This window comes from Stenomitos rutilans (assembly GCF_059505485.1).
The window spans coordinates 1-57671 of record NZ_JCACKR010000065.1; the positions used below are offsets into that span (position 1 = coordinate 1).

At 47.9% G+C, this 57671-nt stretch carries 43 protein-coding genes, 1 tRNA gene and 1 pseudogene (1 of these 45 running past the window's edge); 20 read left to right on the forward strand and 25 right to left on the reverse strand.

Translation table 11 applies throughout. The features are described 5' to 3' along the window. Positions 1-71 precede the first annotated feature (71 nt). The 3 genes and pseudogenes from AC5JLP_RS12195 to AC5JLP_RS12205 all read left to right on the forward strand — a co-directional run bounded on the left by AC5JLP_RS12195 (position 72) and on the right by AC5JLP_RS12205 (position 9857). On the forward strand, positions 72-5558 hold the full coding sequence (locus tag AC5JLP_RS12195; RefSeq protein WP_496068182.1) for a YwqJ-related putative deaminase: 5487 nt from the start codon (positions 72-74) through the stop codon (positions 5556-5558). A 287-nt stretch (positions 5559-5845) separates the two neighbouring features. Next, positions 5846-6247, forward strand: a pseudogene (locus AC5JLP_RS12200) (IS1 family transposase); the annotation flags it as partial. A 217-nt stretch (positions 6248-6464) separates the two neighbouring features. Next, the gene (locus AC5JLP_RS12205) at positions 6465-9857 is read left to right on the forward strand and encodes an RNA dependent RNA polymerase (protein ID WP_496068183.1); all 3393 of its coding nucleotides are present in this window, start codon (positions 6465-6467) and stop codon (positions 9855-9857) included. Positions 9858-10061: 204 nt separating this feature from the next. Here AC5JLP_RS12205 and AC5JLP_RS12210 read toward each other — a convergent pair whose 3' ends face one another. After that, complete coding sequence (locus tag AC5JLP_RS12210; protein ID WP_496068184.1) at positions 10062-10613, reverse strand: hypothetical protein; 552 nt, start codon at positions 10611-10613, stop codon at positions 10062-10064. Positions 10614-10758: 145 nt separating this feature from the next. Here AC5JLP_RS12210 and AC5JLP_RS12215 point away from each other — a divergent pair, with 145 nt between their 5' ends. Further along, positions 10759-13740, forward strand: coding sequence for a phosphorylase family protein (locus tag AC5JLP_RS12215; RefSeq protein WP_496068185.1), 2982 nt, complete (start codon positions 10759-10761; stop codon positions 13738-13740). Positions 13741-13817: 77 nt separating this feature from the next. Beyond that, entirely contained in the window at positions 13818-15557 is a 1740-nt protein-coding gene (locus AC5JLP_RS12220) for a phosphorylase family protein (protein ID WP_496068186.1), read from the forward strand. A 390-nt stretch (positions 15558-15947) separates the two neighbouring features. On the opposite strand, the gene AC5JLP_RS12225 is transcribed toward AC5JLP_RS12220, so the two are convergent. The 8 genes from AC5JLP_RS12225 to AC5JLP_RS12260 form a co-directional block, all read right to left on the reverse strand. After that, positions 15948-17216: an AAA family ATPase gene (locus tag AC5JLP_RS12225; protein WP_496068187.1), complete on the reverse strand. Its 1269-nt coding sequence runs from the start codon at positions 17214-17216 to the stop codon at positions 15948-15950. Then, positions 17213-17731, reverse strand: a complete 519-nt coding sequence (locus AC5JLP_RS12230) for an HORMA-1 domain-containing protein (RefSeq protein WP_496068188.1) — start codon at positions 17729-17731, stop codon at positions 17213-17215. Before AC5JLP_RS12230 ends, AC5JLP_RS12225 begins: the two co-directional genes overlap by 4 nt. Positions 17732-17734: 3 nt before the next feature. Beyond that, a complete protein-coding gene (locus tag AC5JLP_RS12235) occupies positions 17735-18733 on the reverse strand; it encodes a CBASS oligonucleotide cyclase (RefSeq protein WP_496068189.1) in 999 nt (332 codons plus the stop codon). 106 nt (positions 18734-18839) lie between these two features. Next, positions 18840-20477 (reverse strand): SAVED domain-containing protein, encoded by a 1638-nt coding sequence (locus AC5JLP_RS12240; protein ID WP_496068190.1) that lies wholly within the window; start codon positions 20475-20477, stop codon positions 18840-18842. A gap of 408 nt (positions 20478-20885) precedes the next feature. Then, positions 20886-21200 (reverse strand): hypothetical protein, encoded by a 315-nt coding sequence (locus AC5JLP_RS12245; protein WP_496068191.1) that lies wholly within the window; start codon positions 21198-21200, stop codon positions 20886-20888. After that, positions 21193-21378: a hypothetical protein gene (locus AC5JLP_RS12250; RefSeq protein ID WP_496068192.1), complete on the reverse strand. Its 186-nt coding sequence runs from the start codon at positions 21376-21378 to the stop codon at positions 21193-21195. The genes AC5JLP_RS12245 and AC5JLP_RS12250 overlap by 8 nt, the downstream gene beginning before the upstream one ends. Then, positions 21368-22219 (reverse strand): DUF7226 domain-containing protein, encoded by an 852-nt coding sequence (locus AC5JLP_RS12255; RefSeq protein WP_496068193.1) that lies wholly within the window; start codon positions 22217-22219, stop codon positions 21368-21370. Before AC5JLP_RS12255 ends, AC5JLP_RS12250 begins: the two co-directional genes overlap by 11 nt. Before the next feature lie 13 nt (positions 22220-22232). Beyond that, positions 22233-22637, reverse strand: a complete 405-nt coding sequence (locus tag AC5JLP_RS12260; protein WP_496068194.1) for a hypothetical protein — start codon at positions 22635-22637, stop codon at positions 22233-22235. Positions 22638-22886: 249 nt separating this feature from the next. Here AC5JLP_RS12260 and AC5JLP_RS12265 point away from each other — a divergent pair, with 249 nt between their 5' ends. Together AC5JLP_RS12265 and AC5JLP_RS12270 are read left to right on the forward strand one after the other, a co-directional pair. After that, entirely contained in the window at positions 22887-23015 is a 129-nt protein-coding gene (locus tag AC5JLP_RS12265) for a hypothetical protein (RefSeq protein WP_496068195.1), read from the forward strand. Then, the gene (locus AC5JLP_RS12270) at positions 22999-24033 is read left to right on the forward strand and encodes a DNA phosphorothioation-associated putative methyltransferase (RefSeq protein WP_496068196.1); all 1035 of its coding nucleotides are present in this window, start codon (positions 22999-23001) and stop codon (positions 24031-24033) included. Before AC5JLP_RS12265 ends, AC5JLP_RS12270 begins: the two co-directional genes overlap by 17 nt. Positions 24034-24087: 54 nt before the next feature. On the opposite strand, the gene AC5JLP_RS12275 is transcribed toward AC5JLP_RS12270, so the two are convergent. Further along, a complete protein-coding gene (locus tag AC5JLP_RS12275) occupies positions 24088-26220 on the reverse strand; it encodes a hypothetical protein (RefSeq protein WP_496068197.1) in 2133 nt (710 codons plus the stop codon). A gap of 4 nt (positions 26221-26224) precedes the next feature. After that, on the reverse strand, positions 26225-26785 hold the full coding sequence (locus AC5JLP_RS12280) for a hypothetical protein (protein WP_496068198.1): 561 nt from the start codon (positions 26783-26785) through the stop codon (positions 26225-26227). A 298-nt stretch (positions 26786-27083) separates the two neighbouring features. Between AC5JLP_RS12280 and AC5JLP_RS12285 the strand changes: the two genes are divergently transcribed. Together AC5JLP_RS12285 and AC5JLP_RS12290 are read left to right on the forward strand one after the other, a co-directional pair. Continuing rightward, a complete protein-coding gene (locus tag AC5JLP_RS12285) occupies positions 27084-27320 on the forward strand; it encodes a DUF433 domain-containing protein (RefSeq protein ID WP_496068199.1) in 237 nt (78 codons plus the stop codon). Further along, a complete protein-coding gene (locus AC5JLP_RS12290; protein WP_496068200.1) occupies positions 27317-27670 on the forward strand; it encodes a DUF5615 family PIN-like protein in 354 nt (117 codons plus the stop codon). Before AC5JLP_RS12285 ends, AC5JLP_RS12290 begins: the two co-directional genes overlap by 4 nt. On the opposite strand, the gene AC5JLP_RS12295 is transcribed toward AC5JLP_RS12290, so the two are convergent. Both AC5JLP_RS12295 and AC5JLP_RS12300 read right to left on the reverse strand, forming a co-directional pair. Beyond that, positions 27605-27895: a ribbon-helix-helix domain-containing protein gene (locus AC5JLP_RS12295; RefSeq protein ID WP_496068201.1), complete on the reverse strand. Its 291-nt coding sequence runs from the start codon at positions 27893-27895 to the stop codon at positions 27605-27607. The genes AC5JLP_RS12290 and AC5JLP_RS12295 overlap by 66 nt on opposite strands. Before the next feature lie 43 nt (positions 27896-27938). Further along, positions 27939-28514 carry a hypothetical protein gene (locus AC5JLP_RS12300; protein WP_496068202.1) on the reverse strand — a complete coding sequence of 192 codons (576 nt, stop codon included), beginning with the start codon at positions 28512-28514 and terminating at the stop codon, positions 27939-27941. 68 nt (positions 28515-28582) lie between these two features. Between AC5JLP_RS12300 and AC5JLP_RS12305 the strand changes: the two genes are divergently transcribed. The 4 genes from AC5JLP_RS12305 to AC5JLP_RS12320 all read left to right on the forward strand — a co-directional run bounded on the left by AC5JLP_RS12305 (position 28583) and on the right by AC5JLP_RS12320 (position 31527). Beyond that, complete coding sequence (locus tag AC5JLP_RS12305) at positions 28583-29428, forward strand: hypothetical protein (protein ID WP_496068203.1); 846 nt, start codon at positions 28583-28585, stop codon at positions 29426-29428. Then, complete coding sequence (locus AC5JLP_RS12310; RefSeq protein ID WP_496068204.1) at positions 29370-30077, forward strand: DUF2779 domain-containing protein; 708 nt, start codon at positions 29370-29372, stop codon at positions 30075-30077. Before AC5JLP_RS12305 ends, AC5JLP_RS12310 begins: the two co-directional genes overlap by 59 nt. A 450-nt stretch (positions 30078-30527) precedes the next feature. After that, positions 30528-30609: transfer RNA gene (locus AC5JLP_RS12315), tRNA-OTHER, on the forward strand. A 486-nt stretch (positions 30610-31095) separates the two neighbouring features. After that, on the forward strand, positions 31096-31527 hold the full coding sequence (locus AC5JLP_RS12320) for a septal ring lytic transglycosylase RlpA family protein (RefSeq protein WP_496068205.1): 432 nt from the start codon (positions 31096-31098) through the stop codon (positions 31525-31527). Positions 31528-31739: 212 nt separating this feature from the next. Here the strand turns inward: AC5JLP_RS12320 and AC5JLP_RS12325 are convergent, their stop codons facing one another. From AC5JLP_RS12325 to xseA, 5 genes are all read right to left on the reverse strand, one after another. Next, on the reverse strand, positions 31740-32849 hold the full coding sequence (locus tag AC5JLP_RS12325; protein ID WP_496068206.1) for an SGNH/GDSL hydrolase family protein: 1110 nt from the start codon (positions 32847-32849) through the stop codon (positions 31740-31742). A 44-nt stretch (positions 32850-32893) separates the two neighbouring features. After that, on the reverse strand, positions 32894-36469 hold the full coding sequence (locus AC5JLP_RS12330) for a GAF domain-containing protein (RefSeq protein WP_496068207.1): 3576 nt from the start codon (positions 36467-36469) through the stop codon (positions 32894-32896). A gap of 723 nt (positions 36470-37192) precedes the next feature. Further along, positions 37193-37588 carry an STAS domain-containing protein gene (locus AC5JLP_RS12335; protein WP_496068208.1) on the reverse strand — a complete coding sequence of 132 codons (396 nt, stop codon included), beginning with the start codon at positions 37586-37588 and terminating at the stop codon, positions 37193-37195. A gap of 509 nt (positions 37589-38097) precedes the next feature. After that, positions 38098-38385, reverse strand: a complete 288-nt coding sequence (xseB, locus tag AC5JLP_RS12340) for an exodeoxyribonuclease VII small subunit (protein WP_496068209.1) — start codon at positions 38383-38385, stop codon at positions 38098-38100. A gap of 61 nt (positions 38386-38446) precedes the next feature. Then, positions 38447-39703 (reverse strand): exodeoxyribonuclease VII large subunit, encoded by a 1257-nt coding sequence (xseA, locus tag AC5JLP_RS12345; RefSeq protein WP_496068210.1) that lies wholly within the window; start codon positions 39701-39703, stop codon positions 38447-38449. Between the two features lie 489 nt (positions 39704-40192). Here xseA and recA point away from each other — a divergent pair, with 489 nt between their 5' ends. After that, positions 40193-41269 (forward strand): recombinase RecA, encoded by a 1077-nt coding sequence (recA, locus tag AC5JLP_RS12350; protein WP_496068211.1) that lies wholly within the window; start codon positions 40193-40195, stop codon positions 41267-41269. A 219-nt stretch (positions 41270-41488) separates the two neighbouring features. Here the strand turns inward: recA and AC5JLP_RS12355 are convergent, their stop codons facing one another. Next, positions 41489-42298 carry an FHA domain-containing protein gene (locus AC5JLP_RS12355; protein ID WP_496068212.1) on the reverse strand — a complete coding sequence of 270 codons (810 nt, stop codon included), beginning with the start codon at positions 42296-42298 and terminating at the stop codon, positions 41489-41491. Between the two features lie 1177 nt (positions 42299-43475). On the opposite strand from AC5JLP_RS12355, the gene AC5JLP_RS12360 reads away from it, so the two are divergent. Next, the gene (locus AC5JLP_RS12360) at positions 43476-44090 is read left to right on the forward strand and encodes a hypothetical protein (RefSeq protein ID WP_496068213.1); all 615 of its coding nucleotides are present in this window, start codon (positions 43476-43478) and stop codon (positions 44088-44090) included. 81 nt (positions 44091-44171) lie between these two features. Here AC5JLP_RS12360 and AC5JLP_RS12365 read toward each other — a convergent pair whose 3' ends face one another. Both AC5JLP_RS12365 and AC5JLP_RS12370 read right to left on the reverse strand, forming a co-directional pair. Continuing rightward, the gene (locus AC5JLP_RS12365; protein ID WP_496068214.1) at positions 44172-44663 is read right to left on the reverse strand and encodes a single-stranded DNA-binding protein; all 492 of its coding nucleotides are present in this window, start codon (positions 44661-44663) and stop codon (positions 44172-44174) included. Positions 44664-44848: 185 nt separating this feature from the next. Next, positions 44849-47389: a sugar phosphate nucleotidyltransferase gene (locus tag AC5JLP_RS12370; RefSeq protein ID WP_496068215.1), complete on the reverse strand. Its 2541-nt coding sequence runs from the start codon at positions 47387-47389 to the stop codon at positions 44849-44851. 665 nt (positions 47390-48054) lie between these two features. On the opposite strand from AC5JLP_RS12370, the gene AC5JLP_RS12375 reads away from it, so the two are divergent. Together AC5JLP_RS12375 and AC5JLP_RS12380 are read left to right on the forward strand one after the other, a co-directional pair. Continuing rightward, the gene (locus AC5JLP_RS12375) at positions 48055-48237 is read left to right on the forward strand and encodes a hypothetical protein (RefSeq protein WP_496068216.1); all 183 of its coding nucleotides are present in this window, start codon (positions 48055-48057) and stop codon (positions 48235-48237) included. A gap of 176 nt (positions 48238-48413) precedes the next feature. After that, positions 48414-49157, forward strand: coding sequence for a class I SAM-dependent methyltransferase (locus tag AC5JLP_RS12380; protein WP_496068217.1), 744 nt, complete (start codon positions 48414-48416; stop codon positions 49155-49157). A 592-nt stretch (positions 49158-49749) separates the two neighbouring features. Here AC5JLP_RS12380 and AC5JLP_RS12385 read toward each other — a convergent pair. The 3 genes from AC5JLP_RS12385 to AC5JLP_RS12395 form a co-directional block, all read right to left on the reverse strand. Then, positions 49750-50775 (reverse strand): S-layer homology domain-containing protein, encoded by a 1026-nt coding sequence (locus tag AC5JLP_RS12385; protein WP_496068218.1) that lies wholly within the window; start codon positions 50773-50775, stop codon positions 49750-49752. Positions 50776-51155: 380 nt separating this feature from the next. Further along, positions 51156-51953, reverse strand: coding sequence for an RDD family protein (locus AC5JLP_RS12390; protein WP_496068219.1), 798 nt, complete (start codon positions 51951-51953; stop codon positions 51156-51158). Between the two features lie 7 nt (positions 51954-51960). After that, positions 51961-52947, reverse strand: coding sequence for a hypothetical protein (locus AC5JLP_RS12395; RefSeq protein ID WP_496068220.1), 987 nt, complete (start codon positions 52945-52947; stop codon positions 51961-51963). Between the two features lie 84 nt (positions 52948-53031). Here AC5JLP_RS12395 and AC5JLP_RS12400 point away from each other — a divergent pair, with 84 nt between their 5' ends. After that, positions 53032-54027 carry a stage II sporulation protein M gene (locus AC5JLP_RS12400; RefSeq protein WP_496068221.1) on the forward strand — a complete coding sequence of 332 codons (996 nt, stop codon included), beginning with the start codon at positions 53032-53034 and terminating at the stop codon, positions 54025-54027. A gap of 193 nt (positions 54028-54220) precedes the next feature. On the opposite strand, the gene phoU is transcribed toward AC5JLP_RS12400, so the two are convergent. Beyond that, positions 54221-54874 carry a phosphate signaling complex protein PhoU gene (phoU, locus tag AC5JLP_RS12405; protein WP_496068222.1) on the reverse strand — a complete coding sequence of 218 codons (654 nt, stop codon included), beginning with the start codon at positions 54872-54874 and terminating at the stop codon, positions 54221-54223. A gap of 337 nt (positions 54875-55211) precedes the next feature. On the opposite strand from phoU, the gene AC5JLP_RS12410 reads away from it, so the two are divergent. Together AC5JLP_RS12410 and AC5JLP_RS12415 are read left to right on the forward strand one after the other, a co-directional pair. Continuing rightward, on the forward strand, positions 55212-56198 hold the full coding sequence (locus AC5JLP_RS12410; protein WP_496068223.1) for a slr1353 family protein: 987 nt from the start codon (positions 55212-55214) through the stop codon (positions 56196-56198). A 320-nt stretch (positions 56199-56518) separates the two neighbouring features. After that, positions 56519-57671, forward strand: partial view of an alkaline phosphatase D family protein gene (locus AC5JLP_RS12415; RefSeq protein WP_496068224.1) — the 5' portion only. It continues 545 nt past the right edge of the window; only the first 1153 of its 1698 coding nucleotides appear in the window; its start codon is at positions 56519-56521; the stop codon falls past the right edge of the window.

Below are 57671 nucleotides of genomic sequence, written 5' to 3' on the forward strand. Positions count from 1 at the left end.
CATCTGTGTTATCCCATTTCTGTTTCCTATTCTCGCTTATTCCCCGACAAGTCTAGTATTTAGGTCAATTATTGCAAGATTCTGCTAGTAGCTTGAAGGATGGACATGGCTTTGGGGAAGAACTACTGAGGTCGCGCGAAAGCCAAGCTAACCATTTTGAGCAATCATCAAGCCTGATTCGGAATGAGTTGCTGGGTGTGTATGGCGATCGAGAGTTGACACAGGCTAATTTGAGAGATTCCATTACAACTGTAGGAACACTTAAGGAGGTTTACTTTGGATTAGCTCAAGCAGTCAATAAATTTAAGGACGAAATGGAAGCCTTGCAGTTGGATGTTAAACAGGGCAAGGAGCTTCAGCAACAGTTTGCAGATCTTCAAAAGCGCTACGTTGGCTCTGCACAGACTTTGGGAGACGAAATTGACAACCTATTCTCAAGCATTGAGACAGGGGCAAATCAGGCTAACTCAAAAGTTAATGAAATAACGCAACAAATTAGAGGCTTAAATGCGTCAGCTGATACTGCAGATAAAGATGCTACAGCAGCATTGGGAGCTTCAGCAGAGTTTGCAGCGAACAGTCTAGAGGAACGTAGACGTATCGCCATGAACGAGTTCGGCAATAAATATCAAATCTTAGGAGGTGAAAAATCTAATGAAGATTTCGTTGATGCAAGTGACGTAAAAACATCACATCCTTACGTCGAAGATCCAAATTTTCTTTTGGGGGATAGTGGACCTGAATGGACACCGGTACTACGGTATTACCACCCCACTAGGATCGGAGGTTTTGATAAGGTTAAAGGCGAAAAACACTTTGATGGCTATTGGGTAAACTGGAATTCAAATCTTCAAGAATCGCAAAGGCTTTTTGCTCAAGCTAAGACGTATCGGGAGCAAGCAGCCCAACTTGAGCAAAGTGAAGAATTGAAACACTGGCGAGGTCTGAAGACTCAATGGGAAGTAGTAACCCGAGTTGGTAACGACAGCAAAAATTCTATTAAGGAAATTCAGCGGTTGTTAACTGTAGATGCTCCAGGCGCACAAGAGGAAGCAGCCAAAGCCAGCAAGAGATTGCAGAAAATCCAGGGCTTGCTTCCAACACTCAACCAACGACTTGAGTTGGCTAAAGGGGAGCTTCAATCTTCTCAGGCAAAATTAGATGCAAATTGGAGTGCTTATAGCACCAGCGCGAATCTTCATCTACAGACAGTGTTCAAAGCACTAGACTCATACAGCCAATGGGATTCTGGTAACTTGCAGTACGAAGCAAGACTTGATGAAATTGAAACCTGGACGGAACGACAAGAAAGTACTTTAGCTCAGAAAGCTGCCCTTGTGCAAACTCTGAAAACATCTCTACAGGAGCGGTTAGCAGCGGCTGAATCGCAGCTTCCTCAGGGGGATGGCGATGACCGAGATGCTCCAGAGCATCAAAAAGCTCTACTTCAACAATCGCTCAAACTTGTTGATAACGTTTCTAGTGTGTTCGAGTTACAGAAAGGCAGCCTGAAAAACTTGCAGCAATTAGAAGAGTCGCACGAGTCTATTAGTTTCACTGAACAGAGCTTGATGCGGGATTATGTGAGTCACCCTGACACGGATGGAATAGTTCTGGAGAAGAAACTGCAGGCTGCCCAGCAAACTCTGGCTGAAACAGATCGCTTAGCGAAGCAGGCAGAGGTGGGTAGCAAAGCGCTCGATTCTTTTACTCTGAACTTTAAAGACCTATCTCTCGAAGGTCAGAATGAGTACATACAAATCACGCAGCAATTACAACCTGTTCTTAGTGATTTAGAGCATGCGATTGCGGTATCGACTCAGACTGCTCAAAATCTCAGAGATGCGCAAAAGAAGTTGAACGGGTCAGCCTCTGACATTAAGCAGGCGTTAGATGAAGCGATCGCAGATGGTGATCAAGAAGCTGTTGCCCTTCGTGACGTTGCTAACTACCAGGGAATGAAAACGGCAGCACAACTTTACGCTCGTGATTTTAAAGACTTAACCGATGGAACGAAAAATAAGGGAATGAAGAGAAGCTATGGTTTTCTTCTAGAGAAGTATGCCCAAGATGCTCAGAATTATGAGAGTCTCAAAACACTGGCAGATGCTAATGCAAAGGCAGCCCGTTTAGCTCGTACCGCTGCTGAAGATAAGCTTGAGCCGTTAAAGCAGCAGCAGCAGAATCAGGCTGAAATTAATGATTTGCGAACGGCGTTGAACCATAACTTGGATAATCAAGCCCAAATTCAACAAAGACTGGATGCTGCCTTGCTAAAGCAGCAGATTGTCGGTGCAGTGATCCAGCAGACCGAAGCAACATTAGAGGATCTGTTAAACATCAATGGTCTTTACCTCGCTCAAGCAAGGTTAGAGCAAAAAGTTGCGGCTGATCGGGCTTCTGATTTACAACAAGATATTACAAGTTACTCTGAGCAGAACTTGCAGGAGAATCAGTATGAACAGCTTGAAAAGGTCATTGGCATCTTTCAAATTGGGCAGCAGCAGACTGAAGTTCAGCTTCAAGAAGCCTTAAACGAAATTCGTTCTGATTTGGGTATGGAGCCTTTGAATTTAGTTCCATCTCAAGTTAATCAACAAAAGCAGATGCAGACTTTGCTGCAAGACCTCCAGACCCTTCAAACCGAACAACCAGAAATGCCAGCACGCTTAAAAACCTTGCTGGGTGAAGTTGAGAAAGATCTTAATTCAGCTCTACAAGGAGAAGAAGCTGTAGCTATCCAAGGTCGATTAAATAACTTAGTTACTGAGCTAACCACCCAGAACAAGAATTTTATGGATCAAGTTAATCGGCTTGGTGCAGAGAATGAGAAAGACATGAAGCTGTTGGGTTTGCTTCACGATGGGAATTCGTCAACAGGAAAGTTACAAGACCTCGATTCAATTCTCAGCGATATCAGAGAGGGTGATGATGAATTTCAAACACTCATGCAAGGAATTGGTGACTTACATCTCCAACTGGGAATCAATTCACAGCGTATAGCCTATGCAGAAAAGCTTGTTGAATTTTCAGGCATAATGGATACTAAGTTACACGAAGCTATGACTGACCTCATTAACAGACGTATTGAGGCACGTCGAGCAGAAGGAGGAGGTCTTTGGAGCAAAATTAGGCTGGGAATAACCATTATAGGGGGTGCCGTAGCAACGGGGCTAACCTTTGGAGGTGCTGCCCCTCTAGCAGCACTTGCAGTGGGTCTGGCTGTTGGGGTGATGAATTCCATTGATGGTGCGGTTCGAGGAGATTGGATGGACTTTGCTGGAGGACTGCTCTCAATAGGAGGCGCAGTCACGGGGTATTTGGGTCAAGTTAACACTCTTACGAAAACGGCTACAGTAGCAATTCAGCAGTCTACAAGTTCAGCATATCGCTCAACCCGCGCATTTATAAAAGGTGAAGATTTTATTGGGGCGTTAGAAGCTGCTGGAGGTTTGATAGCCGTTACGAATTACGGTCTTTCATCTAGTCTTAACGGATTAAGTGAAATGGATCGTAACGTCACGCAGGAAGTCTTAGATACACTCCAATATGTTCCGCAAAATCTATCTACTGTTATTGCTGCGGTTAAAAATGATGATTTTCTAGGAGCTTTGGATGGAGGGTTTAACATTGCGGTTAATTTGGGTCAGGGCTTTACTCCTCTACTGGGAAGCTCGATCGGTGAAGTTGTGGATCAAGCTAATAAGTTTGGCAATACAGCTCTGATACTTGCACAAGGAGCTAAAAATGATGGCTTCATTGACCTTCAGGGACTAGTCTTCCTTTACAGAAATGATATTTTCGGAAACGCAGAAGATCAAAAACGTAAAGCAGCTATTCAAACTCAAGGTGAAGACCCTCAAGTTGGATTAGTTGCCCAGGCTCAAGGACAAGAACCGCAGGGACCCCGGGATTCTACTAATAATACCAACGAGGAAAATGGGTACCAAGAAGCTATGAAGGAAACCTCATCTTCTGCTGAGGGGGTGGAGAAAGAGCCAAGTCATAGCAATCACCGACAGAAATCACATTCTGTTGTACCTCAAAAGGATCAGCATAGTAAGCCTCTCGGTGTTAATTCGACTAACCCTTCAACCCCACCTAATCCTGATACTAATGGTTCTAATTCAGATACATTTGCCGCATCCGACAACTTAGCGCCCAGTGGAACTGCTCAAGCACCTGATATCTCTGCCACTCCTACAGCAGCAGAAGTACGTTCAGGAGCATCCCTTACTGACCGAGGGCTTAACGGAGAAGTGTCTACACCAGCAAGTGACGCTATCACTCCTACGGCAGACGAAGAACGACTAAAAATGTCCTTTCAACATAGACAAGACGGAGGTCAACTGCAATCCACTCAGCCATCCAGCAATTCCGCCCTTTCTCCATCTGGGAGCGATGAAATTTCTGGTTCTGGAATACTTCCACCTTCTGACCAAACTGATACTGGTGCCGGAGGCGCATCTGGTAGTACAGTTCGACAGTCTCGTGGGGAAGAGGATACTAACTTCACAGACGCTTCACAAGGTGCTGGAGGCGCATCGCAAGGAAATGACAATATTGGATTTGGAGGTGGACCGCAAGGACAAGGGCAGCCAGAGCCTCAAGAGCCTCAACTTCCTTTACCTTCTGACCAAACTGATACTGGTGCTGGAGGTGCGTCTGGCGGTGCAGATCAACAGGTTCGTGAGAAAGAGGGTTCTGGCTCCACGGACGCTTCACAAGGTGCTGGAGGCGCATCGCAAGGAAATGACAATATTGGATTTGGAGGTGGACCTCAAGGATCGGAGCCATCTACTCCTCAATCTTCTGACCGAAATAGTAATGGTGCTGGTTCGGCTAGCGTAGTATATGATGCGCTAAAAAGATTTCGCAACGCCTTGACACGGTTTGTATGGACAGATGCAGCGGAAGATACATATCAAAGGAGCAAAGATCCTGCTCTGGAGAAAGTTCAATCCAATCCACATCTTGAAGTACTTGATCAGATTGTTAAGGAAACACCATCGGTATCAGGTGATCTTCTGATAGAAGGAGCTGGGATCGTAGGGAGTAGAAAACAAGGGGTAGATCTCGTTTCCCAAACACTTGAGCAAGCCGATTATTTAATTCAGCTAAACAAAACAGGAGGCGTTCCAGAAGCAGCGAAAATCGGAAAAGGTAACCAGGTTTTGGGAGCTGCTGAAAATGTTTTAACAGGAGAGCGCTTTTTTGGACGGAGCTCAAAAGCTATTTCTACAAAAGATTTGCATCCTGCCCTAGCAGAAGAGCTAGAACCATATGCACAGATTGCTAAAGGGTGGGAAAAGGATAAGGATTTGAAGCATTACGGTCCTCCAGGTGCTCATGCAGAAATTAATGCGTTGAATAAAGCCCTTTGGGCAACAGACCCAACCGGAGAAATGCTTACAGCTGCAGATTTCAGCAACTTCAATAGTGTCGCAGTATGGTTGGGTAAGGGTGGACCTTATGCTATGCCAAGGTGTCCGAATTGTTGGTTTCTTACACCTAATGTTAACTATCTTGGACCACAACCGCTAGAAAATAGGTTCTAGCATGAAAACCACTCTGAAGGTACGCTCAAGCCTGAATTGCTAACTAATTATGCTGCCGAAAACTCAACGTCGAGATCGCCTGTGCCTAGAGATCGATTGAATATGCTTGATGAGTGCCCGTTCATTGTGCATCCAGGTAATGACTGTTCGCCAGAAACTGTGTGTACTGGCTCCCTCACTTCCTAGCCACTAATCCTTGCTAATCACCCTATTTTATGTGCCCAGTCACACCAGAACTACTCGTACAGGCATCCCAAGCTGAATCTGTTGATGTCCTTGTTCAGCGGGTGGATGAAGCAGAGATGGATGAAATGTGCGGTTTTGTGAGCAATAAACGACAGCAACGTTGGTTATGGCATGCGATTGATCATGCGACCGGAAGCGTTGTGGCTTATGTTTTATTACTTCATACCGATGCTGCACTTGAGTCATTGATGCAGTGGTTGACTCCCTTTGGCATTAAACGGTTTTACATCAATGGGTAGGGTGGTTATACGCGACTCCTGAACGACGACCAGCATAAAGTGGGTAAGCAGTGCACCCAGAAGATTGAGCGCAAACACTTAACGTTACGCACTCGGCTTAAACGGTTAGCACGCAGAACCATTTGTTTCTCCAAGTCCGAGTGGATGCATGACATCGTCATCGGGCTATTCATAAACCGTTATGAATTTGGTCTTGCCGTGTAGTACCTTCCACAGGCCTAGAACACCACCCCTCTTTTCGTTGGAGTTACCCGTTCTCTCTGAAACCTCTCACAAACCCTGCAAAACCAAATAGCTTAGGCGATCGGACAATACCAGCCTGATCTAAATTCCCAGCCCACCCACCCAACTGCTACCGCAGACAGAGGATTCGCGCTTTGTTCGAGTCCTACACAACGTTGGTGTTATTAGGAACAGGGTCATGGCTGAAACTCAACTGAATCCGCACAATGAACTGAAAATTCCGGTCTACGATGCGATCGCCCAACGCATCCTTGATACGCCGCTAATCATCCGCAATGCCATACTGGCTCATCTGTTTGCACCCGAAGACTTGCACTCTTTATTGGTGGTCAAACTGAGTGAGCCAGACCCTAACCCACGAGATTTACGCAACCGAGCGTTTGAAGATGGCATCAAACGCTATCTGGCATTCAGTTCCGGCAAGAACTATTACTTTGGCGATGCCAGTCTTACCCGCCAGATCCGTGACCTGTTTACCACAGAACCGGATGCTGCCTGTCGCTACGGTTCCCTGTTGGCAAGTGATTGTTTGAAGGGGTCAGGTAGCTTTCAAAAGCTACGAGTCAGAATTGTCGATTACCAGAATTCAGAAGATGTCGCCTATCGCACGGGAGACTGTCATGGTAAGGTTTCACCCTGGTTGGCAAAACAATTGGGTGCCAAAATGGATACACCGTTTCAGTTTCGGTTGGCATGGCGCAGTGCCTGGGCAGGGGAAGAAACAAGGGCTCCAGACACCAGCTTTTTGGCAAAAGGCACGCTGTTGGTGGACAAGCACCTGACCAAGGATCAGGGTTACGACCTGATTCTGGATCGCTCTTCCATCAAAGGTCTACACAAAGCCGCACTCAACGAACGGGTGCCTTGTGGAGACTACGCATTGCCACAGGTCGTGATGGGTAATCGCTCCAACGCCAGAGCCAATGCATACAACAATAGCTGGCAGTTCACTATCTGGTGCTCAGAAGCCGCCATTCTGAAGGACTTTGGACCTGCCACGCAAACCAAAGCCGAAAAGTTGGCGGCTTTGCAAGGGAATCCGATCGCTCTCGTCAAGCATCTCATCACCGCCTACGACCAAGAGCAAAAGCGTCTCAGTCCAGGTGCTGAACGTGCCTCTTTTGACCCCGATCATGCCGACGAAGACTCATCTGACGACTCACCTCAGGAAGCTCGCCTGCTTTCCCTCCTGAAAGCAGACCGCCGCTATCACCTCTTAGAAGCACCGAAAGTGGTAGACTACCTGACCAACACCCTGGCACAGAAATGGCAGGCACTCGCGGTGAATGGGGGTTTCAAGCATGGTTCTGGGATGGCATTGCCGGCACCAGAGCTGAAGCGTGGCAATGTTTGCGCCCCTTACCTACCTGAAGGCGAAGTCATCGTAACCCGCTATCCCATCGTCAGTCGCGACAACATCCGCCGCTATCAGAATGTGCATCGTCCTGAGTTGATGCGAACTCGCAATGTGGTCTGGATTCATCCCCACGATGCCGAAGCTTATCACCAAGCCGACTTCGATGGCGACCAGTTGCTGATTACGCCTGCCCGCAAACTTCCTCACATCGCTCAGGAAGTGAAACAAGCTGGTGAGAAGGGTGAATTCAAGCCAGTGCAGCAGCGTCCCAAACGCGCCTACCGGGACGTCTTAGATGCAAAAGGCAAGCCCAAATATACGTCGCTAGCTCAAGTGGCAGTCGCCAGCAGCCAGAACAAAGTGGGACTGGTGGCAACCTACATTGGGCGGGTACAGTCGTCGCTGCCAGCAGACCAGGAAGCACCCGCGTTGTTCGATCGCCATCAGAAACAACTACTCAACCGCTTGTTTCAAGCACTCCAGATCGAAGTCGATTATCAAAAGAGTGCTGAACGCCTGGAAGATGTGAAAGAAATTGGCGGCGATCGCCTGCTCCAAGAGGCAGGCAAATGGTGTGCGGCTCATCCCTGCCCTTTCTTTGATGCCTACAAGCAGCCACAACTCTACAAAGCCTACAGTTTGCCTGCCGCTAGTCCCGGTGCGGTGAATGCGCTGGCACGAGAAATCATCAATCCACTTTGGCAAGCCACCAAACTGCATCGGCGGGATCGCAATGAATATCAACACCTGCTTCCCAATCCTAAATCCCAGTTGCCTGCTCATCCGACCTTCAAACAAGTTGCGGCAATGGAACGATGGGAAACCAACTATCTCAGTTGGGCAAAAGACCTCAAACTCCGGTTCGAGGAAGACCGGGAAGTGATCCGGGCGCGGACTCAGGGGAACGATGCAACGTTTACAGCCGAGTTGGGTCGGCTCTACGATAGCTACCGGGCTGAGATCAATGAGTTGTTTCCCGATCCGCGATCACGGCTGCAAGCAGCCAGTGCCCTCTGGTATAGCCAGCATACGAACAGCGAACCGAATCGTGAGAAACAACTGCAATGCCTCAAGTTCGCCCAAACCCTCGACCCTGGGTTTAGCCTGCACACAGACTACCAACTGCCTGACGAAGCGTTACCCCGTGAAGCGTATGTGCTGAGTGTACCGTTTGGTAAGCAGGTCAATCGCTGGAAAGCCTCTCTAGACGATCGCCACCTTCCCTACAAAGCGGTGCTGCGATCAGATCTACCCTATGTTGATTTCGTCTTCGATGAACGGTTGCCTGAAACCACGATCGATCGACTCATTGAAAAATATGGCGACTGGAGCGAAGCGCGATCGCCCCATCACCTAAGTGTCATTCCACCGAAAGAGTATGCAGATTGGGCGATGAGCCAATACCGACCAGGAGTGGGCGCACTTGCCTACAGCCTACTGACTGAAGAAAGCTGCCAACACCTGCAAGCACTTCAGGTAGAGCAAATCAAGGTTGTGGGCACTCAATATAACGCCTTTGCCGAGGAATCGTTCACAAGCAAGCGCTGGTGGCAAGCCGTACCAATCGCTGTTGGCAAACTGACCCGTGAACCGGACGACCCGGACTATCACCGTTACCACAACCTACCTGCAATCGAAATCAATGGTCAAATCTTGGGCACCTTTGCCACAGAAAGCCCTAAGCTCCCGGTTGGCACAACATTCCAAGCAACCATCGAACGGGATGGACCCAAGCGAGTGCTTTTGCATATTGATGACTCCTCTATTCAAGTTCCTGAACCGGAAGTACCGACGGGCGATCGCATCGTTTCCCCATTTGCCATAGATATTCCAACATCAGACCATCCCGTTGCACCGCCACCAGCGCCGCTAATCGACAAACTGGTTCAAGGGGTTCATGCTGCCTATGAAGCGGACAAAATCAGTTTCCCCAATGAGTTGAACTCTGGAAAACCCTGGAAAATTAGTGTTGGTGAATGGGATGCTTTTGTGCGTGACAACGGCGACTGCTTGCTGCGGGCACGAGTGGGAGAGAGCAAGCAAACGGTCTGCCGCTTCAACTTGCAAACGGGAGAAATTGCCATGCCATTGAAAGAAGAACGGGCAAAGGAGTTGGAACGGATGATGGAGCGATTGCAAAAGCAACCTGCACCAGATAGGCAGGAAACCTTGAATCAAAAGGCATCAGCCATATCATCAATTCAGTTATTTTGAACGCAAGTTTAAAGTTAAGTCACAGAGCTAGATGGGAAAATAGAAATGCTCTACAAGTAGTAGCAGAAGCTAATTGCCTGCTCTTCTGGTGCAAGGGCATCTTCGTAATCTCCATTTTGATGCACTCTCCAGGCTCTGAATCTCATTCTATCTCTGCCATTAGAGAGCTTCCATACGTTGCTAAATAGTACACTCGATTAAACGTCAGCGTCCTTTTCCCAGGTCAGCATAAATAAACGTCTCAACTCCCAGTGCAATTAGAAGCAGAAGCTCCACCCAGGACAAAATAGTTACGCCTACAGGCGGTTTGGGAACTAGGAACCAAAATGCCCCCAGAGCAATCAACCCCGAAACAACAAACGTGATTTCATCCACAATCAACTGCTGAATCTTACGGCGCTTGCGGTGCCTGTCGTCCCGATGAGCAATCTCCCAACCAAACAGGGTTTCCAGATCCTCGTAGCCCGTGTGTTCCTTCACCTTGTCAACCAGCTTGTAACGAATGTACCTGCCGATCGCCGAAATCTTCTCATCGTTGACTACGTAGGTCCAGCCCAGAATCAGGCAAACCCAGGGAACCACCAGCAAGGCATAGTAATTGGATGCATTGGAAACCGCAAACGAGATGATCGTGGCAAACAAGCCCAGCGTCACATAGAGCAGGTTGTCGCGGAAGCCAATCCGTTGAGCCTGCTCAGACTTGAGCTTGTCATATTCCTTAGAGAAAATCTCAAGAATCTGGTCTTTGTCGCTCATAGCTGGCTCCCTCTCAAACCCTGCCTTTATTGTGGCTGATGAGAAGCCATTCTCAGCAAACCAAAGAAAATTCTCTAATCTGTGGTCAAATTGAGAGCGAAACGACAAAATAGAGGTTATTCCGGTTACTTGAAGGGCTCAGCCTATGTCTCGCGCAGTAATACTGACTGCTCTACCTGTGGAATACCTGGCTGTCCGTGCTCACCTGACGGATCTTCAGGAGGAAATGCACCTGCAAGGAACAATTTATGAGCGGGGAAAATTCGTTGCGAACGATCAGGTTTGGGAAGTTGGGATTGCCGAAGTGGGAGCGGGTAATGCCGGAACCGCCGTCGAAGCAGAACGGGCAATCGCCTACTTCAGTCCTGATATTCTTTTCTTTGTGGGCATTGCCGGAGGGATCAAAGACGTTGCCATCGGCGATGTGGTGGCAGCGACTAAGGTTTATGGTTATGAGTCAGGTAAGGCAGAAAATCAGTTCTTTACTCGACCTGCATTAGGGCAGTCTGCTTATGCACTGGTGCAACGAGCCAGATCAGAGGCAAGAAAAGGAGAGTGGTTGCAACGGCTAATGGGTGATTTCGTTTCACCACCTCGTGTGTTTATAGGTCCCATTGCTGCTGGGGAGAAGGTTATTGTTTCTAAAGAATCGGATGTTTTCAACTTCATTAGAGCGAGTTATAACGATGCAATCGCTGTCGAGATGGAAGGATTCGGATTCTTACGCGTAGCTTTCGCCTACCCCAACATCAATATGATCGTAATTCGCGGCGTTTCTGATTTAGTTGAAGGCAAGAATGATGATTCGATAGAACCAGAACGAATTCGTCAGGAAAAAGCTTCCCATCATGCTAGTGCGTTTGCATTTGAGATGTTGTCGAAATTGAAGATCTCAGGTGAATCAGTGCCTCTACCTGCTCAACAGGTTACAGATACTATACAGAATAACAACGAGCTTCAGAAATATCCTGTACTTGTCGAAGATGGAACCATTTACATCAAATCTCAACCTGACAATCACCAAGAAAATGAAGTTGTTACTCCTTCTTTTGACATTCAATATACGATTGAAGAATTGAGCAAAGAGAACTACCATAATCTTCCTATCCCATCATATAAACAACTAGTTGGAAGGGAAGAAGATTTAAAGGAATTACTCTATAGAATATCTCCTGATTTTTATGAAAGAACAGTTACCGTTGCTGGAATTGGTGGTGTGGGTAAAACATCTTTAGCGTTAGAGGCAGCATACGCCTGTCTTGCAGCTAAGAAAGAATTTAACAGTACTTCCATTCCAACCTTCGATATGATTGTTTTTTCATCTGCCCAGTTAAGCACTTTATCACCTCAAGGAATTATTGGACTTAATGACTCTCCGAGACCGATGAGAACACTTCAAGATTTATGTATTGATATCGCCAACACATTAAAACGGAGTGACTTGAAATTAATTGATCCGAATCATCAGATTTCAGCTCTTAAAGATTTTTTGAGCAGTAGAAATTACAAAATCTTAGTCATCTTAGATAATTTTGAAGCGCTTAAAAATGAAGATATTCACGAAATATATGAGTTTCTGAAAAAAATTAAGGGGAATCATGTAAAGACTATTGTTACAACTCGAAACTCTGAAAGGTATGACTTAAATCTAAAAGAACTATCCAATTCTGCAAGTTTACAGATGATTGATAACTTGTTGACTGAGAAAGGTCTTATTGCAGACGATAATTTTCGCCATAAATTAAGTCAAATGTGTGGAGGAATTCCTTTAGCAATTCACTATTCCATTGGAATTCTAGGACTTGAGAAGAATCCTCAAAAAGTATTGGAAAAATTAGATGATTCAAAGAGTAATTTATCTCAATATTGCTTTGACAAATTAGTATCAGAAATTGAGAAGCAGAATCCTATTGCGTATAAGTTGCTTGTGGTGCTTTCTGTTTCTCCTTATGGGCTAACACGCGAAAATTTATTTTGCATTACTAATGTTAGTGATGCACAGCAGTATGAAGCCAATGAAGCTCTGAATATGCTAAGCAGATGCTCATTGGTATTTTGCGATGGTGGTTATCATAAAATGCTACAACTCACCCGAAAATATTCTCTTTATCGACTGGAGAGTGATTCTAATCTTGAATTAGAAGTTCGAGAATCTTGGGTGAATTGTTATCTCGAAATTGCTCGAACTAATGGTGGAGAGGACCAAGGAGAATGGCACGTAAAGTATGATGTCATTAATAACGAGTGGAAAAACTTCAAAGAAGTTTTTTGCTGGTGTGAAAATCACCAAAGATATGAGGCGGCTCGTAGTTTATGGAGGTTCCTAAGCCGTTTTGCCTATCTTTACGGTTACTGGTCTGACCGATTACAGTGGTCAAATTGGTTAATGAATGTTGCATTTCTTAGAGGAGATCATGGATTTCTAGCTGAGGTCAAATCAGCATGTGCTTGGCTCACTTTACTAAGGGAAGGTAGTGAAAATTTACGGAGAGCAGAGGATCTGCTCAAAGGTGCTTGGAGTTTAAAGCAGCATTGCGAGCCTTATATCTCTAGTGTTATTGCAATCAATTTGGCTGTTCTTTACACCAGAAAAAGAGAATTTGAAGAAGCAGATGCCTGGTTCAAACAATATATGGAACTCCGTAAACAAACTAGAGGACAAGTAGCTGAACTAAATGAAAGGAGACTAGAAATAAGATACCTTTTATATTGGGGAGAAAGATATTATCGAGAAGAAGACTATTTCAAGGCTAGGCATCTCTATCAACAGGTTACTAAGAAATCGGAAGGTATACAGTGGTTGCGCTTCAAGGTGAAAGCTTATGAACGGTTAGCCTTTATTAATATTAAAGAACATAAGCTTGAAGATGCAGAGGGATTATTAGATGCTTGGTATCCTGTAACACAACGCAATCGAGACTATCGTCGCATGGCTTTCTTTGAAAGAGATTATGCAATGTTAGAATTTGAAAAAGAAAATTATGGGAAAGCAAAAGAATGGGCTAAAAAGGCGTTAGAAAGATTTCAAGATTTAGGTATGAATATTAGAGTTGGGATTGCCAATAGGTTCGTTGAAGAGTGTGATTTCTATCTTAGTAGGCTTATTAATAATGCAGAAAATTCTTAATATGTTAGTAATAACAGTAGAAGCCTTCTGTTTGAGGAAGAGCGATGGCAGAATAACTAACTTAAAGTCACAAAAGCATGGATTCTCCCACTAGTTATTCAGGTGAGAAAGTATTTGCAATGTCTGACATAGACCGCTTAGTTAGATTAGGCGACAAAAGTCAATATGAAGGGAACTATCAAGAGGCCACAAAAAATTATCTGCAAGCCTTGGAAGCCTTATATCAAGTTTTGGATAACGATAAACAAGTCCTACGAGATAGAAATGGACTAACTTGCCTCAAGGCAGTAATTATATCAAAATTAGGAGATAATCTAGTTTATGTAGGACAGTACAAAATTGCGATAGAATTTTATACCCAACAGTTGCAAATAGTTACTGGTACTGAAAGCAAATTGGACATAGCTTTTGCTCACCACAAGGTTGGTTTTTGTAACTATTTTATGGGGCTTTATCACTCCTCTATCGAATTTCAACAAAAAAGCTTGGATATTCTCATAAATGAGGAAGAAGGACTTGAACCCGATCAGCTGAGATGTAAAATTCACCTATGCCTAGGGTTGAATCAGCTTGCATTGAAAAGCTACGAGATAGCTGCAAGTAGCTATGAAATAGCTTTAGATATTGCACGGAAACATAGGTTGCAAAACGAAGAAGTAGAGATCATTGCTAGTCTAAGTTCATCAGTCAGAAAAAAGCATGAACTAGAATATCAAAAGAGGAATATGAATTCGCTTGAAAATTTAATGGGCGACCTATACTATGCAAGACGAATCGCCAACAACAATCCTTACATAAAGGCTTTGACACTAAGAGAGCTTGCTAAGGTTCATGAAACTATTGATATTGATATTGCCGAGAAGTATTTTGAGGAAGCTTTGAATGTTTCAAAGTCATACAGTCTTCCTTTTCTAAAGAAATTCCAAGATGATTTGGATGGCATCCTTCAAAAGAAGCAAGAACTACTTCAGCAAGATTATATTCTTGAAGATCAATCTTGGTACAGTCCGGTTTTTCCAAAGGTACAAGAGGTTGAAAGGGAGAGGATAGAATCTTCAGAATTTAAAGCTGATTTTGTCATCGTTACAGCTACACCTGTTGAACTTAAAGCCGTAGTTCGTTTATTAGAGCCAGATGCATCTGAGGATTTGCTTCCTTGTCGAGTGCATACCTCGTCTGGACAATATTATTTAGGTAAATTTGGCTATTACAAAACTGTTGTTACTCAGTGCCGTATGGGTACGCGTGATGAGCGCGGAGCAGGATCTGTTACACAGAAGGCTTTAGAGAACTGGAACCCAAAGGCTGTAATTATGGTTGGTCTTGCTTTTGGTAAAAGCTCAGTAGAACAGAAAATAGGTTGTGTACTAGTCGCGACGGAAATTATTGATTACGATCTAAACCGCGTTGGGTCAGATGGAATTGTGGATCGTGGCAGCCGTCCACCAAGCAACAGAAATTTATTGAGCCTGTTTGAGCAGTCCTACGACTGGGAATTTAGCCGCCCTGATGGCTCTTCTTGCAAACTTATTCCTGGTCCCGTTCTATCTGGAGATAAACTTGTAGATAGTCTAGAATTCAAGGCTGATCTATTCAGGCGATTTCCACATGCTAAAGGTGGAGAAATGGAAGGAATAGGCTTTTGCAATGCAGCTAATTCACTTCAAAAGCCTTGGATATTAATAAAGGCAATATGTGATTGGGCTGATGGAAATAAGAACGATAAATATCAACCACTTGCTGCTGCTGCTGCTGTAAGTCTTGTACATCACGTATTGTCTCAAAGAACTATTTTGAATTGCTTTGAGTCACACTGAAAAGTCCTCTGAAAACGGACAAACCTGGGAAGTAGTGCTTGTCGAAATTTGTTCAGGGAATTCTGATACAGCAGTGGAAACGGAGCAGGCGATCACCGGAAAGAAGGCAACGTTTTGTGTAATTTAGGAGCAGTGCTGATCTGGTCAGAACATTGTTCGGAGGCAGTTTCCTCGTTGCTATCGACCTCGAAATCGCCAGTAGTCTGAAAACTCGTTATATCGAAGCGGTGACACTCCAGAGTTTAGCAGCGGTCTATCGCAAGTTATCCAGAAGTGAGGAGGCTTTGGATTATTGCGATCGCGCCCTAAACATCGCTACAGAGTCAGATATTCCTTTTATGCATGAGTGCCAAGAACTGAAACAGATGCTTCTGCTGAGATTGATCAGGCTTAAATGGTACCCATTTTTGGAGTAGGTATGAGATGATCCGCCTGTTCTAAAAGATCGTCTACTTTGAGTTCTCGTTGTTGGCTGAAGGCTTCCCGAAGTGCTCCCATAAATAGTCGATTGGTTAGATCCGAAGCTGTAAATGAAATACCTTCGTTTTTTGGTTCTTGTGAACCGGTCAGATGCACGAGTTTAGCAATCTGCTCCTCTGTCCATTTCAATTCTGGTAAATATCTCCGAATAATATCTGCTCGTACTTCATCGGCAGGACGCTCAAAAAAGAGATCGAGGGCAGCACGTCGGCGAATGGCAGGATCAAGCGCATCTGGGCGATTGGTAATGAAGATGACTGCGATCGCTAAACCTGTTAAACGCAAATTATCAAGCCGTTGCAGCAGAGTGTTCAACCCAGCCTTATCCTCATGATGCATCTGCTGGGTATCCCGTCTGGCAGCAAGGGCATCTGCTTCGTCTAACAAAAGTAACATTGGTTCTTTTAGCGAGGCAGCCCGTGCTTCCGCCTGAGCAAAAGCCTGTACAATTAAGTCGCCCATCTCGCCGACCAAACCTGTCCCACGCACTTGTGAGTTGATTTTCAGAAGATGTACTTTTGCTTTGCTTCCAATTTGCCGTGCTAGGGCATCTCCGATCGTTTCCGCCAGTGCTGTTTTCCCTGTTCCAACATCGCCTTCCAACAGAATCAAGGGTGTGCGATTATGCAACTGCTCACAGAGATGTAGTACACGTCCCTGATGATGTTTACGGCTCCATGCTGCTAACCGTTGCGGATAGAGTAGCATTTCCAGTTCAACCAATAATCGTTTCTTGTGTTCGTCAAGTCCTATCAAGTTCTCGTAAAGAGTTCTGGCTGTTTCATCGGGATATACCCGTTCTACTTCAAAAAACTGCTGAACTTGAGGTCTAGTTTGATTTGCTCTCATACTGATAGGTTGTTTGAGAAGTTGTTCCTGAAAGTTGTTTGCAGAGGATGCTGACTGTTCGGACGTACAGACTATCTGAATTGCGGAAAGAGCTTCTCCTCGACAAACTTGATAGAAGTCTGCGATCACTCTCTTTAGTTCATCTGGGTTAATTCGATAACCTTCTCTCTCCAGGTACTCACCAAGAAAAGCTGGTAAGGCGGCTCGTTTAGCCAAATTCTTGGAGCGTGCCACTTGTTCTGCTTCTGCAACAAGTTCTAAGACACTGGCGCGTAACTTGCCCAACGGTGCTCCATCCGAGCTAACTAAATAAATAGGAGTGTCTGTCATAATCTGGTGAAGCGACTGCGGCTCAAACCTAAACCATCCTTTGAATAACTCCGTTCAGATGACCATTGACCATCGCTGTAATCCAGTTGATTTGCAGGTCCCCATTGCAACTTCAGATCTTCTCGAATTAACGCCTTCTGGTCTTCAGGCATTTTTTGCCAGCGATCGCTGTAAGTAATGCGTACTTGAAAATTAGCCGTTGTTAAATCAAATCGATAACTGATGCCACCAGAGCGGTCGTCAGCCAGGCCCATATTGCCCCAAACCACCTCGTAATCAAGTTCCTCTATAACAACATTGCTTCCTGAGCGTGTCCAGGTGAACTTAACATGTTCAATTGCCTCCTCATCAATGAACATCCTGATGTCGTTAATTAGCTTCTGGGCATAGTCTTCTGAGAAGTAGCCATAATGATCCAAAATTGCCAGTAGGTCTGCCCGCACTTTACGAGTGACATGAATGACCTTACTCTGAGTACTGGTTTGGGTCGTAGAACGTGTGTAACTGGATGACATTAATCAGTCTTCTCCTTCAGACAGAGACCGAAATTCAGCCCCAAAAACTTGGCACCACATATCTATCGCACCCTCTTCATCTCCATCCAATTCATAACTCTTGGCTTCCATCATCCAATCATAAGCATCCTGCACTCTTTCCAGGTAACCCAACCGGGTCTCTTCTGTCCAATCCTTCGTGATGTTGTTTTCCAGGTTTACAGAATCCATAATGACAACCTGACCTGATGGAAACGTTAATCCACCTGTATCGTGGTAGTCATCGAAAACAATCGGCTCAAGAAATTGATGTTTGAGCAGGAAGGAAAAGATTTGTCGCAAACTACTTTGCCATTCACTGGTAACACCATAAGCATCAAAGGCAGCAGCCGTAATCAAATCGCAAAAAATAGAAGGTTGTATCAAATCCTCCTGGCGATTGTTCCACCACTTCATCAACCGCACAAGTCGATTAAACTTTACTGGACCGGACACTTCATTGCTTTTGGCTGTGCGGCTACTGATAAACTGGTTATGACAGGTCACAGAAGTTAGCCGCCACCCATCTGAGCGTGGAAGCCATCCTCCGTTCTCCAGTCCTAGCGAGTCATCTCGGATAATCGGTGCTACATCCACATTAAGCTTAATCCCACTGCGGAACTTGACTCGAACAGCACTTTTCAGGGCTTCAAAATCCTCTTTGGGTTTATTAGGATAAATTTCACGAAGCCGCTCACAGGTGAAACCTAAAAGCTTGTTTAACTCCTTCGTCGTTGCCCCCGTGCCGGAATAGTAAGCAGCAAGGTCAACATCAAATAGGTTGTCTGCTGTTCGGCGCAGGGAGGTAAATTTAGCGTTTGACCCAGCTTTTAGAACCTTCTCCAACTCGAATGTGCCGTTCGCAGCCACTTTTCCCTTAAGCTTCTCTACCATATAGTCAGTCTGTCGGTTCGCTTCCTCAATATGGTTGTCGGTGGGACGAATGTTTTTGACAAACCTGTTGAACCTGCCAATGATAGTCATAAAATCTGATCTTCAGGAGAATTTGCCTCGATCTTAGTACAAAAAAAACTAAAACCGCCACATATAGAGTCTAAGAATATAGAAAAGCATAGATTGTGTCCTACATCTAGTCATAACCTGACGGTAGTTGAACAATACATTCTTCCCCAATGTATGCCTTCTCTAAATCAATCGCCCAGTCATATCCCCGGTGGTAATTCCATACGGTTACTGGTGGATGGATATTTTCCGAAATTTGTTGCCCCAGATGAAAGGCAAGGGCAACCGGACCTGCATAGAAAAGATGAACTCTCTGACCTGCTGGCAGGTTTTGAGCAATCCAATCTAATGTCCGTCGAAATATCCGCCCATACTCACGTACTTGCTCTTCACTTTGAACGGCACCACGTACAGGCTCAGGAACAACCGTCAAATCAATTTCAATCGCTCCTGATGAAACGACTGTAAGAGCCTGATCAGACAATACCTTGTAGCTAACTGAAACACGAAGAACCACATCTTTTGCCTGCCAAGAGCGTGAACCAGGAAGCCCGTAAACTTCCATCGGTGGAAAATTCTGTCCTTTATTGGGCCACACCCAGGTATTAGAACCAGGACTGGGATGAAAATCAAAAAACCTTACGGGCACACGATCGCTGACTAGATGACCCATCAGTACCAATAACGGGATGTGCGCCAACCCATGAAAAATAAGCTCATGTTCTTGAGAACGAGCGATCGCAGTAGCAAACGCTCCTTGAGGGTCTGTTAGTTGCTGGACTGCGCGTGCCGGATCAGTAAAGACTCCACCTTTGACTAATGACGTGAAATCTAACGAGACGCTCTCTTTCGCTCGTCCTTTAAGGTCATCATCTAATCCACTCAAGATTTCATCTGGGGCAATCACTCGATTGGGCAAAGACTGGACAGAAATTATTAATAGTGGCTTTTCTGACTTCTTCGCCAATGGTTGTTCTGTGATGAGAGGCGGTAGAGGACGATCGTGTAACAGCCCGATGGTAAAGGCAGCGGCTGCATTGGCAGCATAACAATGCCAATCATCATTTTTGTCAGGATCAGCGAAATCACAAATTCCCCTTATCTCCAAAAAACGGGGTGGAGCGTTGTGGCTCCTTGCTGCTCGCGCTACCCCTGCGCCCTCCATTGCCACGGCTACCAATTTGGGGCATGCCTGCAAGAGTTTGGGAAGCATTTCTAAATCCGCAATAACTTTCTCACCGCTTGCAATAGGCTCAAAATGGACATTGGGCAATGCATTGTCAACTTGTGGGCTTCCCGGTCGTATTACAGCAATCCTGGATTTCCACTCAGTTGCTTCATAAAAGTAAGCACGGCTGCGGAGTAATGTATCGGTTGGAAATTGTTCTGGCCGATGCTGTTCACCTGCTAAAGTCAACTTTGCTGGTTCATAATAAAAGACAAACTTTGCGACAACCACATCGCCCAAATCAGCCTTGTCACGCACACCACCAGCGATTCCTACCATAAGCAAATTTGCAGGTTGCCAGCGTTGCAGCAATCGAGTTGTGGCAGTAGCAGCTTCATCATTACCCATGTCCAGTAGCAGCGTTACTACTACCGTGTAACGCTCACTTGTTCCTGGAATGCTAACATACCCGTGGTAATAGACCTGTGGCTCAAAATCCTCTTTGATAACTTCGTATTCGTTAAGACGGCTCAACACTGCGTCACGCTCAATTTTGAGGGCAGTTACAATGGCGAAATCAACGAGGTGTGCTTGCATAATTGCAGTGAGGTAGGACTATGGAGATTACCAGCTAATCGATGAGTAATGTCGCCATTCATCACCAAGCCAGGAGTTCTTTCTAATAAGAGGACTGGAGCTTGTCCCGCTTAGTAGCGATCGCCCGCTCATCCTCTATCTCCAGCGATCACCAAGTGCGTAATCGCCACTCGGCCGAACATTTTTAATGCTATATTGGCTTACTGCTTAAAACCAAAGACTTACGCTTTTTATTGATGGTTAAACCGCGTAAGTAAGCTCGAAACTCATGGGGTTTAAGCAATTAAGCGTTTGAAGACGGCATCAAACAGGCTGCTTGATTCTTGGTTTGGGTAAGAACTACTACTTTAGCGATGCTGGTTTCACCTGTTAGACCTGTGAACTGTTTGCTAAAAAACCGGATGACATCTACAACCCTGCCAAATAAAGCTTTTGAATTTGATAAGCAACTTTCCGAATGTCAGCCAATGGTACCGGTACTCCTAGCGTTTTGTAGTTTTTATTTGGCACAGTTCTCTCTGCCAACAACGTCTGATGTTGCCAAACAAGAGATCGTAGCTTGCCAGGATGAACCACAATAATCTCTTGATCAGGAATCAAAAAAATCCAATAGTCAGCTTGTGAAGTCCATCCCCAACCAGGAATTCCTTGTGTGTCAACAGAAACTGTCTCAAAGAACAGATTCCCAGTGCGTCTGGCTGCAATGTCCAACTTATTATTCAACGGTTGCTGTTGTTCCGTCTGTTCTCTCGATGATTCGATCAACGCCTGCCTCCTGGTATTTAGGAATATCAGAGACATCCGTAACTTTGTAGATGTTCTTCAACCATCGGTCAATGATTTGTTCACCTTGTTTGCCGAGTTTATACTGTGCCAGGAAGTTGTAGGATTTAGTCTGCATAAATGTTAGGAATGTAAAGCTGATGGTAGATTGGAATCCCAGCCATTCGAGAAACCCAGTTAATTAGTGATCTGAGCGAACCAGCTCGTCTGGGATTAGTTGTACCACCACAACCGTCTTTCGAGGTTTGACGGATGACTTCTCCAATCAGCTCTGATGTCAACTCCTTTTGATCCCTTGCAGTTGCATCAATGAGCAACTGTAGTGGGAAAAAGCCTAGCAAAGCCTCAGCAAATAGACGCTCTTTCGTATCTGTGTTAGGAGCTTTGGCAATTAATTCTCCTTTCGCAGTAAGTTTGTAGGTACAGGGAGCTTTGCTGTCGATTTTGAGGATCTCCAACAAGCCTAGCGCTTCTAGAAAGCTACTGTAGTAATAACCTCGGCGAGAAATGTCTTTGACTTTCTTAGCGCGGCTACCCATTGCAGATCCCAGACTGCACGGATTCATCTCACTCTGACTAATTAAATCAATTGCTTTCAAGAATTTTCTGTGGTCGCCAATTTGAGGAATATAATATTCCTCGCTAGAATCGCTCATCGCATCCAGCGCGATTTGCCAATCAATTGAATGTGACATTGCATAACACTCATAGAACTTGACAATTTGGAGTTCTGCCGAGACTGTATATACAAGCTTGAAAGTTTTTCCCTGAAGTTCATACACAAGTTCCGTAATACCTGGCATAAAGCCCACATTAGCACCAGCTTCAAGTTCTCCAAAATCTCTAAGCCTCTGGAGAACAGGCTGCAACTCATGCTCTAGTTCAACATCCCAAAAGGTATTTTGATTGGAAAGGAACTGCTTTATAGACTCGGTGGCATATTCAAACTTGTACGACATTCGCAAGTAATCCTTAAGAAACGAAGTTTTCGGATTCAGTAGTTAAGAACAAAATTTGATCAGGGTTGCCAATTATTGGCAATGACAAGTAACGTGTCAATCGTGGACTAACAAAAGCAACTACTCGGCGATTGTGGAAAGTAAGGTATACACAATCAGTTCCCGACAACAACAGTTCCCATGCGTTAGTTAATTCATCACGAAATTTCGTGAGCGGCATCTCCTCCCACCGCTTAACAATGGGATCTCCCTCTTCATTCAAAACATCCTCAACATCACTTAGAGGAAGAACATAGGCAGCGACTTCACCATAATGAGTCGTCACAAATCGCAGATTTCCTAGCTGAACCTGTCGTCGCAATTTAGGCAACTTAACCCTCAGTTCAGTCATCGGAATTTGCTTAAAGCTTTTATCCATTGCTTTGAGCCTCGTCAAGACTTTGATAGTACATACGATCTAAGTCTACATCTAAAATTGTGAAAATTGCTATCTACCTCTATAACGGTTTGCGTTTTTTACATTTTAGCTCAAGATCTAGTTTTGGCAAGTCTTTTTAGAAATGGCTTGCAGAAATATCGAGGTGCCAGCAGCAACCTCAACTACGGCAAATAAGTGCAGGTGTTGATCGCTCAGAGGAATGAATAGACAGATGCTTATGGGGACGGGATGATCACAAGCCGCAATACCTTTCAGAAGTATTACGACCAGGAGGAACTGAAGCTTTACATCGATCAGTTTTTGGGAGTCGATGTGGTTCCAGTGGCATTGGGCATCTACTTTGTGTTTGCAGGATGAGGCACAGGCGCAGAGTTTCCGTGCTGCTCGGTTTCGATCGCGCGTTTCTGTTCCCAGAGTGCAACTTAGCAATAAGCGCTTTGAGGACTATAAGGAACGGCTGGCACCGCTGATGACGTTTTACACTGAGCGAGGACGGTTGCCGACGCTGGAGGAACTACCTGAAACCGAGTCACTCAGCGCTGAGTTTGGCAACCTGCGGCGGGCGTTTCAAATCGTCTTGCAGGCGACGAGTCCGCAAGAGTGGGATGCCATCAGCGATCGCCGTCGTGGGGATTTGCTGGTTTACTTGGCGTTGAGTCATTTTGGTCATCGTCCGAAACTGCGTGAACTTGCGCCTGTCGTGCAGACCGACATCAAAAGTCTGTTTGGTGGCTATCAGCAGGCTTGCACGGCAGCCGATTTGATGTTGATGAGCCTGGGCAATTTGGCAGTGGTGGCAGAACGCTGTCAAAACAGTCCGGTTGGGAAGAAACTGCCGGGTTCGCTATGGGTGCATGTGTCGGCGATCGAAACCCTTGACCCGCTGCTACGCCTCTATGAAGGCTGTGCGTCGCGGACGATCGGTCGTCCCGAAGAAGCAAACGTGATCAAATTCCACTGCCGCAAACCCAAAATCACCTATCTGGTTTATCCAGACTTTGATGCTGACCCGCACCCGGCATTGCACACCAGTATGCAGATTGACCTGCGGGATCTGCACGTCCACTACCGCGACTATGACCCAGACGACAATCCGCCTGTGCTGCACCAGAAGGATCTGCTGGTTTCACCCGATTACCCCAGCTACGAAAAGTTTGCCAAACTGAGTCGGCAGGAGGAGGATTGGGGTTTACTTGAAGATTGGCAGCAGATTGGCAATCGGCGAGGCTGGCTAAAGTGCCTGGAAAACCACTGTGCTGAGTTGAAGGGGCATCGGGTCGTGTGGCAGAAGGATGCTGATCCGTATCGAGTGAAGCTGGTGCGAGCCTCTCGAAGGAGACACTGTGCGAACGGCGATTCGGAAGCGACAAAGTAAAGATAATTGAACTCAGAACTCTAATTCAAACTTGAAGAGGTAGTGTCGTTTACTCTAGCAATGCTTAGTTTTTCCACCACTGGTTTTACTACGCCAACGAAAATCATCAGTAGTAGAAGTTACTTCTTTCTGATCATAAATCTTCCACTTACCGTTCTCATTTTGCAACGTATACTTGAATATTCCCTGTTCTAAACAAGTCGTTTTTCGCTTAGGATTTTTATTCCCCTGCTCCACGCGCATTCTCTTTACTTCGACGACAAAAACACATATACCCTTATCGCAGGAGAAATCCTTCTTGTTAAATCCTAGATTTTTATAACTGCTTAATGAGACTTCATTTTTCTTATAGATTTCGAGGTTTTTCTTTATTTCTTCAACGAATTTCCCCCCAGCCAAATCTTCAATTTTTTTCTCGTCATAAGGAGAGGAATAAATCTTTTTCTTGGCTTCTAAATAAGACCAAATCAAAGTATGAGCACCTTCAAGACTTAAAGTTTTTGGAGCTTCAGGAGATACTTGAATATTAGGAGACGGTAGCGGAGTTTCTAGATAAGGGTCATCAAGTCCTTTGCGAGTGTCCTCTTCTAAATTGTTAGACCAAATATCCTTAACTAATTTATCTATTTTGTCATAGTGTTGAAGTAAAAGATATATGACAGCAATTACAATTACAAACTTAGTAGCTGCCCGTCCGTTTTTCCATAATCCAACGAAAAAACGAACAACTTTAAAGAATTGGAGCAAAACCCACTCAAACGGCGTATTTCTAAACAAAAAAACGAAGAGCTTCAGAGAACAGATATACCAATAGCTGGGAAATTCGTCCTCACATTGTGCAAGTATTTCTTCAGCTTGGAAATAGTACTCTTTTGAGCTATTCAGCAAATATTCGGACTCATAATAACGTCTTGATATTAAATAATCTCTACGACTCAGGTTATTAGTTTCTTTAAAGGCAGTACGTAAAGTTAAATTTGCTAAAGCTTGCAAGGCTGTTACTTGACATGCTCTCAGTGACCACTGATTAGCAATTCGTATAGCATCTTCACAAAGAGATTTGGAAGTCCAATAGACTCGCGCGTTACGTGCTTCTTCAAGCAAAACTTGTATTACTTCTTCAACTATTTCATTAGGGTCTTCATACTCTGTTAGTTTTTCTTCCAAAAAGAGCTTGGCTATTGGGTTAACTGTAAAATGTGTTTCGGCTTTGTATTTTGTTTTAGATGCAAGATTAAAGCGGCAGAGCAGTTCTACTGAAAATACTGCAAATCCTGAGCTCGAAGATAATTTACAAACCATCTTCTTTGAAGCTCCATTAGGAAATAATCCTACTTTACAAACAACTACTTGTGAGGATTCACTTAATTTTCCCCAAAAACCTTCTAGTGGAATTCTGACTTCCTCAATTAGTGCTGGATGGCTTAATCCAGCGTGTTCTATTTGCTCTAAAAAATCTCTTAAAGATAGTTTAGAATTGTACGATAGGAATTTCCCTATAGCTTCAATTGCCAACTGTAGATGTCCCAGTTTCTCGATCAGTCTCTCTTCAACGCCGTATTGACGAGAAAATCTTGCGCTTGAGACTCTATTATTTCCAGTAAAAGCCTCTAGTAGCTGTAAAGATTCTTCGAAAGATAAGCCACCTAAAGGACAGACAAAATTACCTTCCTGGTGTTCTCGAGTCGTAACCAGAACGTAGAGATTGCCATCAAACTGGGTTTGCCAAGTCTTCAGTAGTACTTTGTGTTCTCTAATAGAAATATCGTCCCACACAAGAAGAAAGATAAAATCCTTCTGAAAATTCTTTCGGTGAGTAAAGAAACTATTAGCAATCTGCTCAGTTAGACTATTTCCATCTGCCCAAAAAATCCCTCCCAAACAAGCACTTCCATACTGCCTAATAAACTGCTTTGCAAGTTCAGTTTTACCACTTCCATACATCCCAGATATAATAGCGAGGCGATGTTTTTCTAAAGAACCCCACAAGAATTCCAACTCCTGTTCTCTACCAATAAAAGTAGATGAATCTTTACAGGTAATCGCGTTAGGCAGATTTACTCTCGACAAGTTTTCCGCTGAACTTATCAGTGTAATATTTCCAATACTAACGTTGCCACCAGCAGAAATGTGATTGGCAGCAGATTGTGATGATTGCTGAGGAACTTCAGAAGACTCTTCGCTCATCCATTCAACTTCCTTCTTGCGTTTGGGTCAGCTCATCAATTACAAGATCTCCTCCAACCTTCAAGTCACTTGCCATCTCCTGATTAGCAGATGACTTAGCTTGCTGAGACAAATGACCAAACTTTAAATTACCTTCAACTTGCAGACGAGTTGCCAATTGCTGAATGCTACGTAGTTCGGCTGACTGGGAAAGGTTGCCAACTTCTGCATTACCTTTAACATCGACGTTGGTTAACATCACCTGGTGAACAATTGCCTGCGCTGTTTTCTGTACCTCGGCAGCGATCTCAGGATCTGCCTGAGCAGCCTTAGCAAGCTGTGCAGCAGCAGCTTTCAAATTCTCTTCTTTTGTAGCTACAGAAGCCTTCTTTTCGACTTCCTCTATTGCCGTTGCGGTATTCGGAGATTTTTTCCTCAATACTTGTCTCAGTTTGTCTATTCCTAACTCCACAGGAAGTTCGCCAATTTTTGTGAGCGACCCCTCAATGACCTTCTTCACTGCTTCACTAGCAATCACTCGCGTAATAAGCTGTGAAGCCACTATTAATAGTGTGGGCAAATCCATAATCTTAAAGTGCTTCTGTTGACTTCAGTAATTCTACTTACAAGCGTATGCGTTGCAAGGCTAAGTGCCAGTGACAACAATCACAGTCAGCTTTTTTCACGTGGATAGCGTAAATCTTGTTAAACTCTGCCGCATCGTATCTAAAAGGCGATTTTTCTAGGAAGAGGCTTGAGTAGTGCTCTCCAACCCTACAATCCGAAAATTACCAGCAGCACTGAGCCGATAGGGATTTAGACTGGAGGAGCTATAGTTGCGATCGCGTCTCAGTACAAATACTCCATCCAACAACGAGTCAGTCGTGGAAAACAATTTATTGCAGCGCATCACTCATAATCCAGATATTTGTCATGGCAAACCCTGCATTCGTGGGTTGCGCTACCCGGTTGAGTTCATCCTTGAACTTCTCAGCTCTGGCATGACCACTGAAGAAATCCTTACTGACTACGACGATTTGGAAACAGACGATATCTTTGCCGTTCTCCTGTTTGCTGCCCGCCTGAGCCAGGTCAAAAGCATCCACAAACTGGCATCATGAAGTTTCTCGTTGATGCTCAACTTCCTGTTCGGTTAGCTCGGCTGCTTCAAGAGGCGGGACATGACACCATCCACACCAGAGAACTTCTCCAGCAAAACGCGACTCCAGATTCAAGCATTAATGCACTTTCCATTCAGCAAGAACGAGTCGTTATTACCAAAGACTCAGATTTTGTCGATTCTTTTCTTACCGTGCAGCAGCCCTATAAACTTCTGCTCGTGACAACAGGGAACATCAAAAACTCAGAGTTAGAAAGGCTTTTTTTGACAAGCTTACCAACCATCCTAGCTCTGTTCTCCCAGCACACTTACATCGAGTTGAGTCGCGACTCCGTGATTGTTCATCAGTGAAAGATGAACCCGCTTTTGTTCCCACCAATCAGCCGTTACTTCGATCGGCTCTCCACTCTCCAGACCCTCGACTAACAGAGACTCAACGCGTTCCTGCTGGGCGATGCGTTCCTGCTCTCGCACAATCAGGTGATAAACATAGTCATTGGCAGAGTTGAAGCCTGCCGTGATCGCCCGCTCCTCTACAAACGATTGCACCTGGTCTGGAAGAGAGATGTTCAGCATTCGCTACCAACCTCACAACATTGCATCATTGCTTTTAAGATAGCTAAAAACGTGGGTCAACTCGCTCAAGCCACTGTTCAATCCCTTTTTTCGTCGGCACTCCCCCCTCTGTAAATGCCCAAATAGCTCGCCGTTGCTCTGGACTATAGCTAATGTGAAGCGGTCGATCGCTCCCGTAGTAGTACAACGAGTCAAACGGTAACTGCTGCTCTAGAATCCACTCCACAACTCGATCGCTCTCCACCCCCACAATCCGAAAATCACAGGCAGCACCTAAGCGATCGCAGTAATACCTGCCATTCCGATTCACCTCATGAGCCATGTGCTGGTCACGACTTGGATCAACCCGCCCGTTTTTGATCCCCGTCTCCGGGTCTTTCTGACTCAGAAACCGCTTCAAATCCTTGGAGCAAAACCCGTAGGTCAATTGAAACTGCTCTTTGCCAAAGTGATCAATCACCGGGTCAAGGGTATGATGACACAGGACCTCTAACGCTGGAAGCGTCTCCTCCAGGTTTTGTGGGTACGGGTCAATGCGGTCAGCATACTTCCGGTACGTCTGCGTACACGTGCAAAACTCCTGCAACGTCAGGTACTTTCCCAACAAGTTTTCGTACATGCAAGCGCAAACCTCCTGAAGCGGGCACCCTAACTCTGAACAGAGTCTAAAATTCCACGATACAAAATATGGCTGCCCTCCTGACAAAATCCAACTTTATGAGCGGGCTGCAATGCCTTAAAAAACTTTGGTTGGAAGTACAGGAGCCACACCAAGCCACTGCTCTCTCCCCAGCCCAGCAACGCATCATCGACCAGGGCGAAGAGGTTGGGCATTACGCCCGTCAGCAATTTTCTAATGGGCAATTGATTGTGGGAAACGGAAACGAGGCTCTTCAAGCTACTCAAGATGCGATCGCAACCGGAGCCTCGCGCCTTTTTGAAGCTGCCTTCAGTTTTGAGGACTTCTTCGTTCGGTGCGACATTCTTCAGAAAACTCCAGCGGGCACCTGGGAATTGATTGAGGTCAAATCCTCTAGCAAGGTTAAAGATGAGCATCAGTGGGATTTAGCCCTGCAAAAATACGTTTTGATTGGGACAGGGTTACCTATTGGTGCAACCAAGCTGATGCATATTAATACTCAGACTTGCTACTTTCCCAATCTGGTAGACCTTTTTTTAATTGCAGACATCACCGCAGAAGTCGATTGCCTCCTGCCAGAATTACCCAAGCGACTGAAGCAATTCAGGGCAACCTTAGCTGAGAACCTGGAGCCAACACTGGCGATACGTGCTGACGCACAGGCTATCGCCATCGGCAAGCACTGTGCGAACCCCAACCCTTGCCCGTTCACGCAAGCTTGCTGGCAGCATGTCCCTGAAATCTCCATCTTCACCATCCCTCGCCTGGACTGGAAGAAGAAAGACGCGCTGCTTACTCAAAGAGTGCTGGCGATACGTGCTTCGCACACACTCCGTGACCGCCGACCTGCCACCCAACTACCCTCTGTCAGAAAACCAGCGTACTTACGTTGATAGCGTTCTCAGCAATCAGCCTGCCGTGAATACAGCAGCGATCGCAGCCAGCCTCGCCGAACTCACCTATCCCATTCACTTCTTTGACTTTGAGACACAAAACCCTGCCGTCCCTAGATTTGATGGCTTAAAACCCTACGAGCAGTTTCCCTTCCAGTACAGTTGCCACGTCCTCCACGAACACGGGCACGTCGAACATCGCGAATACCTCCACACCGACACGTCCGATCCAAGGCCGCCGCTCGTTGTCGCGCTAACCAGTGACATTACTCCTGTTGGTTCCGTCATTGTCTACCACCAATCTTTTGAAGCCAGCCTGCTGCGAAAACTGGCTCAAACCTTCCTTGCCTATGCGCTTCAGTTGGAGGCGATCGCTACCCGACTGTGGGATCTCGAAGTTATCTTCAAGCATCACTACAAGCATCCTGACTTCCGAGGCTCGACTTCGATCAAAAAGGTTCTGCCAGTTCTCGTGCCATCCTTGAGCTACAAAACCTTAACTATTCAGCGAGGCGATCAGGCACAGACCGTTTGGGAAACGATGATTGCCTGCACAAACCAAACGGAGAAGCAAGGGCTGGTTGATGACCTCTGTGCTTATTGTCAATTAGACACTTTGGCAATGGTAGAAATTTACCGATCGCTCTAAGAGGCTGCTTGAAAAGTGATTGGCTGTGATGTTAAGCACTCAGAGATCCCCCCTAGCCCCCTTAAAAAGGGAAAAACCCGCCTTAAAGTCCCCCTTTCTAAGGGGAATTTAGGGGGATCTGTACGATTTGCTACTACCAGTTGGACTTTTAAAACACCCTCTAAGGAATAGTCGGAGTAGAGCCTTAAATTCAACGGTTTTAAACTAAAATGTCTCTCTAGTTTTATGGCTTGATTTTACCAATTCCAAAGAATTATTAGAGGAATAGGGAGTACGTTTGACTATCAATTGGCTATCAGAAAAAATAGTTGAGTTTAAAATCCTTTCCTGGCAAGCTTTTTGGATCACAGTCTTCTTCCTTCACACAAGGAGCCACTGGTTTGGGTCCAGTACCATTTCTACAGCTTTTAACAAGCCTTGGGGTACAAACTGGGGTACGGACTCTAATTTGTTGGCTGTAAGCCTTATTCGGCAGGGGTTGATGAGCTGATTTGTAATCAGCCGGTCGCAAGTTCGAGTCTTGTCACCAGCTTTCAGGAGAAATAAGCACATCCCTTGTTATATAGAGGCTTCAAGCGTTCTCTGCTGAGTGATGTTGTTTTTGTGTTGAGTATTTTTAGGGGTAGTTAAGGCTGTTGAGAGTCGAGAATGAGATAGAAATTTGGAGCTGTGTGTACTTTGGTACTAGGGCGCGTCATCAACTAAGCTCAAAAACCTTGAGTATCAGCCTTACCGCGCCCGTCCTCACAAACAAGGCTAAGGGCTGGAACCCTTGCTGAAAGTCATGTGTATGAGTCATTGATGACAGCCCCTAGCAATCTCAATCGATTCACCTTCAACTCGATGTACTTCTTCAAGTCCCACCGCAAAGCAAGAACGAGTCGTGTTATAGAGTGCAGACAAATCACCAAACTCGGTTTTCAGAACTTGAGCAGGCGTGTATACTGACCAGGAATTTTACTTTTGTCAATCTGCTAATGGATGGCGAGTGGTTCCTGCAGTTATAACGATGAGCCTCATGAAAAAACAACGTCTGCACCATCTGCTCTTACTGATTACGATCGCTAGTTCAATTTGCAGTTACCTAGCTATAGCCAAAGCCGAAACTCAGGCTGAAGCCACAGCTACAACTACAACTACAGTTGCAGCCAAAGCCAAAGCCGAGCAAGCAATACGTGGGCTTGCGACCTGGTATGGGTCTGAATTCAGTGGCAGCAGAACCGCCAATGGCGAAATGTTTAATCCAAATGGTCTGACAGCAGCCCACCACTCTCTGCCCTTTGGAACTCAAGTGCGAGTCACGAATGTGAAAAATGGACGTTCAGTGGTTGTCCGCATCAACGATCGTTTAGGTGATCCCGGCGTTATCATCGACCTTTCAATGGGAGCTGCGAAGTCTATTGGTTTACTGGAAACGTCCCCAATCACAATGGAAGTGTTAAGGCGCTAATCAAGGCAACTTTAACCCTCGTTTGTCACTCTCGCTCGGACAAAATTTGAAAGCTCCTTCCAATCCGACTTTCTAGTTTCAACTGTGCAAAGGTAGCAAAAGAGCAAAACGGCTAGAGTGTCAAGAAGAAAAGCTTTGGCGTTCAGGAACAGCAGATTTGAGACGGTTTTAAGAATACATTCTCGAAGTGTCGATCAACTAAAGGTGAGTCCTTAAAGGATGGAGTTAATCACGCGGAGGATAGCCTGACGATAAACCTCAATACCAGCAGCGTTGAGGTGAACGCCATCTGTTGTTAAAGAGTCTTTGAGCGTCTTACCAGCAAAGAGCGGTTGGAGTGCGGATGCTTCGACAGGTATATGTTCGGCTGTGGCGACTTGATCAATGACCTGATTGATTGCTTCAACGCGCGCAATTGGCCCCGCCAAATTGGGCTTTTTGCTTGCCGCAAGCGTGGAGTAAAAGGCTGGGAGCAATGCTATCTCTGTCGCCCCTAATTGACGGGTCAGCCCGATCGCCGCTTTGAGGTTTTGGCTCACGCGATCGTCCGCGATGGTATACCAGGCATCGTTTGTGCCGATCGCAATCAACACATTCTGGCAGATCACCTTCTTCGCCACAAACTGCTTCAGTTGCTCTACCAAAGAGACGCTGCTCATGCCGCCAAGGGCAAAATTAACGGTTTCTGGCTCCAGGCTATTGACCAACTGTGCCGAAATGGAATCGCCAAAGAGACACATTGAGTAGGGCTTGTTTGCACTGACGGTTGCCTGGTAAGCGACGAGCGTTTGCCAGAGCGGAGTTGCTGGCAGCGTATCGGTAGGTGGTTTGGCGCTAGAGGCATCAATCACATTAAGGGTGCTGGGCAGGTCGAGTTTAAGCTGTTGATCGGGATACGCTTCTAAGAAGCTGAGAATGCTAAGTCCCTGAGCCTTGATGCCAAGAACAGCCGCCGCCCTTAGCGCCTGCACGCCTGCTCGATCGCCGCCCACGATCGCCGTTGCTAGTTGCTTGAGCAGGTTCACCCCAATCGGCCCATTTAGCACTCGATCGAGGGCCACTAAATCGATCGGCAGCTTGACCTGAAGCAGTGACCGTAGCTCCTGTTGCTGTTCTCGACTGGTAAAGCGCAGAAAGAAACCGAGAGAAGACGAAACGGTGTTGGTTTCAGCGTACTGTTGCAAATCGGCCACGGGCAGCGACTGTTCAAACAAGCCGTAGCGGACAGCAATTTTTTCAGCCGCTATGCTGGGTGCTGCTAGCAGGAAAACTGCTATTAGAACAGCACTACTGAGCAACACGCCGTAACGATAACGCTTCATAGGCTCTTGCTTGCATGGGTTGAGGTGGTGGGCGTAAAAATCTCTTACAGGTCTGTTTCTAGCGGGATGTACACGCTAAACGTTGTCCAATCATCGGTGCTGGTTGCTTCGATCGTGCCTTGAAGCTGTGCTACCAGCTTCTTAACCAGTGCTAACCCTAGCCCGGTGCCTCGGTGCTGCCAGGGATTACTGCTGGGAATGCGGTAAAACTTATCAAACACTCGTTCAAGCTGATCCCCAGAAATCTCGACACCTGAGTTGCTGACGCTAATCTGAATGTGCGATCGGGTTGTTAAGGTTGGCTCGATCGCTTGAACTGACACAATAATAGTTTCGGCTTCAGGCGTGTACTTACAGGCATTGTGCAGCAATTCATTCAGAATGCGTTCAAGGTAGGAGTAGTCAGTCGCCAACGCCGGAAGAGGCGCTGCAATACGGGTTTCGAGACGCTGCCGCTGGTTGCGGACACGATCAATAAAGGGCGTTACCAGTTGCGGTAGCCAGACCTGAAGGTCGATCGTTGTGCAGTTCAATGGTTCTGTTTGCCGTTCCAGGCGGGATAGATCGAGGAGATCGTTAATAAGCATGGTTTCGCGCTGACACTCATCGCGCAAAACCTGAAAGTAGCGGGCAACCCGTTGAAATGAAGCAGGTTGCAAGACGAGTGAAGACGGGTCAGCCGCATCTCTGCTACGCCCATCTTCCGTTTTTAACAGCACCACTTCTAGCATTTGAATCGCCATTCTGATGCTAGACATGGGGGTACGCAACTCGTGCGATACCGTGCTGACAAAATCATCTTTGAGGTGGTTGAGTTGTTCGAGTTCATCCACTTGAGCCTGCACTGCTTGATACAGGCGTGACTGCCGAAGGGCGATCGCGCATTGGTTAGCAACTTGCTGCACGAGCCGCACTTCTTGATCCGAAAAGATGTCGCTAGCGTGCTTGACGAGTCGCAAATCGCCCAGTACACCTTGATCATCCACAATGGGACAAGCTAGACGCACAACCCGCGTTTCAGGCGGACGACCATCCAGACTACAGTACTGAAAATGCAGCCCGTCCAGGAGTTGCTGATAGACCTCTGGAAACACTGCCATTGGGATCAAGTTCCCTTGCACCAGCGCCACGGCTGTTTTGTACTCATAGCGCACGTTAACCGCTTGTTGGCGAAGATCATAGACGGCAACGCTGCACGTGTTTACGCCAAGCGTAATGGCAAGCTCTTCTACCACCGCACGCAAAATCTGGTCTTCGTCCAGGCTATCGCGCACCCGATCGGCAATTCGCTTCAGGGTTGCCTCAAAGCTAAAGGCTTGTTGCAGCAGGGTTGTGCGCTCTTGCACCTGTTCTTCTAGCCGCATGTTGAGTGCCTGCACTTGCTGATAAAGCTGAGACTGCTGAATGGCGATCGCTAACTGATCACCCACAGCGCGAGTCAGCTCAATCTGCCAGTCTTGCCAAACAAACGGTTCTGGCCCTCGGATCAGCGTAATGTTGCCCCAAACCAAACCACCCACCTGCAGTGGCACCGCCAGCCATGCACCCGGAAACGTCTGCGCCAGAATTTGAGTCATTTCATCGGGAACGGTGCTGGCATCGTCTAACCGCACAATCTCAAGTCGCTTCAGTCTCGCTGTGATTGGGTTTCCTTCATCAGGAATTTCTAGCCCCACGACATCTAGCCCCACTGGAGCAACATCTGGACTTTGGCAATAGCTTGCCTGATGCACCCAAATCCGTTGCTCTGGCAGGTATTGCAAAATGTTAGCCTGCTGCACCTGAAGAAAGCGACCCATTTCCATCACGGCTGTATGAAAGATGGTATTGAGATCCAGCGAGTTGCGAATGGCTTGAATCACCCGATTGAGCGCCTGTTCTCGCTGTGCCTGCTGCTGGGTTTGCTGGTAAAGCTGGCTTTGGTGAATGGCGATCGCCACTTGAGCCGAGAGATTCTTTAGCAGCTCAATCTCTGAGTGGCTCCATGAACGAGGGGCAGAGCAGTGCTGCACCGCCATGAGTCCCCACAAAGACTCGTCTGGCTGTAGCTCTGCTGGCTGCACCTCTACTACTTGTAATTGAGTTAAGGGCAACAAAACGGGGATCACCAAATTTGCCCTGACCTGATACTGCCTGAGCAGATGGACATAACACTCAGCCAGTCCCGCATGCTCAATATCCTCGGTACTGCTCACCTTTCCGTGCAAGTAAGGCAGCAGGCAATCTGCCATGACCAGACAGGGATCAAAGATGTGATGGCCCAACATGTGTGTCCAGCCATCACCAACCGACTCAACAATGACGAAGCCCTTCCAATCTGGATCAAAGCGATAGATAATCACGCGATCGGTCTGAAGCAGTTGACGCACCTCCGTCACTGTGGTGTTGAGAATGTCATCCAGATCGAGCGACTGGCGTACTCGTTGTGCGATCGCCACCAGCAGTCCCTCCCGTTCTGCCTGCTGGCGTAAAATGGCCTCCGCCTGCTTATAGGCCGTAATATCCCGACTGACGCATAGCAAAAACTCGACGCTGCCATCTTGAGCAAACTCTGGCACAACCCGCGCCTGATAGGTTTTCACCCCGTCAAGCATTGGAAATTGAAACTCTGTAATTTGCTCTTGCCCCGTATGCAGAACCGCTCGCAGCGTTTGCTCCCAAAGCTCCACCAGAGCAGAGGGCATGCCCAATTCTGCATTTGTGCGCCCAATGAACGCTTGTACCGGAAGCCCAGCAGCCGTTTCTACAGCCGGGTTGACATAGACATAGCGAAAGGCTCGATCGAACCGCGCCACAATATCAGGAGAGTTTTCTGCCAATGCTCGAAATTCTTCCTGACGGCGGTGCAAGAGTGCTTCTGCTTGTCGCCGTTCGGTCACATCCTGAAAGACCAGAACGCTTCCTGTAATTTCGCCCTTCTCGTTTCTAATGGGTGCGGCGGTATCGCCAATCGCACGCTCTAGCCCGTTTTTTGTTTGCAACAGGCAATGATTCGAGACACTCACACTTTCACCCTGCCGCATGGCCTTCAAGAGCGGGTTCTCGATCGCCTCCCGCGTTTCGGCATGGATCAGGCGCAAGATGACCTCCGCAGACGCTCCCAAGGCTTCTGACTGCTGCCAGCCGGTCAAATTTTCAGCGACCGCGTTCATAAAGGTAATACAGCCATTTTGGTCTGTGGCGATCGTGCCATCCCCAATGCTGGCTAGGGTGGTTGCAAGCCACTGTTCAGCTTGTTCAAGCTGCTGCTCTAACTGGTAGCGGCGTAGAGCGATCCGAATCGTTGTATACAACCCCACCCGATTGAAGGGCTTCACCAGATAGCCAAAGGGTTCAGTCGCGACAGCCCGTTGAAGGGTTTGGTCTTCAGCGCTGGCAGTGATGTAGATGATCGGCACACCTAACTGCTCACGGATTTGTGTCGCTGCCCCAATACCATCCAGCCCACCTTCAAGGGAAATATCCATTAAGACAAGGTCAGGACGTTGAGCAATAGCTACACGGACGGCCTCTGCACCCGATGTTACGCTAGCGATCACAGTATATTCAGAATGCTCTAAAAACTCCTGAATCACTAAGGCAGAAACGATTTCGTCTTCAACGATTAAAATTCTTGCCATACGTGAAACGATCGTTCCTGATAGACAGGGCAAAGCGAGATGATACCATTCTCGTCTTGCACGAGGCGAAGTTGAATCAGGAGAAATGAGGATCTTTTTTGCTGCTGTCAACCCAAGCTAAGTACTGATGCTGGCATTAACGACTCAGTAACAACATCAGGCCGATCCCTCTTTCTACTATTTATTTCTGCTATCCAAATTATATTATGCACGCGATCGCTAAACGGACAACCGAGTCACCATAGCAACATTTAAACCAAGCCATAGCCTTAAGTGAGTGGACGTTGCTGATTCTAGGTATAAAAAAGTGCTGTATGCTCGAAACTTCGGTTCGGTTCATACTGCTTTTCAGCAACGCCAAATGAGTACACTTCCCACGCATGTACAGGCTTAGAACGTGATGATATACGCGAATAGAACATACTGCGACGGGCACAAGCTTATGAGCGGGATGATAACAGGTCCGGCTGTGATAAACCTGATTCTGCACACAGATTAACTGAGTAACAGCAAGTCGTTCATCAGAGAATGTTTTAAGGGATATAGCTCATCCCCAACATCTCTCAGGGCACGGCGTGTGAGCAACCATAGTTTGAAGACTGAGGAGACAGCTTGCCCCGCGCCGCACCTCTACGCGAGGCATTCGGCACTGCTCAAACACCTTTTCATGTCTCGCCGCTTTACCATGCGTAGAGCGTACTAACAGGAAGACGATCGCAAGCTTTAGCTCGCCAGTTTCAGGCTTTCTCGTTTCACCAGGCTGGGCTTGACCGATCGAGAAACTTCAACGATGTTCTCGTGTGCTTGCAGGTACTGATTAAACTCGTCAGCATCACGAAAAATCTTAAGCGACTGATCTAGCCCGGTCAGTTCAAACAAGATTCTTACCTGCTCATTCATAGAGCATAAAGCAATCTGCCGCTTTGAAGCTCGCACTGACTTTAGTGCTTTGACTACAGCAATAAAGCTGGAACTGCTCATGGCTGTAATATTACCAAAATCGACTAAAACAATAGCTGCATCAGACTCAAGCATACGCTTGACTTCAGCATGAAAAAGATTGATAGCAGCCGTACTGAGGAAATTAGACGGCTGAATGACCTGAATTGAAAAGCTCATAAACAACAGCCCTTATAAAGTTTGAACGTTTCAGGCTCGTTACATGCTGATGCTATAGCCTGTGACGAATGAAGTGCGATAAAGTTTCCTTGCCTAGCGTTATTCGAGAAACTAAAGCAAGTTCGCTTCCACAGGCAAGGAGAAATCGCTTAAGCCACAATGTAAAGCGATTCCAAAGCTGAGGAATCCGTCCCAGGAAAGAATTAAAGCCCACTGATGAAGAATTTTTGACGTTTTCATATGAGTGAAATAATCATTTCTAGAAGTTTTAACCTGTAATAATTAGTAGATTAGCAATGATTAATCGTGCCAACCTAAGCTATGAAAAATCCCTATACTAGTGCTAAAAACTAACATGGCTATCAATCAATATGGATGGTTATTGAGTTATTAACTTAACCAAAGTTTACTCGAACGCAACCGTTGAAAATGTATTGCAGATAGCACATCGATCGTGCAGCATTCACGAGTGCTAGCTCAGACGCGCCGTGCTTGACCATCAACCGACCTTACTCCGGGTCGTCAGTCAAGGTCTCAATTAACAAATCCATTTGTTGTTGACGCTGGGACAAAAACCGTTCGCATTCGCTCAGGTAGCTGACGGCAGCCGTGAACTGGTCAAACACGTCCGCCAGTTCTAGTTCGCCTGACTCAATGCGCGCCATAATCGCTTCTACCTGCCGTACCGCTTCCTCATAGCTCCAACCGGGTGACGGCATGCCTACAGACAGATTGCGATCGACATCACTCATTTGATGGCTTGCGTAACGTTGTATAGAGGCTTGATGAATGCTCACGGCAAAGGAATGAAACGTCTACCCCGCTTGCATGTCTTTCGTGTCTCATAGTCTATACCTATCACAATTGCTCAACGTTGGGCAATGGCGGCAAGACAGCTGTGACCTTGACTGTTAGTTGCCCCTGAGCGAGTTGGAGATGCAATGTTTCACCAGGAGTCACTGTTTCAGCAGCACGCACGACTCGTCCGTCTACATCACGCGCCACTGCATAGCCCCGTTTTAGCACGGCTGCTGGGTCGAGTGTAGCAAGCTTTTGCTGAAGTGCTTGACAGTGGTAGGTTGCCTGCTGAATTTGCAGTGCGCTGCCCTGCACCAGACGTTGACGCATCCAGTGAAGCTTTTGGTGCTCTTGCTGAAGCTTACGATCGAGACGCAGTTTATGCAGTCGATCGCCCAACCGTCGCTGTTGCTCATAGGCGGTTTCTAGGCGAGCATGAATCGCGGCTTTGAGCGTCAACACGCGCTCCTGATGCGCAGTGTGCAGAACCACTAACTGGGGTACCGCTTGTTCTGCGGCGGCGGTAGGGGTATGAGCGCAGACATCAGCCGCCAAATCGGCTAACGCTTCATCGCGTTGATGCCCAATACCCGCAATGATGGGGATCGCACAATCTGCGATCGCTCGCACGACCCGTTCGTCATTAAAGCACGCCATATCTTCGATCGCACCGCCACCACGTGATAGAATTAGTACATCCGCTCTACCGTCTCGCTCCACTCGCTGGATGGCATTGACGATCGAGGCTGGAGCCTGTTCACCCTGCACTAACGCTGGAGAAAACAACACATGCAAACCCGCATATCGCCGTCTCAACGTGCGTTGAATATCGCCCCAAGCTGCTGCTTGCGGTGAGGTGACCACCGCCACCGCTTGGGGATGAATGGGCAACGCGCGTTTGCGTGCAGGGTCAAACAACCCTTCCGTTTCGAGGCGAAGCCGTAGCTGACGATACCGTAAGGCTCGTAGCCCTTCACCTGCTGGTAAGGCTTGCCAAACAATGAGTTGATACTGTCCCCGCTGGGGGTGAAGGTGGATGCGCCCCAGGATGATGAGTTGTTCTCCTTGAACGGGCAGAGTTGTCAGTCTGTCTAATTGACTGTTCCACACGACACAACTGATGGCGGCCTTGGCATCCGGGTCTTGAAGGGTAAAAAATAGTCCGCTACGATAACGGGTCGCGCTGGAAACTTCCCCTGTCACCCAGATCTGGCTCAGTTGATTGTCTTGTTCCAACAATGCCTGAATATAAGCCGTTAAACCTGCTACAGACAGTGCTGTATCGGGAACCAATAAGTGAGGCAAATAGGAGGTCATCGTATGTAACTTATGTAACTTGAATGAGGTGGCGATACCACCAAGCGTTCGCTGCAATCCTGATCACGCAACTGCCAGGTGCGGTAAAAGCATTGTCGCTGGTGAAACGTAGAAGGCGTTAGGACGATCGACCATCTCTAGATTAGCGAGACTTTATTAAATTGTTCATACTCTCGGTGCGCCATCAGCAATTGCAGTGCTTTTTCGCTGGTGTGACTTTACGCAAGTCCCTACTCTGCTCCGTAACCATTGAACGGGGTGTCGCGTTTGATCCTGAGGTGTTGCCATAACGAGATGATCCGTTCGGAGTCAGTGGCTTAGAATAGAATGCCTTTAACACTTAATCGCATTCAATTCAACCATTTGCGGCGGCCTCGCTAAGACGCGACCTCTCTTCAAGTCAAATCCTCTAAAACGGTTTACACCTCACTGTTTCAAGTCTGTACGTTCTGTCTACTCACCTACTGAATTTTCTCCATTGAGGCGCTCATGGCTACTAAAACTGACAACTCTGATAAAAACAAAGCCTTAAATCTCGTTCTGACTCAGATTGAGCGTAACTTTGGCAAAGGCACAATTATGCGCCTGGGCGATGCGACTCGGATGAAGGTTGAAACAATCCCTACCGGAGCGCTAACGCTGGATTTGGCACTGGGAGGTGGGCTGCCCAAAGGTCGTGTGATTGAGATCTACGGGCCTGAAAGCTCTAGCAAAACGACTCTAGCGCTCCATGCACTGGCAGAAGTCCAAAAAGCAGGTGGTATTGCAGCGTTTGTGGATGCAGAACATGCGCTTGATCCCATCTACGCCAAAGCTTTGGGAGTAGACATCGACAATCTCCTGATCTCACAGCCCGATACAGGTGAAGCGGCACTCGAAATTGTCGATCAATTGGTGCGATCGTCCGCGATCGAAGTCATCGTGGTAGACTCCGTGGCCGCCTTGGTACCTCGCGCCGAAATTGAAGGCGAAATGGGCGATTCTCACGTTGGGTTGCAAGCCCGTTTAATGAGTCAAGCGTTACGTAAAATTGCGGGCAATATGGGCAAATCGGGCTGCACCGTCATTTTCATCAACCAGTTGCGCCAAAAAATTGGCGTGACCTACGGCAGCCCCGAAACCACTACAGGGGGACAAGCGCTTAAGTTCTATGCCTCTGTGCGCCTGGATACGCGCCGCATTCAAACCCTTAAGAAAGGGACTGAAGAATACGGCATTCGCGTCAAGGTTAAGGTGGCTAAAAATAAAGTTGCGCCCCCCTTCCGCATTGCTGAGTTTGATGTGATTTTTGGCAAAGGAATCTCAACCCTCGGCTGTTTGGTTGACCTGGCAGAAGAAACGGGCGTACTCGTCCGCAAAGGAGCCTGGTACAGCTACGGTGGCGAAAATATTAGCCAGGGGCGCGATAACGCCATCAAATATATGGAAGAGAAGCCTGAAGTGGCCCAGAAAGTTGAGCAAGAAGTGCGCCACAAGCTAGAAATTGGTGCTGTGGTTTCGGCCAACTCTGTGGCAGCGGCAGAGGTTGAAGATGAGGATGATGAATTGCTTGACGATGACGAATAAACCAGACGCTCAACTCTAGAGAAAGTTGGTTTAGAAACGCTCTACGGGATCAGCCGCTAGTCAATATTTGGCTGATCCTGAAGCGCTTCCACCATGAACAACCGTTTTTGCCACTCCAAACTAGTGGTTCGTCAGTTTTGATTTTGTGCTTTGGGTTTAGTGAAGGTTGTTATTTTGTAAGTGAGAAACTCACAAAATAAGTCTTGACAGACCACTAGCCTAGTTGTGGTGATCAGCCGCGTTTCGCTGCATAAAGCGATCTAAAATGTCTGCCTGCTGCTTCATACTAATGGGATAAGCGGCTTGCTCTGGGATCACTTCACTACCGGACATCGTTGGTCTTAAGAACATAGATGTGTCTTTGCCATCAGCGGAGAGCGGTGTATCCCAGTCTGGAACGGTAGATGGCGCTCCTGTCTCTGTAACGGTTAAGTCTTCGGCGCTGGCACAGGCATGTCGAGCCGCATTAATCTGATTCACGATATCCTCTGTTATTGCTTCAGCCGTTTTAGGGGCGTGGCAGATGAAGAAGGTAAACGCCAAACTGCCCAAGCGAATTTGGTCGCCATCTTTGAGCAAGGTGCAATGCCGCACAGGTTCGCCGTTGACAAAGGAGCCATTCGTGCTGTTGAAGTCAATTAGATAAAAGCCTTGCTCGTCTATGTGCTGAATGGCCGCGTGACGACGAGAGAGCCGTTTGTCTTGAATAGGTAACGCCATTTTGCGATCGCGACCAATCACCCAAATGTTCTGCGGTTGCAGCACCGATCGCGTCTTGCCGTTTAGGAGATTCGTGATCACATAGACTTTTTGCCCCTGCACCACTCCCTGGATATACTGCAAAGCCACTTGTTTCCGTGACTTAATGCCAGTATTTTCTAGATCTAGAATTTCATCCAAAAGGCTTCGGTGATGCTCATAGAGCTTCAGGAAAACGCGGTACAGCCCCAAGCGCTGCTCCAGTTCGGTGTTGCCAGAAGCATTTAACACCTGCGAAGAGTATTCAGCCAATGAGTGTGAGTCGAGCATAGCTAGTTCCAAAGTAAGCGGTGAGACCAAAACGCTCCACTCTCAAAGAATGAGAGGTTTGTTAGATGGGTCGGGTGTACCCGCAGGAGAAGAGCGGTTAGTGATCAGGATCAGGTCATTTGAAATGCAAAGAGGGACAGAAACGCTGCCATAGAGCTGTCATAGATAAAGCTTTGCTTCTACCTTAAAATGCCCAGTATCGAGACATAACCGCACGATTACTGGATCATTGTTACGCTTTAAACGGCGTGGCCCAGTAGCACGGCAACAGGCCACGTCTAAAGTTTGGCCCCAATGCTAAGAGCTTATCGCTATAGAAAGTATTAGATGCCAAGTGCTGGGCGCGGAGGACTGTAGACATTCCAGCAGTTTCTCCTGAATAGTTGAGTGCAAATTAATTAGCGCAGGCATCTGGACGATCGACGCTGCTCGAATGAATGTAACCTCCGCTGTATCCCTAGAAGACTGATATGCACACGATCGCTTTTATGATCCGTGCCCTAGCCAGAACAACTAACCCTAGTCGAAGGCGTTACTCTCACTAACAATGCTTCTCGCAGTCAGCAAAACTTCAACAAAATTTCAGTATTCAGTCACCGCAGGGCACAATTCCGATATGGTCGCAAGCCCACCCTGCTAGTAACGTGCATTTCGCTGCTGGACGAGACTGTAGTAGGTAGTGAATGCCCTAAAGAACCGCTATAGTAAATGTTGTGATATTGATCACAACGCAATTCTGTCTTGCTTCAGCCGCTGTCTGAATGAACGTTGGAGAATGAACGTTGGATGGCACGCTTAATCTTGTTAGGACTTACGCAAAAGCGATCATCTTTCGCCCCCTAGCCCCCAATGCTGGGGGAACCGAGCCAATTAAAGCCTCCAGCATTGGGGTTTTTGGGGCAAATGCGTAAGTCCTACTTGTAAAAGCCGCCAGAAGGTTGGGGATCATTCCCAGGTATAGGCAAGGTTGGATAGCGAGTGCTTCTTATGCTGTCGTTTGACAGTGCGACATCTGGCAAGGATGGCACAGGAGAAAAGGGATTACATTCAGTGCATCTACCAGAAAGCTTTTGAGGCGGATTTGTTTGTAAGGGGTGCATGACGTGATTGAACCGAGCAGTGATGACACAGTTGCTCGTTTTCGCCTTATAGCGGCAGATTATTTTGGGATCTACCTATGTTGCTTACTTCGCCAGGGGACAGCGGTTCCTCTCTACCCATGCACTCATTGCCGCCTGACCGTTCATTAGAGAGCCTCGATATTGAGGACAGTCGAGTCGCAACCTCGTCCTTAGAAGCGCTGGCTGAGAGCTATCATGCAACGTCTCAGCTTAAGGATGAGTTGGCTTCAAGCAGCCTTCGTCTTCACGCTGAAACCTCTACACCCTCCAGAGACACGCAGATTGCCAAAGCACCCAATCTAGGCACACCACAAACCTTACGTCACACTACATGGTCACAGCCTTCGTCCCAAAATCTTGATCTGGATGGACTGTATGCTTTGCGCCAAGCCGCCACACTCAAAGCGCCGCAACGATTGTACACGCGATCGTGGAGCAGACGTTCTCTAGCAACGCTGCCGGATGTGAGTGCAAGGGAGCTAAGCGATTTATGCTCCTTTGCTGCACCATTATCGCCGTTGAGGACACGAGATCTCACGGTGCTGTCTGAGTTTTTTCTGCGAGACGATATGTCTGTGATCGAAGCAGACATTAGCCAACGGCTGATCTCACTGCTACCAGAACCCTGCTGGGAAGATGAAGTCTCTAGCTTTCTGAAGGAGCTTTTATAAATCCTTGGTCGGTTGCTCAGCGTATCGCAAAATCACCTTACTGCTTGACCTGACTTAACGTCTCGCGGCCTGAGGTCTTTTTTAGAAGGGAATATCGTCAAAATCGGCTTCTGAAGGCGCCGTTGCAGGTTCAGACTGGAACTTACCTGCTTTCGCTTTGGCCGTGGGTGTGGATGATGGTTTCGTAGTGGGTGTGGTGGAATTAGGTTTGGCGGCTGGCGTGTTGGTACCAGCGGTTGGTAACGCGGTCGATGCTTCAAGAGCCGTATCTGCACCAAGGCTGTGAATACGCTGAGCCGTCAATTCGGCGCGTTTTTCTTTAAAGCCTTCCGGACGATCGACCGTATTCATTCGCAAGCTTCCTTCAATCACCACACGATCGCCCTGGTGAAAGCGCTCTTGAATCTCCTGCGCCAGGTTGCCCCACCCCACCACTTTCAGCCGTGAAGGAGGATCTTCGGCACGCAAACCCGGAAACTCAACGAACATTTCAGCGATCGGCGTTTGGGTATCGGATGTATACCGCAGTTCGGGAGCCTGAACGATTTCTGCCATCAAGATGCAGCTATTCATGGAACATTCCTAAAAAAGTTGTTAGTTGTTGGTTGTTGGTTGTTAGAGAGGCAGTTGCCATTAGTGAAATGCAAACTCCGCGTTTTGACGTTGAATTTGCGGCTTCGCACTTTACTGCTCACCATGCCGCATCACCAGTCCAGTACTCAGACTAAAAACTAACAACTAAAAACCAATATTCTATTTTAGTACGGGCTTTCTGCTTTCGCGGCTTCTGCCCCCTGGTGTTGATCGACAAAGTCTTGTACGCGCAAGCGATATTCACGCAGGGTTTCGTCTACCCATCCACGATCGTTGCTATTGGCGTAAATGTGTACGACAGGCTCTCCAGCATCGGGCAGGATGAGCACCCAGCTATTGTGCTGATGGTTGAAGATCTTCACGCCATCGACCAGTTCCAGGCTGTCGATCGGATGAGTTTCTACTAAATGCCGCATCAAAGCCCCCTTTGCCGTCCAGGGGCAGCGTACAATACAGGTTTTGTGGCAAACACGGGGCAGATCGGCGCGAATTTGACCGAGCGATCGCTCCTGAATGGTCAGCATTTCAATCAGTTTGGCAATGCAGAACATGGCATCGAAGCCGGGATGCAGTTGTGGAAAAATGAAGCCCATATCCCCACTGCCGCCCAAAATCACGTTAGGACTGGCGTGACAGGCTTCCATAAGTGCTGTTGGATTTGCCTTTGTGCGAACGACTCTACCATCATGGCGATGGGCAATTTGCTCCACGGCGCTGGAGGCATTGACGGGCACCACGATCGTGCCTCTGGGATGATGCACCAGCAGCATATCGGCCATAAGCGCGGTGAGAACTTCGCCCCGAATGGCGCTGCCTGCTTCATCGACCAGAATGAGCTGCTCGCCGTTTGCAGACACCTGCACGCCGAAGTTGGCTTTGAGCGCTTCGACCACATGCCCTAGCTGGCTCAGCAACACTTCCCGATCGGCAAGGTTAGGAGCCGTATGGCTCAGGCTGGCATTCAATACCACCGCATCGCAACCAAATTTAGCGAGAAGTTGGGGCAGCACCGCTCCCGACACCGCATAGGCATAATCAATCACCACTTTAGAACTGCTGTGCTGAATAGCTGGGATGTTCAGGTGCTTTTCAAAGCAGGTGCTGTAGATATCGACCACCTGATTGGCATAGACGACGTTGCCAATTTCTTGAATCTGGGCACGGCGAAAGTCTTCCTTAAAGTAAGCCCCTTCAATTTTCTTCTCGCGGGCTTTGGAAATGTTGATGCCATTGTCTTCAAAGAACTCAATCAAAATATGGTCGGCCCGATCGGGATGCATGCGGACGTGAATGCCCCCCGCGATCGACAGCGTAGGTACGATCGTGCGCGCTAATGGGATCGCCGTGGCTTCCAGGTTTTGAACGTTCACGCCCACCGACATGAGACCCGCAATGAGCGATCGCGACACCATCCGCGAAATGCTGCGTTGATCCCGCGAAACGGCAACATGGGCACCAGGCTTCAGCGTCGAACCGTAGGCCGCACCTAGCTTGACGGCGAACTCTGGCGTAATGTCGATATTGGCTAAACCGGAGACCCCACGCTGCCCAAAAAGATTGCGATAGGCCGCATGTCCCCAAATCAGGTTGATGTTGAGCGTGGCACCAGACTCAACCCGCTTGCTGGGCCAGACTCGTACCCCTGGACTCACCTGCGCTTCTTCGCCGATCGTAGACAGCGGCCCTACGACTGCACCTTCCAGCACATGGGCACGACGATCGACCCGTGTACCACGTGCAATCACGCAGGCTCGCAGATGCGCTTCTTCACCAATGATGGCACCGTTGAGAATAATGGGACGCTTGAGATCCGCATCGGCTCCGATCGTCACGTTATCTCCAATCACCGTACCGCCATCGATTTGAACGCGCGCACCAATGCGGCAGTTGCTACCAATCATGGCAGGCGTTTCAATTTTGGCCGTTGGGTCAAGGTAGGTGTTTTGTCCCACCCATAAACCGGGCGATCGCTCTTCATAAGCAATGTCCAGCTTCACTCTCCGCTCTAAACCATCGTACTGAGCATCGCGATACGTATCTAAATGCCCCACATCGCACCAGTAGCCTTCGGCAATATAGCCAAACATCGGCTCATTTTTCTCCAGCAGCAATGGAAAAAGGTCTTTCGAGAAATCTGCTTCCTGGTTGGGTAGCAGATAGTCCAGGACTTCTGGTTCAAGAATGTACGTGCCTGTGTTTACCGTATCTGAAAAGACTTCGCTGGTAGAGGGCTTTTCGAGAAAGCGTCGGATGCGATCGTCCCCGTCAGTAATGACCACTCCAAACTCGATCGGATTGTGAACACGCGTTAAGATTAACGTTGCTTTAGCCCGACGCTGCTTGTGAAACCGAATAGCAGCCGTCAGGTCAAAATCAGTAATGCTGTCACCGCTCACAACGAGAAACGTATCATCCAGCAACTCCGCAATATTCTTCACACAGCCTGCGGTGCCAAGCGGTTGGTCTTCCTCAACGGCATAGGTCATCTGCACGCCAAAGTCACCGCCATCCTGAAAGTAGTCGCGCATTACGTCCGGCAGATAGTGCAGCGTAGCGATGATTTCTGTAATGCGATGGCGCTTCAACAGATTGAGGATATGTTCCGCGATCGGACGGTTTAGGACTGGCACCATCGGCTTGGGTAGGTCGCACGTCAGCGGACGCAGCCGTGTTCCAGAACCTCCCGCCATTAAAACTGCTCGCATACGTCATCATCCTGTTTAAGCGTCTTGAGAAGGGGGGTGATTTGCAAGGGTAAGAGCGGGGTAGAAGGTAAGAGCCGGAGGGGGAGGGGAAGCGGAGAGAGTTCTGAGTGTTGAATTAAGGCGGTTATCAGCAGTCGTTAGTGTTTACCTTTTGCCGTTTCTTTCTTGCCTTCTGCATGTTCTTCCGTTGCTTTCCCTGCGTCCCTTGCCCCTCTCTTTTCACCATCTTCTTCTAGTGTCATACGTTAAAGACGATTCCGACATCTATCAAGAGCATTGATGGAAAATTCTGCGCGTCATAGCGGCGAAGCTCGTGTGTTCTGCGATCGCCCTTACGCTGCAAGCTAGGATAGAACCAGCTTTAAAGACCACTGGTAGCGTGTCAACTTTGACGGGCTACTAGCCTCAAGCCTCTGTGTCTGAGGGTTGCCCAACTGATGGCTTAACGCGTAGAAATCTAGGAACCGTTATGCTGAGGTTACTCCATCGAGCAGGTTTAACTCGGTTCGTTACCCTACGCTTAGAGAGAGTTACTTGGTTGGGTTGCCATTGAGCCAAGTGTCGAGAGCGAATGCATCCGGAGCGAACAAGCTCATGGATGTAGCTTCAGTTGTAGCCTGCGTTGTTAGTCACTCGTTTTTTTCAGTCAATTAAGGATCAAACCAATGAGTACACTGCTCGTCATTCTGCTAGGAGGTGCCTATGTTGCTGGCATCTGGAAATTTTGGACTGGCTTCAACCGCACCAATTTCAGCAGTGGCCGTGTTTATCTAGCGCTACTATGGCCTATCTTTATCTTCAACAAGTCCTATCGTCAGAACTTTAACCGAGCACTGACAGGACGTTGATGAAATCAGCTAGTAGTTGTCAGCGGTCAGCCGTCAGCCATTAGCATTGTCAGTAAAACTTCATTGCTGATAGATAAACTACACGGTTGCTAAGAGAATGGAGCTAGGAGCGGCTTTAAGCTGATAGCTAGTAGCCAACCAAGCTAATAACTGTTGCTAGAGGAACGAGTCTGAGCATGGCAAAAAAGCACGGATCTGAGTCTCAAGGAGCCTTCTCTAGCAGCAGCTATTTCAGCGAACTAAGTCCCACTCAGGATTGGCAAAGCCAGATTGCTTCTGTAACAGTACGCTTTAACCGCGAGTATCGGGGTGAACCGTTTGATTTGCCCGAAGAAGTAGAGGCCATGCCAATTTTTCGAGAGCGCGCATCGGGTTCGCTGCAAACCAAGCTGGCGTCACCCTTTTGGGAGCTTGCCAAGCCTAAGAAAAATCAGCACTGTCTGGATATTGGCTGCGGGGTGAGCTTTTTGATCTACCCGTGGCGTGAATGGGAAGCGCTCTTCTATGGGCAGGAGGTTAGTGACGTCGCCCGCGACATTTTAACGGCACGAGGACCGCAACTCAACTCAAAATTGTTTAAGGGTGTGGCATTGGGCGGCGCACATCAGTTGCAATATGAGGCGAAGCAGTTTGATCTGGTGATCGCCACGGGTGTGAGTTGCTACTACCCCCTCGATTACTGGGCAGCTGTCCTTGCCGAGGTGAAGCGCGTCTTAAAGCCTGGTGGTATCTTCGTTTTCGATGTACTCGACCCTGAAACACCGTTGGCTGAAAACTGGGCCATTCTGGAAATGTACCTGGGCGCGGAAGTGTTTCTAGAGCCGATCGTCGATTGGCAGAAAACCATCCACACAGCGGGCGGCAAAATTGGGAAGACGCTGCCGGGAGAACTCTTTCAACTGTTCAAAGTGCAGTTTTAATCACAAACCTCGGAATTTTGCTCAAGTAGCGTCTCTGTTGAGCATCAAGTATGTAAATCTCGAAGGTTTTGGTTGAGCGCGATCGTACTTGAAGTGAGACCATTCCTGCCTCAAGTTAGAGCATTCCTATTTCAAACAAGACCATTTCTGTTTGAGGTACGCTCGCCCAATGTAGTGCTCTCTACTCGCATGTCCAGACTTGTGGAATGTAACCTGTAGACAGAAGCGGGTAGGGTGGGCACCTCCCACTCACTCCCCCACTTTTATACCCTCAAACGCTAAACGCTGCGGCTTCCCATCACATCGACAGCCCCAATTTCTGTCATGCATTCTCCTCCGCTCATAGCGATGCGAACTAGAGTATTGCCATTGGTGTTGACACATCGCTAAACAGGACATGTGGTGTAGGGTTGTAGGAAATGCAAATAATGACGGCTGTAAGAGCGGAGCAAGAGCAAGGCCGTATGAATATCAAAGAGCAACTATTACAAGCGATCGAAGTCGTAACCTGTTGTCGGTAGTGATATAGTCATACGTTTTGAGCGATCGTGCTTTCTCAAGCAACCTTGCAACCTCTGCCAGCGTGATCGCGCTAAGGTGACGCACTCGGCGAAGTATTCGCCGTCTTCAGCGCTTCTTGAGCCGATTGACCATCGCCCTGATAGCCGAAATACCAAAGAGCTGCCGCCGCTTCCGCGCGAGTGACCGCTTTCTTTGGTTGAAACAGCGTCGTATAGCCAAACGCGCGACGAATGTTGGCTGCATCGCCATTTTGAAAATCAGCTAACACAGCCCGTTGTGCTTTGGGATTAATGCGGGCAGCGTCTTGAAAGCCCCAGGTTTGCTTAATCGCATCCAGGCTCGCGGTAGGCAGGGCTTGACGAGTATCGGCAGGCACCTTCCACAGAATGAGGTTTTCGCGTGTGAGGGGGGCATCGGGACGGAACGTGACGGTGGTACTGTCACCCGACAGCGGACTGGGAATCAGACCAGCTTCCGCTAACCCTTGAATGGGCGGGAAATCTGGATCAGTGCGGGATACATCTTGAAAAACAGGCTGAGCGGTGTCGGTACTGAGTCGAATCTGTTTGGCTGGTTGGCTGGCATAAAGTCGATTGTTCGCCGCCACTAACCAGCGCACATATTCCCGACGAGTCATGACTTTGTTTGGTGAAAACAGGGTGCTGTCTTTATTTTGAGTGGCTTTAGTGCCATCGGTAGCTGGGGTCAGAACCCCTAGCTTTGCCAGATCGGAAACGTATTGCTGGAGTTCTTTCGGCGTTTTGTTGAGATCCGTAAAGTCGATCGTCGCAGGTGCTGCTTGAGCTTGCCCGTTATTTGCATCACCTGAAGTTACGATCGGCTTCGTGCCACCGTCCGAACTGCCTGACGCTCCAACCACCGTGCTGTCTGAAAGATCAGGAATGCCTGCGCCTCCAGGCTGAGGAGCGAAAGGCGATGGTGTAGCAGACGGACTCAAAATGGGAGCGGGCGATTCACTTGCTAGTACAGAAGGCTGTGGCGTTGTAGAGACCGCAGGCGTTGCCGATGGCTCAGGTGAAGCACTTGCTTCCAGCTTTGGGTCGGCTGCAAAGGATTTTTGTAGTGATTCACCCACTGGGCTATTGGCACAACCTACTAGCGGTAGCAGCAGGCAGGCAACCAAAAGAAGTGAAGCGTTTGAAAGTCTAAAGGGCAACACAGATTATCTACAGGCACCGAGGCAAGGGGGCAGTTTCTACATTAGCGTACTGTTGGGAGTGGAGGCAGAGGATAGGAGGTAGAAGGCTAAGGGCAGAAGGGGTCGGGAGTCGGTTAAAGGCAGAGGGATGAGGGATGAGGGCTAAAGGCTAAAAAGCTGATGGCTGACGGCTGATAGCTCAAAACTAAAGGCAGAAGCAACATCAACTTAAAACTCAAAACTCGACACTCAGAACTCTCCCCACTCCCCACTCCTTATTCCCCACGATGTCTGACCACTGACTTCACTCAAAACTTCTAGCCTTCATCCTTGCCCCTCAAATGCTGATACGCCTCATAGACCGCTTCGAGAAATTGCTCAGCGGTGGTGTCGGGTGGAATGGTTTCGAGTCCAATGAGGGTGCGGAGTTGCCGTGCCAAGCTCAAGCTGAGATCGTTTCTGGCTCTGGCATCCATTGTGCGCCGACGTTGCAGGTAGGTACGCACCACGGCAAAGTCATCGGGTAGCAATTGGCTTAGATCGGCTAATTTGGGCAACTCGATCGCCAGTTGCTTTGCCCGGTCAGAAATCGTTAAAGTGGCTTTGCGATCGCCCCGTTGTTCCTGAATCACGAGCGTTCCGGCTGCCCAATCGCCTAACCGTTTCTCTTGCTTGCCAAGCAGAATAAAGAAGACTCCAACAAAGCAGAAGTCGTCGATCGGGCGTAGTAGTGATCGCAGAGCCGCCTGAGACAGCCCGATCGGTCTGCCACTGTCGCGAATCACGCGAATTTTAGTGAAACGTTTGCCGGGGGTTTGACCTTGCCAGAGCACTTCAAAGAACGTGAAGTAGCCTGTGAAGAGCATAAAATTGATAAGAAGAGCGATCGCCAGTAGCCAGATGGGAAGAGCTGCATAGTTAGCATTACTCCTCTCCAAATAGCGCAGCAGCCCTAATGTAAACACCCCCCAAAGCACCCAAAAAACAACCACCAAAGCGCCTAGAATGTGGTAATCGATGATGAGCGCCAGCGTGCGATTACCAATGCCTGCCAGTGTAAACTCTAGCTCGACACTTTCTGGTGTGGATAGCGAAACGCGGTTGAAGAAATGCATGGTACGGTTAGCTTTGAGCGCCCCGATCGCGTAACTGTAGCCCTAACCCCTCACGGCGACTCCGCAGATCGTAGTAGATCACAGCTTTGATCGCCTGCCATAGCGGCAGCATCACTGTAGAGAGGGTGAAGTTTAGTACAAAGCTAATGAAGGCGGAGCGTAAGAAATAATTGGAAGAGTAAGCAGCAAGCTTGGATGTTGGTATAGTTGTCGACCCCGTACCCGAAAGCAGCCGCACTAATATGAGTATGGGGAGTGTGATTAGTAAGGTCACAAAAAGAATTAAGGCAATCCGCCAGCCATTGCCCTCGGTAAGTGACCACATACGACCGATCGTACTGATAGCTGTCACTTTAGGTTCTATTGCCAAGGGCAGTTCAGTCGCAACTAGTCGGGCATGAAATAAAAGGAGAAAACCTAAAAAGGCTAGGATCAAGACTAAAGCCAACAGTCCAGCGCGTCCAAAAATACTGGCATAGGCGGGAAACATCGCTGGCGACGGGTTCTGAAGAAACTGCGAGCCTCCAGCGAAGTTTAGGAAACCAACAACGACTAATGCCAAAACAAGAAAGAACGCGATTAAGATAACGGTGTTAATAAACCACAACAGCAGACCTGTACCTAGAAAGCTCCACATGCGTGCTTTAATATAGCGACGAGCTTCACCTACTGTCTCTGGCTGGTTAGTCAGTTCACCAAATGCCAGCCGTGCGATGAGCGCTGAGTTTGCCAGATATTTTGCAATTGGGTATAGGCATACACCAATCAGCACTGGAACGCTCAACCACCAAGGGATGTGATAATTTCGCGATGCCACGGAAAAAATTATTGCAAGCACTAGAGCAACAAACCACAACAGCCCCCACAATGTACCAATCAGGGCAATTCTAATGTACTGCTTGAAGTTTGCACCATACAGCCGAAACCCGGCAGTGACAACGTTACCGACACTGAGTGATTGGATGGAACCATGTGAATTGGAGGGAGAAGCCATGAGCTACACTTTGGCTATTCAGCGCATAGATGTTGACGCGATTCTAAACTACGTTTCTTTGGTTCCCAGGAAATATCACAGATTATGAACATACAGCGCTGGCTAGCACGGCGACAGCCGAGTTGGAAAGAACTGGATACCTTGCTTAAAAAAGCCGAAAAACAGGGCTGGAAGGCGCTCGATGCCAATGAAATTCGCCAACTTGCTAGCCTGTATCGATCGACCGCCGCTGACCTGGCACGCGCGCGCACCCATGCCGTTGGCGACCTGGTTGTTCAAGATTTGCAAACCCTTGCCACTCGCGGCTACTCCCAGATCTATCAAGGATCGCGCCGACAGGAATGGCGGGCGATCGGGACGTTTTACCGCTGGGGCTTTCCAGCCGTCGTGCAGCAGTCGCGGGGTTATATTGCTCTGGCAACGGGTCTGTTTGTGTTCGCAGGGTTAGTGTCCTGGTGGCTGTCATGGCGAGACCCCAGTTTTCTGTCGCTGGTTGTTCCCCAACGCATGATTGAGCAAGTACGCGATCGCGGTGAACTCTGGACAGGGTCGATCGTGGGCATTGAGCCGTTTGCCTCCAGCAACATCATGATCAACAACATTAAGGTGTCCTTTGCAGCCGTCGCAGGCGGTATGACAGGGGGGCTTTTCACCACTTTTGCCATGCTCCTCAATGGTGTGCTCATTGGCACCGTTGGCACCCTTGTCGGGCAAAATAATCTCGCCTTTCCCTTCTGGGCCTTCGTGTTTCCCCACGGAGCACTGGAACTGCCAGCCATTTTTCTCGCAGGTGGCGCAGGCTTTTTGCTTGCGAGAGCGCTGTTGTTTCCTGGTGAATATCGACGATCGGAGGCACTCAAACTCTACGGCGCACAGGCCGCTCAACTGGTATACGGCATCGTTCCCATGCTGGTGATTGCGGGTCTTATCGAAGGCTTTTTCTCACCCAATCCAGCTATTCCTGACTTGCTTAAATACGTAGCGGGGACTGTGCTATTGGTGGCGCTGCTCTGGTATTTCGGACAGAAAGAGGTGAGGCGTGAGGTGCCAGAGGTGAATGATAGACGACTGGAGAGTTAATGGTTACTGACTGCTGAAGGTCGCTTTTTTAACAATAGTTGATTCGGTTTATACCGTTTCCACGCTTAAGAAGGTAACTCTTTGGATAGAAAAGATTCAGTTTTTAGACCCGTATCAATAATTACATCCAGCTTCGTAATGATTGAAAAGACCAGTGGAAGGAATATCGAGAAGAGCGTTTTTGACGTCCTTTCTACCGCTGCCCGGTGACAATATACGCTACGCGCTTGCCAATGTTCGTAGCGTGGTCTGCCATGCGTTCCATGTGGCGAATGACGAGCACCATGAGGACGATCGGCTCTACAATGCCGGGAACATCGCGTTGGTGTGCCAGTAGCTCGTATAGCGTTTCGTAATCCAAATCAACCGCGTCATCTTTGATTTTAATTTCCAACCCTGATTCCGCATCCAGGTCAGAAAGGGCGGCGAGGCTCATGGCTAGCATGGCGCGACAGCGATCGCACATCATCTGCACCCGTCCCATGTAAGCAGGCGGCGAGTAGGGAAACAGCCGAATCGCAATTTCACCCAAATCTTCGGCGTAGTCGCCGATGCGCTCTAAATCGCGTACAAGCTGCATGGTGGCACTGAGCAACCGCACATCTTGAGCCACCGGAGCCTGAAGGGCAATGAGGCTCACACAGTCTTGCTCGATCTGGCGGTAAAGCTTATCAATTTGTTTGTCTTGCAGCGCAATTTTGGCTGGGGCTTCGAGGTCACGATCGAACAATGCCTGACGCGCCATCCAAAAAGAGTTTTCTACCAGCGCTCCCATACGCAAAACATCGCGCTGAATGCGCTTGGTCTGGCGATCGAAATGTGTACGAATGAGTCTAGGGCTTTCCAATGAAGTAATCGCACATAAAGTCCACAACGCCAACCTGGAAAAATTCTAGATTGTTCGCAGGCACTTCTGTAGACAAGTATAGTTGTCAAGCTTATCGCAGGTAAAAAATCTTGACAGTCGGCTGCAAGACATCGTCACAATGAAACAAGCGTGGAACGGTCGATTGGTACTGGGTGGGCTAAAAGATTGATCAGTCAATCAGCTAAGAACCCTCAAACGTCTCAAGATGCACTGCTACACCTTATGCTGAGCAAGCTGCACTGACTTGCTTAAATCGCTTTCTATCATTACTTACGCCCCAACCATCTATCATCCTCCTTCAACTCCTGCTGTCGCCATGCCTGAAGCCCTAGACCTACCCACACTCTTTGCCCAATTACAAACCCGATATCCTGCCAGTGGGCTACTGACTGAATTGGTGCAAATTCATGCCGATCGCTTTGTTGTACGGGCGATCGTGCAGCTAGGCAATATGACGCTAGCAACGAGCTTAGCCGCCGCAACGACCGTTGAACAGGCAGAAGATCAGGCACGGCTACGGGTGTTAGTACTGCTGGGTATCGCTCTAAACGTGCAGCCCGTTCCGATAGCAAGTACTACGTTACCCTTTCCCTACGCCAATGCTCCAGCAACGCCACGAACACCAGCGGACATAGCGCTGCCGACGTTCAATGAGGTTGCACCTCCAAGCGATGTGCCTCCGATCGCCTTGGCAGGTAATGAGGCAACGATCCCCCCTCCGCCCACTTTTCCCCCGTTAACGATCGAGCCAGCGCTGCTATCTCACCTTCCAAACGCGTCCTTCTCCACCCCAGCCGTTGACCCATCTGTACCAACCCTTGATCGTTCCGAAAGGGCGCTAGAGGGTTGGCAGACACCGCTTGAGGACGTACCAGACGATGAAGCACCCTTCGATCGAGATGATAGTCCTGACGACGAGACTCCGTATGATCAGGCTCCGTATGACGAGGCTCCATATGACGAAGCCGAACCATTCGTTGAAGAGGAACCCGATCGCGCGCTTACCACTGACGAGCCTCTTCCTGCCGCTGAGGCACCAGTCTCTAGAAGCAAACCCCGTAAACCAACCGCTAACAAAGAGACTCCTGCGGATGCTGGCACATCTGAAAGCGCGTCAAGAGATTTATCCTCGTTGATCTCGCAGATTGGGGTGGAGATCGATCGCATCGGCTGGAGCAAGCGTCAGGGCAGCACCTACCTGCAAAAAACCTACGGCAAAAAAACTCGCAGTGAACTCACCGACGATGAGCTGGAGGACTTCTTGTCGTACCTGAATACACAGCCATCGGCGGGACAGGAGTGAGGGGAGCAGAGAAAGCAGGGGAGTTATGAGCTAAGTTAGCGGTCAGCTATCAGCTATCAGCGGTCAGCCCCTTCCCCTTTTGCCTTTTGCCTTTCTCCTTCTGCCTTCTGTCCTCATCCTGCTCGGTAATTTCCCAAAGTGGCTAGTCTTCTTTAAACCACGCTTAAGGGCTGCTTAAACCTGACAACGTAGTCTGGTCAGCAATAGCACTGATCGAAATAAAGCTCTTGCCCTTGTCGGTTGTCACTGTGTAACGTAATTTTGGCATATCTAGAGGCTGTGCAACAGAGGGCAGGAAGAGAGCACTTGAGGAAAATGGCATGGACAGACGATCGTTTCTGAAATATTCGCTGGCAGCGGGTGTGGTGGTTTGGGCAGGCCGTGAAATTCCAGCATTACTGGGGCTGGATCAATTAGAGATTGACAAGCTGTTTGCTGTCGAGCCTGTCAATGCAGCAACCAATTTATTCCCTCAAAGCGTGGCGTCTGGTGATCCTCGATCGCGTGGGATTACCTTGTGGACTCGGCTTGCAGCGCAGGCATCACGTCAGGTGCGGGTTGCCTTTGAGGTGTCTGAAGATGCTGGCTTTGGCGCGATCGCAACTTTGCGCGGAGTCGCCAAAACCAACAAAGCAAAGGACTATACGGTTAAAATCAGCCTCGATCGCAATGAACTAAAGCCCTCTACCACTTACTACTACCGCTTCCTTTACGACGGGACGGCCAGCCAGACGGGCCGCTTCAAAACCCTACCTGCCCCCAATGCCGACCTAGACAAGGTGCGCTTCGCCTACATCAACTGTCAGGATTACACCAATGGTTACTACAACGCCTATCGGTTCCTGGCAGGAGAAGACCTTGATTTCATCGTTTTTCTGGGTGACTATATCTACGAAACGGTGGGCGATACCAGCTTTCAACGCGGTGTGAGACCGATCGCCCTCCCCAGTGGTCAGCCCTCCGCTTCCACCCTGGCAGACTACCGTTTTCTCTACCAGACGTACAACAGTGACCCAGACCTGCAAAGCATTCGCGAGAAGTTCGCCTTCATCACCATCTGGGATGACCATGAATTTGCCAACGATTGCTTTAAGGTGAATGCCCCCGATCAGGTGCCTTTCCGTAAGCCAGAGTTGCGTCAGACTGCGACTAAAGCCTGGGCAGAATATACCGCCACCAGCGTGCCTTTTGAAGAAACGGAAAAGCCCCTGGAGGCCATTCAAATTTACCGATCGTTCAAAGTGGGTAAACTGCTGGAATTGGTGATGACGGATGAGCGCCTTTATCGCAACGGGCCACCCTGCGACGACCTGACCGCACAGAACCAAACCTATCTTTCTAGCAGGCGCACCATTGTGCCAGATTGTCCAGGACGCAATGCCCCCGATCGCACCATGCTAGGGCTAAAGCAGCGCCAGTGGTTCCTCAAGCAAATCACAACGTCTTCCCGCACCTGGAAGATTTGGGGCAACG

Bases quoted from the DNA above. Each gene is read 5' to 3' on its own strand.
- AC5JLP_RS12205 (WP_496068183.1), top strand. From the start codon at position 6,465: ATGGCTGAAACTCAACTGAATCCGCACAATGAACTGAAAATTCCGGTC.
- AC5JLP_RS12210 (WP_496068184.1), bottom strand. From the start codon at position 10,613: ATGAGCGACAAAGACCAGATTCTTGAGATTTTCTCTAAGGAATATGAC.
- AC5JLP_RS12215 (WP_496068185.1), top strand. From the start codon at position 10,759: ATGTCTCGCGCAGTAATACTGACTGCTCTACCTGTGGAATACCTGGCT.
- AC5JLP_RS12220 (WP_496068186.1), top strand. From the start codon at position 13,818: ATGGATTCTCCCACTAGTTATTCAGGTGAGAAAGTATTTGCAATGTCT.
- AC5JLP_RS12225 (WP_496068187.1), bottom strand. From the start codon at position 17,216: ATGACAGACACTCCTATTTATTTAGTTAGCTCGGATGGAGCACCGTTG.
- AC5JLP_RS12230 (WP_496068188.1), bottom strand. From the start codon at position 17,731: ATGTCATCCAGTTACACACGTTCTACGACCCAAACCAGTACTCAGAGT.
- AC5JLP_RS12235 (WP_496068189.1), bottom strand. From the start codon at position 18,733: ATGACTATCATTGGCAGGTTCAACAGGTTTGTCAAAAACATTCGTCCC.
- AC5JLP_RS12240 (WP_496068190.1), bottom strand. From the start codon at position 20,477: ATGCAAGCACACCTCGTTGATTTCGCCATTGTAACTGCCCTCAAAATT.
- AC5JLP_RS12250 (WP_496068192.1), bottom strand. From the start codon at position 21,378: ATGCAGACTAAATCCTACAACTTCCTGGCACAGTATAAACTCGGCAAA.
- AC5JLP_RS12255 (WP_496068193.1), bottom strand. From the start codon at position 22,219: ATGTCGTACAAGTTTGAATATGCCACCGAGTCTATAAAGCAGTTCCTT.
- AC5JLP_RS12260 (WP_496068194.1), bottom strand. From the start codon at position 22,637: ATGGATAAAAGCTTTAAGCAAATTCCGATGACTGAACTGAGGGTTAAG.
- AC5JLP_RS12265 (WP_496068195.1), top strand. From the start codon at position 22,887: ATGATCACAAGCCGCAATACCTTTCAGAAGTATTACGACCAGGAGGAA.
- AC5JLP_RS12275 (WP_496068197.1), bottom strand. From the start codon at position 26,220: ATGAGCGAAGAGTCTTCTGAAGTTCCTCAGCAATCATCACAATCTGCT.
- AC5JLP_RS12280 (WP_496068198.1), bottom strand. From the start codon at position 26,785: ATGGATTTGCCCACACTATTAATAGTGGCTTCACAGCTTATTACGCGA.
- AC5JLP_RS12290 (WP_496068200.1), top strand. From the start codon at position 27,317: ATGAAGTTTCTCGTTGATGCTCAACTTCCTGTTCGGTTAGCTCGGCTG.
- AC5JLP_RS12295 (WP_496068201.1), bottom strand. From the start codon at position 27,895: ATGCTGAACATCTCTCTTCCAGACCAGGTGCAATCGTTTGTAGAGGAG.
- AC5JLP_RS12300 (WP_496068202.1), bottom strand. From the start codon at position 28,514: ATGTACGAAAACTTGTTGGGAAAGTACCTGACGTTGCAGGAGTTTTGC.
- AC5JLP_RS12305 (WP_496068203.1), top strand. From the start codon at position 28,583: ATGGCTGCCCTCCTGACAAAATCCAACTTTATGAGCGGGCTGCAATGC.
- AC5JLP_RS12320 (WP_496068205.1), top strand. From the start codon at position 31,096: ATGAAAAAACAACGTCTGCACCATCTGCTCTTACTGATTACGATCGCT.
- AC5JLP_RS12325 (WP_496068206.1), bottom strand. From the start codon at position 32,849: ATGAAGCGTTATCGTTACGGCGTGTTGCTCAGTAGTGCTGTTCTAATA.
- AC5JLP_RS12330 (WP_496068207.1), bottom strand. From the start codon at position 36,469: ATGGCAAGAATTTTAATCGTTGAAGACGAAATCGTTTCTGCCTTAGTG.
- AC5JLP_RS12335 (WP_496068208.1), bottom strand. From the start codon at position 37,588: ATGAGCTTTTCAATTCAGGTCATTCAGCCGTCTAATTTCCTCAGTACG.
- xseA (WP_496068210.1), bottom strand. From the start codon at position 39,703: ATGACCTCCTATTTGCCTCACTTATTGGTTCCCGATACAGCACTGTCT.
- recA (WP_496068211.1), top strand. From the start codon at position 40,193: ATGGCTACTAAAACTGACAACTCTGATAAAAACAAAGCCTTAAATCTC.
- AC5JLP_RS12355 (WP_496068212.1), bottom strand. From the start codon at position 42,298: ATGCTCGACTCACACTCATTGGCTGAATACTCTTCGCAGGTGTTAAAT.
- AC5JLP_RS12360 (WP_496068213.1), top strand. From the start codon at position 43,476: ATGTTGCTTACTTCGCCAGGGGACAGCGGTTCCTCTCTACCCATGCAC.
- AC5JLP_RS12365 (WP_496068214.1), bottom strand. From the start codon at position 44,663: ATGAATAGCTGCATCTTGATGGCAGAAATCGTTCAGGCTCCCGAACTG.
- AC5JLP_RS12370 (WP_496068215.1), bottom strand. From the start codon at position 47,389: ATGCGAGCAGTTTTAATGGCGGGAGGTTCTGGAACACGGCTGCGTCCG.
- AC5JLP_RS12375 (WP_496068216.1), top strand. From the start codon at position 48,055: ATGAGTACACTGCTCGTCATTCTGCTAGGAGGTGCCTATGTTGCTGGC.
- AC5JLP_RS12380 (WP_496068217.1), top strand. From the start codon at position 48,414: ATGGCAAAAAAGCACGGATCTGAGTCTCAAGGAGCCTTCTCTAGCAGC.
- AC5JLP_RS12390 (WP_496068219.1), bottom strand. From the start codon at position 51,953: ATGCATTTCTTCAACCGCGTTTCGCTATCCACACCAGAAAGTGTCGAG.
- AC5JLP_RS12395 (WP_496068220.1), bottom strand. From the start codon at position 52,947: ATGGCTTCTCCCTCCAATTCACATGGTTCCATCCAATCACTCAGTGTC.
- AC5JLP_RS12400 (WP_496068221.1), top strand. From the start codon at position 53,032: ATGAACATACAGCGCTGGCTAGCACGGCGACAGCCGAGTTGGAAAGAA.
- AC5JLP_RS12410 (WP_496068223.1), top strand. From the start codon at position 55,212: ATGCCTGAAGCCCTAGACCTACCCACACTCTTTGCCCAATTACAAACC.